Genomic DNA, 57,671 nt, shown 5'->3' on the forward strand with positions numbered 1-57,671 from the left:
GCTGAGCTCGGCCAGCCGGATGGCCAACTCACCGAAGGGCGTGGCGCGCAACGCCTCCAGCGTGATCCTGAGGACCCGGGCCACGCTGGCGGTGTGCGACCCGGGGATCTGCTCGCCGAGGTCCTCGTCGGACTGTCCCTCCAGCGCGGCCAGCAACTCCCGAACACCCTGACCCACGGCCTCCAGGCTGGGCACCCCGCCGTGCTCCAACCGTACGACGCGCTGCCGCATCCAGGCCGTGGCCAGGCGCAGCGCCAGCGGCAGGTGCTCCAGCGCCACCGCGATCGACCGGGCGTCCTCGGTGCCGATGCCGAGCACCCGACGCAGCATCGCGACGCTCTCGTCGCCGGTGAAGGCGGCAACCTCCAGCGGTGAGGGCAGCCCCGAGGAACCGTCGTCCCGGGAAGTGATCAGGACGTGCCCGGCGCCGTCGTGCGGCAGCAGGCCGGTCAGCACATCGGCGTCGTCGGCGTTGTCGTAGATCAGCAGCCAGCGCGGGAAGGCACCGTCAGGTGCGGAGAGCGCCTCCAGGGCGGCCTCCGCAGCCCCAGTGCTGTCCACCGCGTTGATCTCGTCGGCCAGCGCGCCGAGCCCGTTCTGGACGGTCTCCCGGTCCTGAGCGGGGATCCACCAGACCACGTCGTAGTCGTAGGCGAAGCGATGCGCAAACTCCCGGGCCAGCTCGCTCTTGCCGACCCCCGCGCCGCCGGTCAGGGTCAACGGGCGGTCCTCGCTGGCGAGGTGGTCGCGCACCCGTTCCAGGTAGTCGTCCCGGCCGACGAAGGACGGGTTGCGGGGCGGCACGTTGAACCGCAGTCGCCGGTCGGCGTCCGCCGGGAAGCGCGCGACGTTGCGCAGGTCGCCGGCGGGCTGGGCGGAGGCGATCAGGCCGAGCTGGCTCAGCAGCAGCGACTGCGCCCGGATGGCGTCAGCCGCGCGCAGATCGATGACCCGCTCGGGGTCGAACCGCTCCCGCCACGCGTCGCCGGCCACCAGCACGCCGAGCACCTCCGCCGACTGGTCGGCGGACTCCGGACGCAGCCCGGACAGCTCCGCACCGGCCCGGTCGGCGAGATCCGGCGAGAGGACCGCCAGCACGGTGGCGTTCGGCCCGAAGTCGGGCTCCACGCCGGGGCGTACCGCCCACAGGTGGGGCCGGACCCCGGTGCGACGCAGTTGCCCGCTGATCCAGTCCGCCCACGGCCGGTCGACCGGGTCGTACGCCACGGCGATGTCGCCGAGACTCTCCGCCGGCTCCAGGAGCACCGCATGCCGGTAGCGCTTGCGGATCCGCTCCGGCACCGGGGCCGCCCGGGTGACCTCACCCCCGGTGATCCACTCTGTGATCCGCTCGTACGCCGCCAGCGGGCTGCCCGCGTCGTCGGGCTCGTCGGCGAGCACCGACAACACGTCCTCGAAGGTGTCGTAGTTGCGCCCCGGCACCTCGACGATCCCCACCGCCGCGGGGTCGGGGGCGTCGGACGACTTTTCGAGCAGTCGGGCGAAGGCCTGGCGGACAAAGTCGCGGGACTCCCCGCGCCACGGCTCGGGGACCTCGTGCAGGGTTGGCGCGGCCAGCACCCGGATCCCGCCGGTGGCCCGCTGCCGCAGCTCCGCGGCGAGCCCGGCCGCCTGCTGCACCGCCGGCCGGCGAGGTGGCATGCACACCACCGCGACGTCGCTGAGCACCGCGCCGTGGGTGATCCCCGGCTCGGTCAGGTCGACCGGGGCGTCGATCAGGACGTAGTCGTACTCGGCCCGCTGGAGCAGCTGCCGGAGCCGGGCGGCATCGCCGGTGGGCGGGCCGGCGGCGGTGGCGCCGAGACCGACCATGGCGAACGTGGCGGTCGAGCCGGACACCGCGTACCGGTAGAGGGTGCCCTGCTCGGGCGCGGTCGGTGCGATCATCGTCGCGGGTGGCACCGGCGGCGCGTCCGGTGCGGGGGTGAGCACGGCGGCGAGGTCCTCGCCCAGCTCCCGGGCAGCCGGGACGGCGTCCACCTGGACTGGGCGCAGGAAGTCGTAGACCCGAGGGGTCTTCGGGCACCAGTCGACGGCGAGCACCTTCTTGCCGTTGCCGGCGAGGATCCAGGCGACGTTGGCCACCGCGCTGCTGCGGCCGGTGTCGTCGGCGGGCGACACGAACGAGACGATCGTGGCGATACCCGGTGTCGCATCCCTGCTGATGTTCATGGCTCTCCCCGGCCCGGGCGGTGGAGCGGGTCGCCAGCGTCGGCCGCGGCGCCCGTGGGGTCAGTCGTCGCCATCGAGGGCGCTCTCGAAGCCTGCGTACTGGTCACCGGGGGCGGCGGCGCGGCGGTCGAGCCGTCGCAGCGCGGCGACGAGGACGCCGACCGGCAGAGCGTCCAACTCGGTGAGGTCCAGGTCGGTGAGGTCGATCAGCTCCGAACGGAAGTCGTCCTCTCCGGTGTCCATCCCCGACCACCGCCTGTCTCCGTGTCGCGCCGCGCCCGGTCCGCTCCCCACCGCCGGGCCAGACATTGACCGGTGGCCAGATCCGCTGAGTGTGCTCATGATAACCGTGCGCCGCACTTCGGGCGGACACCCGGACGGCGGTCAGACCAGGTACGACGGGTCCGCACCGGCACCCGCCGGTCGGCGGCGGCACGCGGAACGTCGCATGTCGATGTATGCTCCACTCTGGTCAGGTGGCCGGATCGGCGACCGACAGGACGGCGGAGCGTCTGATGCCCGGACCCGTTGGCGGCCACCAGCCGTCGCTCGGCGCGACGGTCCGCTCCGCGCCGCCGAGGCGACCGGTCCCCTTTCGACAGTTCGTGGTGAAGCTGCACAGCCGCTGCGATCTGGCCTGCGACCACTGCTACGTCTACACGATGGCCGACCAACGCTGGCGGTCCCGACCCCGGGTGATGTCGGCGGCGACGCTGGCGCGCACCGGGGAGCGGATCGGCGAGCACGCCCACCGGCACGGGCTGAAGGGGGTGAGCATCGTCCTGCACGGCGGCGAGCCGCTGCTGTCCGGGGTGGGCGGCGTCGCACGGGCCGTCGAGCTGCTGCGGCGCGGGGCCGCGCCGGTGCCGGCTCGGGTGAGCGTGCAGACCAACGGCGTCCGGTTGGACGACTCCTTCCTGCGCCTGTTCGACCGGCTCGACGTCGGGGTCAGCGTCAGCCTCGACGGGGACCGCACCGCGCACGACCGGCACCGACGGGGGCCGGACGGGCAGGGCAGCCACGACCGGGTCGAGGCCGCGCTGCACCGGCTCACCGGGTCGTATCGGAGGCTTTTCAACGGGCTGCTCTGCACCGTCGACCTGCGCAACGATCCGCTCACCACCTATCGCAGCCTGCTGGCCCACCAGCCCCCGGTGGTGGACTTCCTGCTGCCCCACGGCACCTGGTCGGCGCCGCCCGCCGGCCGCCCACCCAACCCAATGCACGCCCCGTACGCGGACTGGCTCATCGCCGTCTTCGACGAGTGGCACGCCGACGGCGGGCAGCAGACCCGGGTCCGCCTCTTCGACGAGATCATCCAACTCCTGCTCGGCGGTTCCTCCCGCCTGGCCGGGGTAGGGATCAGCCCGGTCGCTGTCGCCGTGGTGGAGACCGACGGGGCGATCGAGATGGACGACACCCTCGGCGCCGCCCACGCCGGTGCCGGGCACACCGGCCTGCACGTGGACCGGGACACCTTCGACGCCGCCCTGGACCAGCCCGGCGTCCGGGCGCAGCAGGCCGGGGTGGCCGGGCTCTCCGCCGAGTGCCGCACCTGCGACCTGCACCGGGTCTGCGGCGGCGGCCTCTACACGCACCGCTGGCGCGCCGGTAGCGGCTTCGACAACCCGTCGGTGTACTGCGCCGACCTGTACCGGCTCATCGGCCACATCCGCCGCACCCTGCGCCGGGACGTGACGGCGCTGCGGAGGGCGGCGCGGTGACGCCGGCCGGGCACCGGCTGCCGCGATCCATCCTCGACGACCTCGCCAAGGGGCAGGGCGGCTCGGCCTCCATCGAGCTGCTGAGGGCCGCACAGCACAGCAAGAACCTGATGCTGGTCCGGGCTCTGGTCGTCCTCACCCACCGGGTGGACCATCCGGACCGGGCAGCGGTCGAGGCGGCGTATCGGATGGTGGGTGGGCTGACCCGGGACCAGCGCCGGGCCGCGTGGGGCCATCCGCCGGTGGCCGCCTGGGCCTTCGGCACCGCGTCGCTGCTGCGCCGGGGCGGACGCGCGGCGGCGTACCCCGGTCTGCTCGCGGCGGTGGCCGCGGCCGCGGCGGTGCGGGCCCGCGCGGACGCCGACCTGGACCTGCCGCTCAACCCGGCCACGCCGGGCCGGCTGGACCTGCCCGGCCTCGGCACCCTGCGGGTCGACCCCACGGCGACCCGCGCCCGGGTGCGGTGCGCCGGCGGGCGCGCGGAGGTGCGCTGCGCCGGCGAGCGGATCGAGATCGGGTACGACCACGTGCCCGACCACCGGTGGCGACCCTTCCCCGAGCTGCGCGCCACCCACGGCGGGCTTTCGCTGCGGCTGCTGCTGGACACCGGGACGTGGCGACACGTGCCGACGACGGTCGAGGTCGGCGCCCACCCGATCGCCGGTCCCGTCTCCGACCCGGGCCGGTGGCTGCACCGGTTGCGCGGGGCGTGGCGCCTGCTCACCGACGAGCATCGGGCGGTCGCCGAGGAGCTGGCGGCGGCGCTCTGCGCACTGGTGCCGCTCGCCGCGCCACGGGCCGGAGTCCGCAGCGGCACGTTCCACCACGGCTTCGGGTCGGTGGCGATGTCCCTGCCGCCGGATGCCCGTTCCACGGCGGTCACCCTGGCCCACGAGATCCAGCACCTGAAGCTCGCCGGGCTGACTGACCTGTTCCCGCTGGTGGAGCCGGGGCCGGAGGAGTCGTTCTACGCGCCGTGGCGACCCGACCCCCGACCGCTGGACGGCCTTCTGCACGGCGCGTACGCCCACCTGGGGGTGGCCGGCTTCTGGCGCCGGCAGCGGCTGGTGGAGCATGACCGGGCCGCCCGGCACCACGCCGAGGTCGAGTTCGCCCGGTGGACCCGGGCCGCCGGGGAGACCGTCCAGGTGCTGACCGCGCGGCCGCGACTGACCACGGTCGGCCGATGCCTGGTCGACGGCATGGCACCGGTCCTCGACCGCTGGGCCCGGGAACCGGTGACCCCGGACGCGGCGGCCGAGGCCGGGCAGCTGCTCGCCGCGCATCGGGCCCGCTGGGACCGGGAGCGGGCCGGGGCGCGACCAGCGTGACAGCGAGACTCGCCGAGCTCCTCTACGCTGTCGCGCATGGGGGACGGTAACGAGCAACCCACCCGCCGTGAGTGTTTCGTGATCGCTCCGATCGGCCCGGAGGGCTCCGATATCCGCCGGCGTAGCGACCAGATCCTCAAGCACGTCATCCGCCCGGTGGTCGAGGCGCGGGGGTTCCAGGCGATCCGGGGTGACGAGATCGAACGCGCCGGCCTGATCACCTCACAGGTGCTCGACCGGATCATCCAGAACGACCTGGTCATCGCCGACCTCACCGACCAGAACGCCAACGTCTTCTACGAGTTGGCCGTGCGGCACGCGCTGCGAAAGCCGTTCGTGCAGCTGATGGCGAAGGACCAGCAACTCCCCTTCGACGTGCAGGGCATGCGCACGATCCTGGTCGACCACACCGACCTGGACAGCGTCCACTCCGCCATGGAACAGCTCGGCCGCGCCATCGACTCGATAACCACGGACGCCGACATCGTCACCCCGATGTCGGTCGCCCTGACCCTGCAGGACCTGCGCGGCTCGTCGAGCCCGCACGAAACCGGCCTGTCGCAGATCATCGAGACGCTGCCGCAGATGATGGACATCCTTCAGGACCTGCAACGACACATGGGCACGGGCGGCCCGGTCGAGCCCTCGGAGGCGGACGACCACCGGCGGCTGCGCGGCCTCATCGTGTCGTTGACCGACCGTGGAATGGTCACCGAGCAGGATCTGACCGGCCTGCTCGGCGGGGCCAGCGGCAAGTTCGACAAGTGGGTCCAGCACCTCATCCAGCGCTCGAACGGTGCCGGCTGACCGTCCTGATGCGACGGTCGCTCCGACGTCAGGGCGTCAGCGGGCTGGCGAACCTTTGTGCGCCGGTCAGGCCAGGGTGAGGCGGCCCTCCTGGTCGAAGCGGAGGCGGCCACTGGTCAGGGCGACGTGGAGCCCGTACCGGAGCAGCTTGTCGATCTTGTCGGTACGGCGGCGGTAGCCGAGCCGCTCCAGGCCGGCGCGCAGCAGCCGCTCCTCGTCCATGCTCGGCGCGTCCTGCAGCACGTGCACGAAGGCGTTGGCCACCTCCTCGGGCGGCACCTCCTCGAACGCCCGGTCGTTGCTGGCCTGGGTGACCCGATACGCGCGGTACGTCTGCGGGTCAGCCCCATCGGGCCAGGCGTACCGGCTCACGGTCGGGTGCGCGTACAACCGGCGGGAGTCGACGAGGGCGAGCACGGCAGTGCGGCGGTCCTCACGGGTTCGGAGGAAGCCGAACCGGGCGAGGGCCAGGCGTGCGAGACGGTGCTGCTCGACAGGTCCCTCCGCCTCGATGATCTCGCGGAGCGCGGTCCGCATCAGGTTGCGTACCCGCTGGTCGGTGGCGAGCAGGTCGAGGTCCGCCTGGTCGCCGAGCGGCGTCGGGACGTACGGAATGAACGGGCTCGCCGTGATGGTGCCTGACGCTCTCGCGGGCGCGACCGTCACCGAAGGCGGTGCGGACACGGCGGCGAGTCCGGTGACGGGCGCCAACGACGCGCCCCGGAGGGGCTCCTCGTCCGCGGCGAGCCGCGACTGTGGCAACGCGGCGGCCGGCGCCGGGCGCGACGGCGACGGCTCGATGTCCGTTGCGGCGCGCGGCTGAGGCAGCTCGATCTCGCCGTGTTGCGGCTCGGCCGGCTCGGGCTCCGGTTCGGCTGTCGCGGGGGCCTCGGCTCGGGTGACCGCCTCGTCGACCTGGTCGAGCAGCGCCGACCGGTCGTGGATCCACGCCGGCAGCCAGAACCGCACCACCTCCGGCCAGCCCATGATCGTACGAAGTAGCGCGGGCGCCGAGTCCCGGTCCGCCACCGTCGGGCGGGCGCTCCAGTCGGGGCCGTCGAGCATGACGGCCACCTGCCACCGCGGCGCCCCTGGCCTGCGGACGGCGAGGTCGACGGTGAAGTCGGAGAGGCCGTGTGAGGTGCGGACCTCGTGGCCGCGGTCGCGCAGCGCCGCGGCCACCTCCTCGCGAATCCGACTGCGCCGCTCGGTGCGGTCGGTGGCGAGGTCACCCAAGCGGTCCGCGCCGGCGGCGGCCATCTCGCAGTACGCCCGCAGGTGCTGCGTGCCCAGCGCGGACGTACGGGACAGGTCGATGTCCGACGGGTCGAAGGACGAATAGAGGACGATTTGGCGGCGGGCGCGGGTGATGGCCACGTTGAGCCGCCGCTCGCCGCCTGCCTGGCTGAGCGGGCCGAAGTTCAGCGGGAGCTGGCCGGTCTCCGGGTTGGTGGAGAAGGCCAGGGAGAACAGGACGACGTCCCGCTCGTCGCCCTGCACGTTCTCCAGGTTCTTGACGAAGATCGGCTCCGCGACCGCACCGGAAAGGTGCTCGCGGATGATCGGGTCGACGCTTTCCTCCAGCAGGTTGAGGATGAGGTCCCGCTGCTGGATGTTGAAGGTGACCACGCCGACGGACTGGGTGGCGGTCGCCGGGTCGTGCAACCGCCGGGTGATGTCCACGAGGATCGCCCGCGCCTCGACCTCGTTGGTCCGTGATCCGCCCCGGTCGTACTGGCCGTCGACGCGCCGCCAGGTGACACCTGCGGTGCTCGTGGCACCGGGCGACGGGAGGCTGGAGAGTTTGTTGTCGTAGTAGTAGCGGTTCGAGAAGGCGATGAGTGACTCGTCGTGACTGCGGTAGTGCCAGGAGAGCCACCGTTGCGGCAGGCCGGACTCGACGGCCTCGCTGAGGATGCTCTCCAGGTCCTCCGGCACCGGGCCGTTGCCCTCGTCGATCTCGTCGACGGTGTGGCTGGCCTGCATGATGCTGCTCGGCGGCATCTGCCGGGAGTCGCCGACCACCACCACGGCGCTGCCCCGGCCCATCGCGCCGATCGCCTCGGCCACGCGGATCTGTGAGGCCTCGTCGAAGATGACAAGGTCGAAGCGTTGGCTCCCCGGTGCCAGGAAGTTCGCCGCGGACGCGGGGCTGACCAGCACGCACGGGGTCAGCGCCAGCACGGCGTCCGGGTACTGCTCGAACAGTTCACGGAAGGACCTGCCGCCCCGCTTGCGGCGAAGCTCCGCGGCGAAGTCAGCGAAGCGGCCACGCCGGTCGGTCGGGCTGAAGGGGCGGCGACGGACCAGCACCGACGGCAGCTGCGTCGGCAGCGCGGACCGCAGCTCACCGGCGGCCGCCTCGAACTGGCTGATCTCGTCGTCGTGCAGCTCCGGGTCGAAGTACTGCAGGCCCCCGGCGCGTACCCGCTCGGCGAGGGATGCCGCCGCGACTCCCCGCCGGTAGACCTCCTCGGCCAGCTGCGCGGGCACCTCGGCGCGCAGCAGCTGGTCCCGATACTCGGTGAGGCCGGCCGAGGCGAGCACGTCGGCGTGGCCCAGGACGGTCGCCCATCGGCGCAGCGGGAACAGCTCCTCGCTCTGCAACTCGTGCAGCCAGGCCACGCCGTCGCGCTGCCAGGCGTCGACCCAGTGCGAACCGGCGGCCCACAGGGTCAGCTCCGGCCCGGCGGAGCGCAACACCCCGCGCCAGGCCCGCCACCGCGAGGCGAACCGGTCGAGAAGGGTCGCGCCGACGTCGGTGAACCCGCTGTGGAACAGCTCCCAGGCCTGCGGGTGCCGGGCCAGGAGCGTCCGGCCGGCCCGGGTCGCCTCGATCGCCTCGGTCAGCCGCTCCTGCGCGTTGGGGTCTGTGGGCTGCCACTGCGGCAGCCGCAGCCCGCCCACTGCGACAACATGCTGGTGGAGCGCGACCGCCTGCGCCTGGGCGGCCACCAGCCGACCGGTGGCAACCTCCACCCGATCGGCGTCGAGCGTCGCACCGGCAACCAGGTGCACCGCCAGCCGATCCACGATGGCCTGCCGGCGCTTGCGCTTGCCGAGCAGCTTCTTCGCCGCCTCCTGAGCCTCACCGTGCCAGGCGGTCAGCTCCGGGCGGGCGAACACGTCCGGCCGGAAGGTGGCGAGTTCGCCGGCGAAGCCCTGCCGGAAGGCCGCCAGGTCCGCCTGGAGTCGGGCCACCGCCTCGTCCCACCGCCGGTCGCTGGCGCGCAGGGTGGTCTCCCGGTCCGGCAGCAGTCCGCGTACGGCGAGCCAGGCGCCCGCCTGCAGCTCGCTCACGGTCTCCGGGGCGGGCAGCGTCCGCAGCAGTTCGACCAGGTGCGGGTGGGCGGCGAGGTCGGCACGGAGACGTTCGAGCTCGGCGGCGATCTCGGTGACGGCGGCGCCGTGCAGCCCGTCGAGGGTGCGGCAGCCGCTGAGCGCCCACGGGTGCGCGGCCCGGATCCGCGCCGAGCGTGCGGCCGCTGGGAATTCCCGCAGGGTTGTCTCGACCCGAGCGCGTGCCTCGGCGGGCGCGTGCAGGTAGCTCACCGGAATGGGGGCGACCGGGCCGTCCCCGTACGCCAGGGTCTGCTCGTAGGCCGACCAGAGCGACATCCCGACGGGGTTGGTGGTGTGCACCTGGCCCGGGTACTCGGCCAGTGGGGCGAGTCGCGTCCGGTAGGCCGTCTCGACGGCCGTCCAGGTGCCGTCGCCGCCCTGGTCGTACTGGTCGAGGGCGTCGCGCAGCTGTTGGCGGATGGCGTTGAGGGACTGCTTGCGCCCGTGCAGGTCGAGGGCGAACGGCCCGAGGCCGATCTGCTTGAGGCGGCGCTTCACCACCTCCAGCGCGGCCTGCTTCTCGGCGACGAACAGCACCGACCGGCCGGCGCTGACCGCCCGGGCGATCATGTTGGTGATGGTCTGGGACTTGCCGGTGCCGGGTGGGCCCTCCAGGACGAAGGAGTGGCCGCGCTCGGCGCGCACGATGGCCTGCATCTGCGACCCGTCGGCGGGGATGGGCAGGTGCAGGTCCGCCTCGTCGACAGCGACATCGACGTCGTGCTCGGGGCGAGCGGGGTCGTCGAACGTGGCGCCGGACGACTCGACCAGGTGCCGGACGACCGGGTTCTCCATGAACCGGGGCCAGTGGTCGGTGAGGTCCCGCCACATCTGAAAGGTGGAGAACTGCAGCAGCCGGAGGCTGGCGGTCTCGTCGATGCGGTAGTTGAGCCGGTTGTCGAGCAGGCCGGTGTTGATCGCGGCCAGGGTCTTGGCGATGTCGATGCCGTGCTCGTCGAGGACCGGCTGTTCCAACGCCGGGATCCGGACGCTGTGCTTGACCCGCAGCCACTCGATCAGGCAGTAGTTCGGGCTGGCGACCTCGGTGCCGTCGATGACCATCGCGTAGGGGCGACGGCCGCTGCCGCCCTCGATGCGCACCGGTAGGAGGAACAGCGGCGCGTACGCCTCTCCCCCGGTCGTCTTGGTGTGCACCAGGGTGCCGATGGTCAGGTAGAGGTAGTTGCTGCCGGTCTCCTGCTCCATCGTGCGCGCCTCGCGCTGCAGCGCCCGCATCGCCGTCTTGTAGCGGGCGTCGGTGACCGCGCCGTAGACCCGGCGGTCGGTGCGCAGTTCCCGGGTGAGGATTTCGGCGTCGAGGTCCTGTGCCCGGCGTGCCCCGGCCAGCTCGTGGACGTGGCTGATGTCGTCCTGCGGGATGACCTGCACCTGGCGGCCGTCGTGGATGAGGTCGTCGAGCAGGGCCAGGGCACCCGCCGGCACGTGCAGGTCCAGGCCGCGGCCACGCTTGGGCAGGTTGAGCAGCGGGTTGCGCAGGCTCAGGTCGAGCAGCGACTTCTTCCACTGCTGGACGCGCGCCGGCGAACCGTCGGACTGCTGCGGCACCTCGTCACCGTCGTCGGCGAGCTGTCGCAGCTTCGCGGCGGCGACGCCGGGCGGAAGGTCGAGGGATGCCCCTGCGTCGGCGGTCGACTCCTTGACCAGCGCCGGGGTGACCAATTCGTCGGCTGACGGCAGCGGGCGGATCCCCGAGCGATGGGCCAGGTGTACGTCGACGACGCCCTGCATGCGATCACCGTCGCCGCGGAAGTGGCCGAGCCCGACCCGTACCGCCTCGGTGAAGGTCGCCGACTGCGCGCCCGGCCCGATGCGGGTCAGCTCGACCGGCACCGCCCGACCGGAGTCCACCATCGAGATCAGCAGGTTGCTCTCGGTCACCGCAGCCGAGCCCAGCCGCTCCTCCTCCAGCAGGAAGCCGCCGAAGGCGTGCCCCTCGCTGATGAAGATGAGCGGGTGCAGCCCTGCCGCCTCCAGGCACGCGGCGTAGGTAACCGACAAGTCGAGGCAGTTGCCGAGCCGGCCGTCGAGCACCGCGGCTGTCGTCCGTACCTTCTGGCCGGTGTTCTCGAAGGACGCCGGCAGGGTCTGGTAGGTGATCTCGAGTTGGCGCAGCGCCTCGTACACGGCACCGGCGATCAGCGCCGCCCGCTCCGAACCCTCCTGGTAGCCCTGCAGCGAGCCGGAGCGGGTCCGCGCGAGCAGGATCCGGGCGGCAGCCCGCAGGACCGCCTCCACCGCCCGGGTGTTCGGCTGCACGAAGGCCGCGAGGCTGTCGTACAGGGCGGGGCTGTTGAACCACTCGTTGTGGGCCAACACTCTTGACGGGGCAACCAGCGTCAACGCCTTGTCATCTGCCTCGACTGCCTCGACGATGAGGCGGTAGTCGACCGGGAACGCCTCGTCGGTGCGGTACAGCAGCACGCGGTCGGGCGTGAAGTCCCGGAAGTCGTCCCAGCTCGTGCTCGCCCCCGGACGCAACGGGGCGGTCAGCGTACGCGTCCACGGCTCGGTCAGCGCGCCGTCCGGGCCGAGCAACTCCAGCGTCAGCGTCACGTCGGTCAGCGGCACCGCGCCACGGTTGACGAGCGTGAGGTGACGGACCAACGGCACCCGGTTGTGCACCAGGGCGGCGTTGATCGCCGGCTGCACGAGCAGCCCGACGGCGAGCTGGTCGTCGTCGGCGCTGAACTGCGCGAAGACGCTGTCGGACATGGGCGTTTCTCCAGCTGACGAGACCAGGGAGGGCCAGCCTAACGGTCACCCGACCGGTGGAGAGGGCCCCGGCCGTGCGCGGCGTCGGACCGACCAGTCGGCGGGCCGCCGGCGGCAGCCAGCCGAGGTCCGCTTCAAACCGGTGACGCGCGGCGCAGCTGGCCCCATGCGCAGCTCGTACAGGTATGTCCACGGCCGGAATCGCCGGCTACGGCCCGATAGACGGTTGTAAAGGTCCGCGTCGCCCAGCATGATCGTTCTGTGGCGCGGTGGGCACCGGGCCGCCGGGAGACTCGGGCAGCCCCTTCGGGGTACCGCTGCGGTGACGCAGTGAAGAGGCGACGGGAGGATCTCATGCAAGGGGAGCTGCAACGCCTTGTCGACGCTCTCGCCGTGTACGCGGGCCGCCCGGCGCTGATCGAGGACCGCCGTCAGCGGGTGGTGGTCTACAGCGAGCACACCGGGTTGATGGACGACGTGCGCAAGGCGTCCATCCTGCGCCGGCAGACCACCCCGGAGGTGATGGCGTGGTTCCGGGACGTCGGCATCATGGACGCCCGTACCGCCGTGCGCACGCAGGCGTCGCGAGAGCTCGACCTGCTGCCGCGGGTCTGCGTGCCGATCCGTCACCAGGACCTGCTGCTGGGGTTTGTCTGGTTCATCGACCCGGACGGCACGATGGCCGACGCGGACATCACCGCAACCGGCCTGATGAGCGAGCTGTCGCTGGCGCTGTACCGGGAGAACCTCCTCGGTGAGCTGGCCTCCCAACGGGAGAGCGAGGCGGCGCGGACCCTGCTCTCCGACAGCGAGGCCAGCCGGGACCAGTCGGTGCGGACCCTGCGCGAGGCCGGCCTGATCGCCGGCGACGGGCCGGCCACCGCGCTTGTCGCGCAGCTGGTGCCGTTGCACGGCGAGCTGCCCGACGAGGTGGCCCGGCTGGCGCTGGAGCAGGCGCTGGTCACCACCCGGCGGTGGATCGGCACCCGGGAGGCGCTGCACCTGGTCCGCGACGACCACGGGGTGCTGCTGCTCTGCGGCGAGCGGGGTGCCGGGCGCCCCTCCCCCGAGGTCGTCGCGAAACTGCTCGACGACAACCTGCGGCAGGCGACCAGCGGGCTCGGTTCGGTGGAGCGCGTCGTGGTCGGGGTCGGGCAGCCGCGGCCCCGGCTGACCGAGGCGATCGCGTCGTACGTGGAGGCGCTGCAGTCGGCCCGGGTGGGCGTGCGGTTGCCGGCGCTCGGCCCGGTGGTGTCGTGGGCGGGGCTGGGCATCTACCGGGTGCTGTCGCGGATGGAGGGTCGGCACCTGGACATCGCCGACGTGCACCCCGGGCTTGAACGGTTGCTGCAGGAGCAGCCGAACCCGGTGTTGCTGCAGACCCTGGAGCGCTATCTGGATCTGGCCGGGAACGCGCACGCCACGGCCGAGCAGCTACGCCTACACCGCACCACGCTCTACTACCGGCTACAGCGGATCGAGGAGCTGGCCGACACCGATCTGAAGAACGGAAACGAGCGGCTCTGTCTGCACCTGGCGCTGAAGCTGGGCCGGTTGACCGGCGCCTACCGGCCGCAGGAGTGACACCGGTGGGCAGGGCCGCCGCCCCGCCCACCGGGTCCCCGATTACAGGCCTGCGGCCACGGCCGCCAACCGGCCACCGACGATCGGTAGCTCGATCCGGCTGCGGTCGAAGTGGACGGTGATGTCGGCCCGGTTCTGCTTCGCCCGGCTGCTGTAGCCGGAGTACGAGCCGAGTAGCACCACGCCGACCTGGTTGCCAGCCGCGAAGACGTAGTCCTCGGGAAGCAGCGGCACGTCGACGGAGTTCTTCTTGCCCGGCACCAGCGGCGTCGTCACGGACGGCGACTTCAGGTTGAGGCCGTCCAGGATGCCCTTGGTCACCAGCTCCTGCGGATCGGTGACGACGGTTTTCTCGGTCTGTCGGTAGCAGGCGTCCTCGGCGTGTCCGCCCCAGGTGGCCGAGTTGCCCCAGCAGTCCTCGGTGGTCAGCGTCCGGATGCCGTCGCCCGAGGTGCTGAACCGCGGCCGGGTGCCGTAGTCCACCAGCAGGCCGGCGAAGCTGGTGTCTTCGCCGTTCACCGATGCGTTGATCTTGACGATCGGGGTACCCGAGATGTGCAGGGGCTTGCGCAGCGGCTGGGAGAGGAAGACCAACCGGTTCTCCGTGTTCGCGGCCGGGTCCGACGGGTGCCGGATCGCGTTGGTCTGGCTCATCGACGGGGTGTCCTGGAACGTCCGGGACGCCTTACCCGGCTGTGGGCGGACCGACAGCCCGCCGGCCGTCCCCTCGTCGCCGGGGCGCAGGAACACCTGGGTGCTCCGGACGGTCGGGATCGGCCAGCTGCGGTAGGTCTCCCAGACGTCCGGCGTCCGCTCGATGTCGGCCATCGGCTCGGCCATGATGCCGTTCTTCACCCCGTGCAGCCAGAAGTCGAACCACCGGTGCAGGGTGTCCACCCACTCACCCCGACGGAAGTCGAACGGGTCGATGTGACCGGTGCCGGTCAGCCAGAGCTTGCGCGGCACGTTCTCCTCGGCCAGCGCGTCCCACCACTTGCTGAAGTGGTCCGCTCGGACGTTGTTGTCGTTGATGCCGTGGACCACGAACACACTCGCTCGCACCCGGTCCGTGTGCGGGACGTAGTCGCGCTCCGCCCAGAAGGCGTTGTAGTCGCCGGTGACGTCGTCGCTGTCGACGCCGAGCTGGGTCCGCACCGCCGCACAGTGCTCCCGCCGCTCCGGGTTGGTGACCGTGTTGGAGAGGCTGCCGGAGTAGTTGTTCGCTCGGGTGACCAGGCCGTTGCTGCGTGAGTAGTCGTACCAGCTGGAGATCGCCGAGATCGGCACGATGGTGGTGAGCCCCCGCACGCCGCTGGCGGCGGCCGCGTTGGCCAGCGTCCCGTCGTACGACTTGCCGATCATGCCGGTCTTACCGTTGTGCCAGTCGGCGACGACCCGCGTGCCGGCCGCGTCGGTGCCGGCTCGACGACCGTTGAGCCAGTCGATCGCGGTCGGCGCGCTGATGTTGTCGGCGCGACCACCGGTGACCGGACAGCCGGTCGAGTTGTTGGTGCCGATCATGTCGAGCAGGACCACCGCGTAGCCGCGCGGGACGAAGTAGTTGTCGTAGAAGAGCGGCCACTGGTCGTTGAGGCCGTCGCCGTCGATGTCGGCCTTGCATTCGCTCTCGTTGCCGCGACACACCGTGGAGTAGTAGGGGCTGGCATCCATGATCACTGGCACCCGCAGGCCCGCCTGGCTGGCCTTGGGCCGGATGATGTCCATCGCCACGACGTCGCGGGTGCCGTCGCCATCGGTGTCGACGTCGGAGGTGACGAATACCCGCTCGCGGATCGCGTCGGCATACCCGAACACCGGCTGGGTGACTCCGTGCTGAATGACCGGCCTGAGCCGGCCTGCCGTCGGGTTCGCCGTCGCGGTTGCCGCCGGCAGGCCGACGGCGATGGCCGCAACGACCACCACCGACCCTCGCCACCAGCTCCTTGTGGTTCGCATCGTGCTCCTCCCCATCTCCGCCACCGGCCGTGGAGGCGGTCGTCCCGGGCGAGGACGACGTACCGGCGGTGCGGCAGTTGACTCGCACCCTAGAAACCGATTCACGGATGGTCATCGGACAGATGCGGGAGGTGATCGTCGTCCGGTCCTACGTCTGTCGCATCTCGACAGGCGTAGGACCGGACAGCGGGTGATTCCAACAGGTGCCCGATGACGCGCCGGCCGCCCGGCCATAGGTTCGCCGCACCACCTCCGCCGGTCGACCCGACCGTCACCCAGGGTCACCGGCGGAGCCCATCGGCGGCATCGGAGACGAGCGCGCCACCGGTTGCCGGGCGACGGGAAGGGCGGGATGTGCAGTTCTCGGGCCCAGCCGTGATCCCGCGGTTCATTGGGCGGTTCCTGGTGCCGGCGGCGTTCGCGGCGCTCTTCGCCGCACCACTGTGGTTCATGGTGGTCGGCTCACTACGGCCCGCCGGCCTGCCCCCGCCCCGCACCTTCGAGGTACTCCCACCCGAACCGACCGTGGCCGCGTACGCCCGGCTGCCGGAGCTGATCCCGCTGTTCCGGTTCCTGGCCAACTCGGCGCTGGTCGTCGCGGTCGCCGTGCCGCTGACCGTCATCGTCGCCTCACTGACCGGCTTCGGGCTGCGGCTGTTGACGCCGGTGGCCCGCCGACGGGCGGTCCTGGGCCTGCTGGCGGTGCTCCTGGTGCCGGTCACCGCGGTGTGGGCCACCCGGTTCGAGCTGTTCCGGCTGGCCGGCGTGGTCGACACGTACGTCCCGTTGCTGGCCCCGGCGCTGCTCGCCGGCAGCCCCTTCCTGGTGCTGCTCTACGCGTGGAGCTTCGGCGGCGTGCCGGACACCCAGCTCGGGGCGGCCCGGCTGGAGGGCGCCGGTTGGTTGACGATCTGGCGCCGGGTGGCGCTGCCGCAGGTGCGCCCGGCGACGCTGGCCGTCGGCGTGCTCGCCTTCACGCTGCACTGGTCCAACCTGATCGACCCGCTGCTCTACCTGCAGAGCGGTGACCGCTACACATACCCGCTCGGCCTGCAGTTCCTGCGGCTGCTGAACCCGACGGACTGGCCGCTGCTGATGGCCGCGTGCGTTGTCGCGACAGCGCCGTGCGTGGTGGTGTTCCTGCTCGCTCAGCGAATCCTGCTCAACGACGATCCGCTGACGGCACTGAGATCTGGAGGTCGTAGATGAGCACGGTCCGCGCTCGACGATGGGTTGCCCTGATCACCGCCGCGCTGCTGCTCGGCTACGCGGCCGGCTGCGGTGCCGGCGACCGCGCGGCCGACCGGCCAGGGATCACGGTCGTGCTCTTCGGCGACGCTGAGGAGATCGCCGGCTACCGCAGCCTGGTCGCCGCCTTCGAGCAGGCCCACCCCGACGTGCCCGTCAACCTCTCCCCCGTCGCCACCCAGGACGATCTGATGGCCCGCCTGACCACCTCGTTCGCAGGCGGGCAGCCACCCGACGTGTTCCTGCTCAACTACCGCCGCTACGGCCAGTTCGCCGCCCAGCAGGCGATCGAACCAGCGCAGGCGTACCTCGACCGCAGCGCGGCGCTGAACGAGAGCGACTTCTCCCCGCGCGCACTGGACGCCTTCCGGTTCGACGGCAAGACGCTGACCTGCCTGCCGCAGAACATGTCCTCCCTGGTCGTCTACTACAACGCCGACCTGTTCGCGGCGGCCGGCGTGCCACTGCCGAAGGCCGGCTGGACCTGGGACGACTTCCTGGCCGCCGGACGGGCCCTGACCGGCGACGGAAAGTACGGCGTGGGCGTGGAGCCGTCCCTGCCGCGGCTCGCCCCGTTCGTCTGGTCCAACCGGGGTGAGCTGGTCGACCACCCGGACAAGCCGACCACCCTGACCCTCACCGGCGACCCGGCCAGCCGCGCCGCCGTCGACTGGTTCCTCGACCTGCAACTGAAGCACCACGTCGTGCCGCCGGACGCCGAGGAGCAGAGCGAGTCGAGTGAGGCCCGGTTCCTGCGCGGCACGCTCGGCATGTACCTCAACAGCCGGGTCGCCGTGCCGACGCTGCGCACCATCGACGGCTTCACCTGGGACGCGGCGCCGCTGCCGATCGCGCCAGGCGGCGTACCCGCGTCGATCCTGCACAGCGACGCCTACTGCATGAGCGCCGGCCTACCCGACCACGACCAGGCCTGGCGGTTCATCGAGTTCGCGATGGGCGGGCAGGGCCAGCGGATCCTCGCCGGGTCGGGCCGCACGGTGCCGTCCCGGCTCGACGTGGCCAACTCCCCCGACTTCCTCGACCCGCAGCAGCCCCCTCGGTCGTCGCGGGTCTACCTCGACGCCGAGCCGCACCTGCGCGCCACCCCGCGCACCGGCACCTGGTCGCGAGTGGAGCGCGAGGCCGGCGGCCTGCTCGCGGAGGTCTTCTACGGCCGGATCGGACGCGAGGAGGGGCTGCGACAACTGGAGGAGAAGCTCCGGCCGCTCTTCACGCTCCCGGTAGGCGCCGGTGGCTGAGCAGGGCGTGATCCGACTCGAATCGCTGACCAAGTCGTACGGGAAGGTCATCGCCCTCGACGGCGTCGACCTCGCGGTGCGCGCCGGCGAGATGGTGACCCTGGTCGGCCCGTCCGGCTCCGGCAAGTCGACGATCCTGCGGCTGATCGCCGGCCTGGACCGGCCGGACCGTGGTCGCGTCGTCGTCGACGGGCAGGACGTGGCCCAGGTGCCGCCGCACCGCCGCGCGGTGGCAATGGTCTTCCAGGACTACGCGCTCTACCCCCACCTCACCGTCCGCGGCAACCTGCTGTTCGGGCTGCGGGTCCGCCGCGTCCGGCGCGCGGAGGCCGAAGAGCGGGCCCGGGCGGCGGCCGACCGGCTCGGCATCGCGGATCTGCTCGACCGCTACCCCGACGAGACCTCCGGCGGGCAGCGCCAGCGCATCGCCCTCGCCCGCGCGCTGCTGCGCGAGCCGACCGTCTATCTACTCGACGAGCCGCTGGCCAGCCTGGACGCGCCGCTGCGCTTCGCCACCCGCGCCGACCTGCTCACCCTGCACCGCGAACTGGGCACCACCACCATCCACGTCACCCACGACCAGGCCGAGGCGATGACGCTCGGCGACCGGGTCGTCGTCCTCGACCACGGTCGGGTCCGCCAGATTGGTCCGCCGCAGCAGGTCTACGACGAACCCGCGGACACCTTCGTGGCCGGATTCCTGGGCAGCCCGCCGATGAACCTGGTACGCGGTGGCGGCGTGCTGGGCGGCGCCACCGACAGCACCGTCGGCGTACGCCCGGAGGATCTGAGCCTCGACCCCGACGGACCGGTGGCGGCGACCGTCGAGGCGGTGGAGGCGCTCGGCAGCGAGGCCATCCTGCTGACCCGCTGCGACGACGGCACGCGGCTGATCGTCCGCACCGGCCCCCGGCCCGGCGTATGGCCGGGCGACCAGGTACGACTGCGCGCCGACCCGGGCCGGATCCACCGCTTCGACGCCGACACCGGGCGACGCCGGTGAGCACCGGCCGGGTCAGCCGGCCGCTGACCGCGTGGGCGTTCCTCGCGCCGTACGCGGTGGCGGTCGCGCTGCTGATCGCGCTGCCCGCACTGCTCAACCTCGGCTACGCGTTCACCGACCACACCGGACTGACCCGGGACCCGCAGTTCGTCGGCCTGGACAACGCGCGCCGTCTGCTCGCCGACGGCTTCCTCGCCGACAGCATCCGGGCCTCCGCGATCCACCTGGCGCTGGCCGTACCGCTGCGGCTGCTGGCCGCCATCGGGCTCGGGCTGCTGTTGGCCGCGCCCCGCCCTGGCGGCCGTTGGTTCCGGGTCGCGGTCTACCTGCCGACCGTCGTACCCGACGTGGCCCTGGCGGTGCTCTTCCTGTGGGTGCTCAACCCGCTCTACGGCCCGCTCAACCAACTGCTCGGGCTCTTCGGCCACCCGGGCATGAACTGGCTCGCCGAGCCCGGCTCCGCGCGGGTGGCGGTGGCGCTGATGCTCGCGTTCCCGATCGGTGAGGGATTCATCGTCGTGCTCGCCGCCCGACGGATGCTCGACGGACGGCTGTACGAGGCGGCGGCGCTGGAGGGCTGCGGCCCGTTCGGCCAGCTACGCCGGCTCACGCTGCCGCTGCTCGCGCCGGTGCTGGTGCTGCTCGCCGTCCGCGACACGATCCTCACCCTGCAGGTCAACTTCGTGCCGGCGTACGTCCTCACCGACGGCCGGCCCGCCAACGCCACGCTCTACCTGCCGGTCTACATCTTCGACCAGGTCTTCGAGTTCTCCGGCTTCGCCTACGGGGCGATGATCACGAGCGTCCTCATGGTGGTCACCGGGGTCATCATCACCGCGCTGCTGCTGATGGTGCGACGCTGGCGGGTGCTGCGCTGAGCGTGACATCCTGCTGCGGTGAGACTCCGGATGTTCGCCGTCGTCGTCACGGTTCCGTTGCTCGTCGCCTGCGGCGGCACGGACGCCGGGCAGCCCGCCGACCGGGGGCCGGGAATGCTCGCGAACCTGCCCAGCTGCGACCGGGTGCCGCTGGACGCCGACGCCGAGGTTGACAGCCAGGTCACCGGCCTTCTCCTGCCGGAAGGCGCGCGGGTCACCTCGGTGGTCGAGCAGGGCGCCCTGACCACGGTCGCGGCCACCATCCGGATGACCCCGCTGGACGTCCGTGCCCACTACGAGAGCCGTGGCGACATCGACCTGCTGCGCGCCGAGGATGAGGTGTTCGAGGCCGAGGTGCTGATGCGGGCGCAGGAACGACGGACGTATCTGCGGGCCACCGCGCTCTGCGCGGACGGAACGACGCTGACCGCGGTGGTCGGGCCGGACTCGGACGAGGCCGGCCTACCCGAGTTCCAGAGCAACTGACCATCGAACCGAGCTGGTGCACGCCCACCTGGAACCGGGCGTCCCGTGCACGCCGGCGCGATCGGGCTCGCCCGGTCTCGACAGGTGTCCTAATCAGACCGGTCGAATCGCAACACGTGCTGGGTGACGTGGACCACTCCACTGTCTAGCGTGCGCACTGTAGACCACTTTCCGGTCGCCATGGCGCGTGGACAGGGAGACTGCATGAGACTCACGCTCGCCCGAAGGTACCGCGGCCTCGCGATGACAACGAGCCTGGGGCTGGTCATCGCGCTCGCGCTGACCGCCTCGTCCGCACCCCGGCCGGTCCAGGAGTCGCTGGCCACCAACTCGCCCACCGGTCCGATGGAAATCCCCGACGAGTGGATGACCGCCCAGCGGATGAGCGACGGCAGCCGGGACCTCTCGGTGGCCAAGTACGCGAAGGCTCGGGGCGAGGCCCACGATCTCAACCTGCGCACCCGCCTCCTCTACCGCCACCTGGCGCAACGGGAATGGAACTTCTTCGGGCCGAGCAACATCGGCGGCCGGGTCGTGGACATCGCCGTCGACCCGCAGGTCCCCGACCAGATCTTCATCGCCGCCGCCTCCGGCGGCGTCTGGAAGTCCGACGACGCCGGCGCCACGTTCGAGACGGCCTGGCCGGACGACGGGACGCAGAGCATGGGCGCGGTCGCGATGACCAGCGACGGCGTCCTCTTCGCCGGCACCGGCGAGGCCCAGCCGGGTGGCGGCTCGATCACCTTCGGCGGCGACGGCATCTACCGCTCGAAGGACCGAGGCAGGACCTGGCGGCACGTCGGCCTGAAGGACAGCCACGCCATCGGCCGCTTCGCCATCGACCCGAGCAACGAGGACCGGATCTTCGCCGCCGCCAGCGGCAACCTCTTCGTACCGGGTGGTCAGCGCGGCGTCTACCTCTCGGAGAACGGCGGGAACAGCTGGACGCAGGTGCTCGCGCCGCCGAACGCCACCACCGGCGCCACCGAGGTCGTCATCGACCCGAGCAACCCGCGCCGGATGTACGCGGCGATGTGGGACCACCTGCGCGAACCACATCAGCGCACCTATGGCGGGCTCGGCTCCAGCCTCTGGCGCTCCGACGACGCCGGTCGCACCTGGTCGCGGATGACCAACGGCCTGCCCACCGACGCCGACCAGGGCCGCTGGGGCATCGCGGTCGCCCCGGACAACCCCCAGCGGCTGTACGCGTACGTCGGCACCGCACTCGGCCCGTTCCGCGCCTTCTACCGCTCCGACGACGGCGGCGACAGCTGGACGCAGACCCCGGTCACCGCCGGTCAGGCATCCCAGTCCACGTTCAGTTGGTGGTTCGGCAAGCTCTTCGTCGACCCCGGCAACTCCGATCACGTCTTCCTCACCGGGGTCAACCTGATGCGCTCGACCAACGGCGCGCAGAGCTTCTCGTCGGTAAGCGGCGTGCACGCCGACCAGCACGCGATGCGCTGGGACCCGAAGGTGCCCGGGCGGGTCTACCTGGGCAACGACGGCGGCCTCTACCGATCCGAGGCGAACGGCGCGAGCGGCTGGGTCAAGGCGACGTACGAGCCCTACACCCAGTTCTACACGGTGGACGTGGCGCAGACCGATCCGGTGTTGAAGGTCGGTGGCGCGCAGGACAACGGCTGCAACCGCGGCTACAACGGCGTCGGTGGCCCGTGGAACGCCATCGGCTGCGGTGACGGCCTCCAGGTGGTCATCCACCCGGAATCCCCGAACATCGTCTTCGGGTGCAGCCAGTACGGCTCCTGCTACCGGTCGGAGAACTCCGGCGGCACCCCCCGCCAGAACATCGGCACCGGGCAGACGACCTCGCAGCGGCGCAACTGGCTGACGCCCCTGCAGTTCGACCCGAGCGACCCGAACGTCATGTACTACGCCGGGAACATCCTCAACCGCTCGACGGACAACGGCCGCACCTGGACGCCGATCAGCCCGGACCTCACCGGCGGCGGCCCCAACGACCCGAACGGCTACCCGTGGGGCACGATCACCACCGTCGCCGCCGCGCCCACCGACGGCAACAAGCTCTACGTCGGCACCGACGACGGGAGGCTGTGGTGGACCGACGACCTCGGGCAGAACTGGCAGCAGGTCGACCCGGGGCAACTGCCCGGAACCTGGGTCACCCGGTTGGCGGTGAACCCCGCCGACAAGAACATCGCCTACGCCACCTTCTCCGCCTTCCGGTCCGGTAGCGACCGGTCGCACGTGATGATGACCCGCGACGGCGGCCGTACCTGGAGCAACATCGGCCGAGGTCTGCCGGACGCGCCAGTGAACTCCGTCGTCCCGACCGCCGACGGCCTGCTGCTGGTCGGCACCGACGTCGGGGTGTTCATGTCGGCGTGGAACGGCGGCGAGTGGGCGGCGTTGGGCACCAACCTGCCGCAGGCGGCCGTCATGTACCTGCGTTACCACGAGTCGAGCCGGCAGCTCACCGCGGCGACCTTCGGTCGGGGCGTCTACGACCTCACCGTGCCCCGCTGCCCGGCAGCGTCGACCAAGCTGCCGCTCAAGCAGACCGGTGTCGGCGTGATCGGCGTGCTCGCCTCCTGCCGAGCGGGCTGATCAACCGGTGAATCGTCGCGTCTGACGCGGCTCGCAGGCCACCTCCCGGAAAGGGAGGTGGCCTGCCCGTTGAGGCGCAACGCATTCGACACCGTAGCCCTTCGGCTGGTCGGCCAGACCGGTTCGGTACGCCGTGTCACGGCCAGCGCCGCCCTGCCTGCCACCAGGCCGACAGAGCCGTCCGGGCGTCCGCTCGGCCGGACTGACTCGCACGCCTGTTGCGCCTTCTGCCAGGTAGCGTCGACGACCCCTTCGGGCGGTCCCACCCCACGGCCGGGATCGCCGGACATGTTCGGGCTCCAAACGGCCGCGCGGTCGGGCTGGCTCAGACATTCCAGGTACGCCGCGAAGCCATTCTGGCCCTGGCCGTCACCGCCTCCGGTAGCCGTGGCGTCCGACCCGCCGCAGGCGCCCATCATCAGCACGGTCGAGGCGGCGGTCAGTACGGCCGCCACCAGGCGACCCCTTCCGACCGAGGGTTGACGGTGGTCAGCCGCCCGTTGCGAGCCGGCTTCTCCGTGGCTAGTGCTCAGCGCCGGCGCTTGTTCAGACTCGGCAGGCCGCCGGACACGGTCCGCACGCTGCCGTCCGGGTTGCTCCGGCCGGGCTTTTGTTGGGCCTCTGTCACCCGCCGCCCGGCCAGGTCGGAGGCACTCAGGTTGACGGTGACCCGGTCTGACCGCCGCCAGCTCTGTAGGTGAGCCAGAGCTAGCTGGCTGTCGGCGATGCCGGTCAGCGCACGAATCGCCGGCATGGCCCTGGTCGCGTCCGCGAGCAGGAGATGAGCGACGTCGGCTGGGCTCAGATTGCGCGGTGAGGCGTTGCCCGCCGGAACGAGGGACCCGTGGATTTCCCCATTCTCAAGCCACAGCCACACCGGCCGCTTGCCATCGCCGGCCCGCATCACCGGAGTTGTTGACGGGGTGGCCGGTCTGGGCGACGGCGTGAACGAGGCCGGCTTGGCCGAGAGATGGGCTTGCAGTGCGGCCGGCGGCTGCACTCGTCGCCGCCACTGTGCAGGGACGTCGACAGTCGGGCGGGGCGAGGCCGCGCCCGACGACGTCCCCGCGCCGGGTTGCGGCGGCTCGGTCGGGACCGCTTGCCGTTCCCCCACGAACCAGCCGGCGAATTCCCACTGCTCCGGCGTGAACCTGACCGGGATGACCTCGGTCAGGTGTGGTGCCGACGGGTCCTGAACAGTGAGTTGCGCGCGTCGCTTCGCATGGTCGGCTGCGGTGAGTGACCCGATATCGAGGATCGCGGCCAGCGGTATCCGCCTGAAGTAGGCCTTCGGCCACGGCAGCAACCGCCAACGCCGGAGGGCAAGGTGTTCCTCCTCGAACCAGGCGTCCCAACGCTGAGCGACCATCCCCGTCACCTCCCGTGCTGCGCACGTTAGCGGCCTGATGATCACGACTGCACTCGGCTCAACGGGCAGTTGAGATGACGGATCATCTGGTTGTGTCAGCAGTGCAGGCGGCGCGAACACTCGCCGTCGTGATGGCGGCGGAGCACCCGGCGCCGACTTCGGGTGGCGGAGGAACTGCCGGCTCTCACGTAGACAGTCATCTGCGCAGCCGGCGGGCGCAGGGGCCGATCGACAGAAACCTAGTTGCTGCGTTTGCTGGCGTCGAGGGCAGCCTGCTCCACTCGCTGGCGGTAGTCCAGCCACCATGACTCGTCGGCGGGGGGCAGGTTGTCGTTCCTGGGCAGCAGCCCGGCCGCGCCGTCGATGAGTTCGCGCACGATGTCAGCGTGGCCGGCGTGCCGTTGTGTTTCCGCGATGACGTGGACCAGGACGTGGTGCAACGTGACCGCTGCATCGCCCCACCACGGCACGCGGCCGACCTCATCCAGTGCAAGGGCTTCAATGGTGGTGTCGGCGTGGGCGATCGCGCGACGGTACAGTGCGACGATCTCCTCGCGGGTCTCATCCGCGGTCGCCCACATGTCGGCATTGGTCTCCGCTCCGTCGCCGACGTACGGCAGTTCCCGCTCGAACGGTCGGCCGAACACGACGCCGAAGTAGAGGATCTCCATGGCCGCCGAGTGCTTCACCAGACCGAGCAAGTTGGTTGCGGTCCGGGTCAACGGACGCCGAATATCGTATTCGCTGAGCCCGTCGAGCTTCCACAGCAGCGCGTCCCGGCCGCCCTTCAAGTAACTGTGCAGGTCTGCCTTCATCGCGGCACTATGGCATCCGGTTGGGTGTCGGCGCTGCCCCGGACGTTCCACGGAGCTCATGATCGGCAGGACACGCCCTAGTGCCGTGACCACAAACGTTCGCGGTGTTGGGTGACACGCCGTCCGGCCTGATGGTCCGGCGGCGTTATGCCGTTCAGGCTGTGGCGGCCGCGGGAGGTGCTGGCGGTCGGCCTCCCTAGAGTTGTGGTCATGACGGATCACCGGGAGCGGCCGCCCCACCTTGAACATCGGGGGTTCGACTGGCCGCCGGGGGGCGTGAACCCGTTCGATCGCGGCTTTCCCCAGGCCGGTCGGCTCTACTGGGCGCACGAGCAGCCCTCCTTGCTGTTCCCGGCGGATCAGCAGCCGGAGCGCACGGAGCTGGCACGGGCGATTCCCATGGATTACACCACGTTGCTCCTGATGGAGAGGGTCGCGGTGGTTACGCTCGGGGAGCGCAGCCGGCGTAAGTGGAAGCATCAGGCTCTGCACCGCAGTGTCGGCCCGTACCAGGAGTATCAACTCATCGTGCCGCCGGACGGGCCCAAAGAGAAATACTTTATGGTCGGCGCGACTTGGCCCTTCGAATGGACGCACCGTGACGCGGTGCGGCTGGGTCAACTGACTGGCCGGGTGGTGCTGGTATGCCGCGTCCTCAGCTACGAGTCCTGGCACTGAGCACGCGTACGGGATCTGCCACCGCCACAGCCTGAACGGCATGACGCCGCCGGACCATCAGGCCGGACGGCGTGGCACCCAACACCGCGAACGTTTGTGGTCACGGCACTAGGGGCGGTAGCGCCGCGGGGTGGCTGGACCGATTGGGCAAGATCATTTGTCCGGTGCGCGGTCACCATCGTCCCTTCGTGATCACCAGTGACCTGTCCGGCCGATGAAGTGGCCATTCCCGGTTCAACTCGCCACATCAAGATCTGATCTTGGATGTCGTACTTCTACGGCACGATGTGCGCCATGACGACGCACCACCCCGCCACCCAGCGCCTGGTCTACGGCCACGCGCAACTGCACGACTGCCTCGCCTTCGCCGACGCGAACACCGCCGCCGCGGAGGCCGAGGAGATCAAGGCCCTCGCCGACGCCCGCACCTGGGGAGAAGCCCGACAGGTCCAGATGACGCACCTGTGGAACCCCGCCGGTCCGGACCACTACGAGCCGGCAGACGGCTACGCCGACGACCAGCCCTTCGACATCAACGAGGTGAGCTCCGTCGCGGAAGGCGATTGGCCCCCGATGGTCACGGAGCGGGCGTTCAAGCTGCTCCCCGACGACCTGCAGGACCGGTTCGGTAAGCGCGAGTCCACCGTGCACAACGGGGACATCCTCATGATTCCGCTCGCCGGAGAGGCCGAGCTCGTGGCGGAGCTACGCCAGCGCGGCTACGAGGTGAACCGCGACGACGCGCTCATCAACGTCCTCGACGGCCGCACCTTCAACCCACTCGCCGGCTGAACTTCCCATCACGTGGCGGACCGCTGGTTCGACGTCAGCAGCCAGACCAGCGGCGCCGCCGCCCCTACAGCGATTCCACGTCGCTCAGCTCCGCCACGGGCATCCCTGCCCGGGCGCGCACCATGAGCTCGACGCATACGACCTCGGCTCGAATGAGTGCCTCGTCGACCCGGCCGGGCATCGCCGCCCGTTCGTGGACCCACGCCGGCAGCCAGAATCGCACCACCTCCGGCCAGCCCATGATTGTACGGAGCAACGCGGGTGCCGAGTCCTGCTCGGCCACCCTCAGGCGGGTGCTCCAGTCGGGCCGCCCGGCATGACGGTGACCTACCACCGCGGGCCGTCGGCCTGCCTACGGCGATGTCCACGGTGAGGTCGGACGTGCGAAGGCTCTCGGCAGCCGCGAGGCGACGGGAGGGGTTGACTCGACGGCTACTCACGGGGCGTACTGGATACACGTCCCCGCACTGTCGGCTGGCGCGTTCGGCGATTGATGGCGGTCGGGCATCCTCAAGGCCGGATGCCTGCTCTTGTTCGCGTCGATGCCAACCAGGGACGTCGAGAGATGGGAGGCCCAGGCCCCATGATGGTTCGCCCGCCGGCGAGTTGAGCCACCTCACTACGGCGTCTGTTGTGTTACGCCGTGGTGGATCCTGACCTCGTGGCTCGGCTTAGCCGTCTGCCGTGTGTCCGCCCGATAACCCCAGCCTGTTGTGCAGGTTGTGGCAACGCCTGTCGTCCTGCTGCCTGCCGCTGCGCGGGGTCCGCTCGTTCGGTGAAGCTCCGGCTGCTGCACGCGATCGGTTCCGCACGGCCGGCCCGCCGCGTCACGGTGCCCGTAAGGATGGCCGTAGCGAGTGCGACGACCATCATCCACATACCTCGATTTCTTGCAACGGAAGTTGGAGCAACGACATGACTTCAGTCAACATCACCACGGCGGGGCTTGCGGTCGTGGCCGTCCGCGCCTGCCCAGCCACCCTCTTCACGGCCACACACGGAATCCCTCCCGGCAGGTGGGGGGACCTTGGCGAAAGCTGAGCATCGGTCGCAGGGTCCGTCCGGCCGGGCGCGGTCAGGACGGGAGCGACTGGAGAACCAGGTCCAGGTGCTGATCATGCTGGTGATCGGCGGGACGGCCGGCGCCGCGTCGTTTCGTCACGTCCACGACGTCGCGGCTGCGCACGGCCAGCCGGGCTGGCTGGCGTGGGCCGACGCGGTCGTGCTGGAGTTGACATCGATCGCGGGCGGCCTGGAGCTGCGCCGCAACCGGCGCTTGGGCAAGAGCGTCGCCTTCCCCTCCACGGTGTTGACGGTGGCGGTTGTCCTGTCTCTGGCGGCGCAGGTGGTGAAGGCGGAGGCGTCGGTGATCGGTTGGATCGCCGCCGCGCTGCCGGCGCTGGGCTTCCTGGCGATGGTGAAGATCGCTCTCGGCCGCGCCGACCCTGCCCCGCCCGACCGGACCACGCGGCCCGTCCGGACCACATCCGGACCGGCGCCCGTCAGCACAGCCGCATTCCCGGACGATCGCGAGTCGGTCCGGGTCCGCCGGAGGCCGGTCCACCCCAGAACGGCCGCCGGCCGGGACTCCACCGCCGCGGTCCCCGCTGCAGCGGACCAGGGTCCGGCGGTCCCGGACCGACGGGGCGGTAGCGCGCTGGACAGGGACGGCCGTCCGGAGCTCGTCGCGCTGGTCCCGGACGCCCGGACCGCCGCTCGCACCCTCGCCGTGCAGGGGACGCCGCTGTCCCGTGCGGCGCTCGCCCGACAGTTGCGTGCGGAGGGACACCAGCTGTCCAATGCCACCGCCTCGGCGCTCGTGCGCGTCCTGCGCGCCGAAACGACTCCGCCCATCCCCGCCGCGCCGGATCTGTCGGGGAAGGCGGCCGTGTGATGGAACCACGACCTGCGACTCCTGTCAGCCCGAGCCATCGCTGTCAGACACCGTGCGTTTGTCAGGGCCTGCGCCAACTGACAGAACCTGACCCGACCTGGCAGCGCATCCGCCCGCCTACCTCGCCGCAACGGCCGGTGCGTTTCGCCCGCCATCCCGCATCCCGATCAAGGAAAGAATGATCATGCTGATTCGGCTCAACGACCCTTCTCCGCGTCGGCAGCACCGTCACCGTGCCGCGTCGCGCCTTTTCTCACGTCACCACGGCAAGGCATTGGAGGTGACCGGCGGTGCCGATGTCGGTGTCGGTCTCCGTTTGACCGTCCGCCTTGATACCGACCCCCGAACCGACCCTCTGTCCCGACCAACAGCGCAGGTCAGATCGGCTTTCACGGCTTCACACCAGCTCCAGACAGACCCTCGACTCTGGGGTCTCCCCCCAGGGGACGCGTATGCGTAACCGGCTACCTGCTGCGGATCCGCTGCTGCGCCTGCAGGCAAGCATCACCGCCCGCGACGACCGCCTGCTCGGCTGGCTGTACGACCACGGAGTGCTCACCACCGACCAGATCGCCGAGGCCCTGTTCCCATCCCTGGACTTCGCCCAACGCCGACTGCGCCGCCTCACCCTCCTTCAGGCGGCGGACCGTTTCCGACCCAACCGGGCCTACGGCGGCTCCTACCCCTACCACTACGTCCTGAACCAGCTCGGCTACGACCACGTCCATGCCCAACGCGGACTTGGAGCACCCCGCCGGGACCAAGCACGCCGCCGTAAACAGTCCCTCACGTCGCGGCGGGACCTGCCACACCTGCTCGGCGGCAACCAGGTCTTCATCGACCTCGCCGCCCACGCCCGCACCCACCTCAACACCAGTCTGGACCGGTGGCAGCCGGCCTCCGCTTTCCACAGCCCCGGAGTGTTCTACCGCGTCGGGGACGACCCGCAGATGATGGCTCGCGGACCAACAGGGCTGCCCCGCCCGGACGGGGCCGGCGTCTGGACCGAACACCGGCGTTCCGTGCCGTTCTTCCTCGAGTACGACACCGGCGGGGAACGCCTCGACATCCTCGTCGAGAAAGTCGCCAAGTACGAACGGCTGGTCTGGATGACCACCTGGACATGGCCGGTCCTGTTCCACCTACCGTCGGCCCGGCGGGAGGCGAACCTGCACCACCGCCTCGCCGTCCTCGCACCCCAGGCGACCATCGCCACCACCAGCGCCGAACTGCGCACCGCACTCGGCGCCAGCCCTGCCGAGCCGGTATGGCAGCTCTGGAGTACCGCCAGTCGGATCCGGCTGGTCGATCTGCCCTACACCGCCACCGACCACGACATCGCGTTGTGAACCCGCGCCGCATGGCCGCGACGGCGGGCAGCCGCATGAGGTGTGGGCAGGCCTGTTGCCGCGATCGCTCGGTAATCCCGCAGCTGCGCGGATGGGGCACACCTGCCCTCCGTGTTATCCGAGGAACCTCAGGGATCGACGTCGCCGGTCAATCGCAGCTTGGCCAACCGGGCTGCGGTCAGGACGATTCCGCCGGCTCGCAGGAGCGTGGAGACCTCCTCGATCGGCAGTGGACCTCGTTGCAGCAGCACGTCACCCGCCGCCGTGTGATTCGGCGGCATCACCGGCGACACCATTTACTCCCCAGACCCCCGTACTGGTCGACGGTCGGCAGCTGTGAAGTCGGAACATCGGCCGGCACGCCAGAGCTGGCCGCACCGATCATGCTTCGGCCCCCAACCGAACCATCGATTGCTCCAGATCCCTGACCTGCTCGGCATCCAGGACCAAGAGCAGGCACAGAGCTAGCCAGACGATCGGTCGGCGGGAACCCCGGACGGCCGTGATCATGTCCCCCATCCCTCCAAGATCACGAGCCTACGCCGGCCTGCACCTTGCGGTCATGAGCATGGCCTTGAAGCTGCGGAGCGTTTGCTCATGGACACGCGGTCCAGGACGTCCGCGCATGGCGGCTAATGCCGGCGGCTGTCTGGCTGACGAATCACGCCGAGGCGCGGCGCGGAGCTGGCGGATCCAGCACGGAAACCGGCTTGGCGAACCGAGCTCGAGCAGCCGCAGATCTTGTGGGGTGAGGGGCTGGTGCAGCGCAGCTACGCAACCCGCCCCTCTGCCGGCTACTCGCCGAGCTCCGTCTGGCAGGACCGCGCCTGCTCACGGCAGTGCTGCACCAGGCTCTGATCGCCACCCTGCCGCTCCAGCAACCGGGCCAGCTCGGTGAAGTCTTCCCGGGCGGTCCGATAATCTCCCGCGAGCATTCGTAGGTTCGCCAGGTCGAGCCGGATCGCCACAACCTGCGTGTCGTGTTCCATGCGGCTTTCGTGCGCCGACGGTAGAAGCCGCTCGAGCATCTCGACGGCTTGTGTGAAGCGCTCCTCCTCGGCGAGCGCCTGCGCGTACTGGTGCAGCTCCGCGAGCTCACGATCCGAGCGGTGAACGGGTAGCCGGCTCGGCCAGGTTTCCGGCCGTCCCTCGGTTCCGCCGCTGCCCCGGGCGGATGCCGCCCGCTCACCGTCCCGGAACGGCGCGAGCAGCTGCGCGACACCCTCAGCAGTTTCCGGCCGGTCCGTCGGTTGCTTGCCGAGCAGGCAAAAGATCAGGTGTCCGAGGTCGTCCGGGAGGTCAGAGCGGTACTCGGTGACGATGGGAATCGGGGAGTGCATGTGCTGGCGCAGCATGTCGGGCGCGTTCTTCGCCTCATACGGCGGCTTGCCGGTGAGCATCTCGAAGAGGATGCAGCCGAGGGCATAGAGGTCAGCCGCGGGGCCGGTGGCGGCGCCGGAAGCTTGCTCCGGCGCGATGTAGGCGGGCGTGCCCAACGTGTGCCCCGTCGCCGTGAGACGGGACTGCTCGGCCGGACCGAGCAACGCGGCGACACCGAAATCGAGAACTTTAACTGACCCCGATGGCGTGATCATGAGGTTCTGCGGCTTGAGGTCACGGTGCACCAGCGAGGCGGCGTGCGCCGCGGCAAGCACGGAACAGACCTGCGTGGCGATCGAGACGGCTTCCCCGACGGCCAACTGCTCCTGCTCCGCGATGAGGTCGGCCAGCGGATATCCCCTGACGAGCTGCATGACGATGTAGAGGTCGTCGCCGTGCTCGCCGAGGTCATGCACGGCCGGCACGCCCGGGTGGTCGAGCCCCGCGGTTAGCCGTGCTTCCCGCCGGAAGCGTTTGACTGCGACCTCTCGCTCGTCCTCCGCCACCTCCCGATGTCGGAGAAACTTGACCGCGACGGGCCGGTCGAGCCGCTCGTCGTAGCCCGCCCAGACCTGCCCCATTCCGCCGCGGCCGATCGGGTACGTCAGCTCGTATCTGTCGCCGATACGGTCCCGCGCCTGCACCTACAGTCTCCCCCGTGTCGCACGCCGTCCCCTGCTGAGCAGAGCTCGGCAATCAGGCTAGCTGTCGCTGTACGAGGCGCCCGGTCAGGAAGGGGCTGGGCGTGCCGTGCCAGAACACCGCGAGCTCGTCGCGAGCACGGGTGGCAGCGACGAAGAGCAGGGAGCGGTCCCGCTGGCGCTCGCGCTGGTACCGCTTGGGGTCGGTGTCCCGGTACCGACTGATCATCTGTCGGGGCACCAGCCCGTCGCTGACCCCAGCGATGATCATGCGCTGGTACTCAAGCCCCTTGAACCGGTGCATCGTGCCAATGTGCACGCCGTCAGGTCGCTTCGGGCCGTCCGGGCCGATCTCCACCACCGACAACCCGTCGGCCTCCAGCCGGCTGATGACGTCGGCAGCCAGGTCCTTCGTCGGTACACAGATGGCCACCGACCCGTCGGTCGGGTTGCCCCACCTGCGCAACTGATCGACGATCAGGTCCCGCTCCTGTGCCCATGTCGCTGCGCCGTGGAAGACCGGGTGACCGCCACGCAGCAGCGATCGGTAGCCGGCCAGGTTTTCCTCGCCGCCGTCGAGGTCGTCGTAAACCTCACCGGTCATGATCTGCAAGGCATCGGCGAGGATCTGCCGCGTGGTGCGGTAGCTCAGCGTGAGCCGCGAAGACCGGCCGCGGATGTTAACGCCGAGGCTGCTTAACGTGACGTGGTTGTCGTAGATGCGCTGGTGGGTGTCGCCGGTGAGGAACATGTCGTCCGGGCCTGGCGCGACCATGGCACGCAGCATCTTCCAGTGGGCGGCGCTGAGGTCCTGCGCCTCGTCGACCACCACGTGGCGGTAGCGCGGTCGGTAGAACCCGCCGGACGACTCGCCGGCGACGCCGGTGTTCTGGGCCGTGCGGTCCATCTCGAGGCGGGCAGCCCGTTGTGCCACCTGGCGCCAGGTCCAGACGCCGCGGTTCTCCAGCCAGGTGGTGAAGCGCTCGGTCAGCTGCCAGATCTGGTCTCGCTCGATCCGGGAGAGACTGCGGCCGCGGTTGGGGCGGCGGGCCTTGAAGTAGTCCGTCCGCGAGTTGAGCACCTGACCGAGGATCACCTGGGTCCACTCAGCGGTGAGGAACTCCGCCTCCCAGGCGGTCTCTCCGGTCTCGATGAGGAACTCGTCCCACAGCTCAAGGACGCGATTGTCGTCCACCACGCGTCGGCTGCCACCTGCCTTGGCTTCTGCCACCACCCGGCTGGCCAGCCGGTCGATGTTGACGATGTCGACGCGCGACACCAGCTCCTGCCCGCCCAACGCCATGAGCCGGGTCCGCAGGTCGGCAGCCAGGTTCCGGTTGAAGGTGGTGAGCAGGATCGGTTTGTCCGCGCCGTGTGGCAACTGCCGGGCGAGGTGCGCCACCCGGTGCAGGGCGACGATCGTCTTGCCGGTGCCCGGGCCACCGCCAACCCGCGCCGGGCCGTTGTAGCGGCGCTCGACCAGCTTCCGCTGAGTGGGGTGCAGGAAGATCTGCCACCGCTCGAAGGCTTCGCCGAGCATCGCCTGCAACGCCTCGTCGTCGGAGGTCACCTGCGTGGCGGGGCGTTCCACTGCCGCCTCGAAGTCCTCGGGGTCGACCGGCTCGTCGGCGCGGACCGGGTCTGTGACCTGTTGGAGCACGTCGTCGTAAGGAGTGCCGTCGAAGAGCGCGAAGAGCACGTCGGTGGTGAGCTGCGGCGCCCTGTCGAGCAGTTCCAGCAGCTCGGCCTCGGTGGTCAGTTCCCGGATCTGTGGTAGCAACGGCTCGGATACGCCGAGATCCAGCAGCTGGGCGTCGGTGTAGGTGTCGAAGAGCGGTTTCTGCGCGGGCTCCGGTTCGACATGCGGCGGCACGACCCGGCCGATGATGCTGTCACCAACGGGCGCCATGTCGATGACCTCGATGCCGCCGGTGATCCGGTTGATGCGGTACGCGTACCGGGTGAGGTCGTCGTACACCTCACCGCGGTGCTTGACCGCGACGAGCAGGTAGTCGCGCTCGGCGATGTGCAGCAGCAGCGCGCGGTAGTCCTTGTTTACCCGGGCGGACATCAGCCGGGAGTCGCTGTTGAGCGCCTTCAGGTTGAGCCCGGGGTTCTCCGGGTTGTGCCGGAACTTGTGCATGAACTCGTAGACCGCTCCGATGTCGGCGCGGGTGAGCTTCATGACCTCCTTGTCGGCGCGGTCCAGCATCCGCAGGGTGGTTGCTCCTGTGTTCATCGACGTTCTCCCCCGCTTGTCGCCTTGATCGCTGCCGCCAACTCGTCGATCGACCATTCCCGAGCGGTACGGGCGTGCCAGCCCGCGTCCGCGTACGCCCGGTCGCGATCTTCCGTCTCCGGGTCGTCGGACGGACCGGTGAGCACGATCGCGATCCGCCGGTCGGGCCAGGCCAGCTCAGCCTGCCAGCCCTGGTCGCCCAGCTCGTAGCCGACGACCGGTGCGGGCAGATCCTGTCGCGCGAGCTGCTGGACGAGCTGATCCAGGGTGTTCTCGGCCGGGTCCAGGTAGCGCAGGACGTCCCGCCACGGCGATTCCGTGTCGAGCGTCTCGGGCTCGGCGGCTGCCGGCTGCGCCGCGACGCCAAGCCACGTTGCCGTCTCCTCATCGAGCGGCAGCGCGCGTTGAGCCAGCACGAAGCCGGTGCCCTCGGTCACCGCCATCGAGGCCGGCTCGAAGGTGTCGAGGGCGGAGCTCGTGAGCTGGCCGGCGTCGCCGCCACCGTTGGCGAGGAACTGGATGACATTGCCCCACGCCAGCCAGGCAGCCCAGCGTTCCTTGTGCCCCTCCCCGGCGATCGCTGCCGGCAGATCGTCGACGACGGCGAGGGCCGACATGGTCGGCAACGGACTGCTGCGCGCGTCGAGGACGACGGTCACCGGGCAGCCCGCGTTGTCCTGAGCACGGGCGACCATGATGTGCCGCGCAGTCGAGGCGGGAAGGGGCTCTCCACGCAGAGCGGCGACCAACCTTTCCGCTACGCCGGCGGAGTCGGTGGTGCTGTTGTCCCGGGCCTGCTTGAGCATGCCCCACAAGCCCGCTTCCGCCCGCCGCTGCCAACGGGTGAGATCCGGATCGGCGAGGAACCGCATGAGTTGTTCGATGGGATTAACCCAGATCGTCTCCTCAAGCTCTACCGGATCGACGCCGGGAAGCATGCCGCGGAACTTGTCCCTGGCGGTCTGCTTACTCATCCCGCCGTACGGGGTCCACCGTCCCTGCCCGTCCGCGCTCCCCCAGGTCTTGACGTCGTCCCAAGTGGCGGCGAAGACCAGGTAGCCGTGCGCGCGCAGCCGGGCCCGCTTCTCCGCGTCGTCGGCGAGCCGGTTGTACTGGGACGAGGCGTGGTATTTGAAGCCATCGAGGTAGACGGCCACCTCGGGTGACGGCGCGTCGAGGCGTTTGAAGTGGACGTCGGGACGGGTGCCTCGAACGGTGTTCTGCAGTTTCATCTGCCAGTGGGTGACGCTCTGGCCGTTGTCCCGGACGAACCGGAGGTCGGCGATGCGGGCACCGTCATGATCGGTGCGCCGGTCGATCCGCAGGCCCGAGTTGGGTGTCTCGCCAAGCGCCAGCAGCTTGGTGAGGAAACGCATCTCCAGCTCGCTTTCCACCTGGTGGATAAGCGAGATCTCGTCTGTGCGGGTGCCCTCCTGAACGTCCCAACTGTCGAGGAGCTTGTCCAGCATGCCCAGCGCCTCGTCCCGGCTCATGAGGGCGAAGTGCTCGTTGCGCGCGTGACGCAGGAGGCAGCGGTGACACACCGCCCTGCCTTCGTGTCGGCAGACGCAGTCGGCGATTCGCTGCCGCGCGAGCTCCAGGATTGCGCGGAACTCCCCCGGCTTGGCAAGGCGGTGCAGATAGCCGGTGCCTTGCGGCTGGGTGTCGTAGACGACCACGAAGTTGCGCGTCCCGTCGCTCTGCCCGTCCGGCATGGTGGCCGACACGGCCTGAAGGTGCGCGGGGTCGCCGCCGTACTGCGCGGCGATGCCGAGGCGGATCGCGGCGGCGAACGAAGCGATGCGCTCCTGCACCACGGCGGTCGCGGCGGGGATCAGGATGCGCAACGCCTCGGTTTCCAGCTCGTGGGCGAGGATCAGGTCGACATGGGCGTCCGGGGCAGCCGGCGAGCGCCGGTAGGGACACCAGGGCCGGTGGTGTTCGGCGCCCTGCACGACGGTCGAACCGGAGGCCTGCGCGGCGAGTTGTTGGCTTACCGCCGGGGCACCATCAACCGTGGTCCCGCCGCAGGAGGTGCAGGCGTGGAACCGGTTGATCCGCACCTCCTCGCCAGCGAAGAGTTCAGCTGCCCGGTCGTAGCGCTGCGCGCCCAGGTTGAAGTGACGGATCATCGCGTGCCGGCTGTAGTCGACACCGAAGGTGTCATGGGCGTGCCGCCAGGACGAATCAACCTTGGCCGGGTCGACGTCGACGGCGACGGTGGTGGCGTAGAACCGCCGGTCCCGGTCGTCGCTGTCGTCACGGATGCGGGCGTCGTCGCGCTTGTCGCGGCTGAGTACCCGGGTCGGTTGGAGGACCTGGAACAGCCGTCCGTGATCGGCGATGCCCGGGTCCGCGCAACGCGGGCAGGCGCTGGTGTCCTCCTTGGCGAGGTGGGTGCGGACGTAGCCACACTGCGCGCAGATCCGCCACTGCTCGTACGCCGGCCGGTCCGCCGGGCCGACGTCGAGCCCCGAGATCTCGTGTTTGTAACCCCGCACGTAGTAGCTGTTGCCAGGGGCGATCTCGACCAGCGCCTGGCGGGCGGGGCGCGCGTACTCGCGGAGTTCGCTGTGGAACCGGCGGTCGCCGTCGGTCTTGTCCTCCCAGGTCAGGGTGGCTTCCAGGTCGGTCCGGGTGTCGATGAGCGCGTAGTTCGGCAGAAGACCGAACTCGACCAGGGTGCCGTGGGCGGCAGCCGCGCTGACCTCCCGCAGCCGGCGGCGGACCGCACCCTCCTCGGCCTTCAACATCTTGATTTCGCGGGCGTGGTCCGGGTCGCTGGGCACGAGCGTGCCCCGGGCGGTGGCGAGTTCCTGGAGCCGTCGACGCAGGTCGGCCAACCGGAACTCCCAGACCTCGTCGGCTTCCTTGGCACGGTGGACGATGCCGTCCACCGCGAACTCACGCAGCTGGTCGGCGGCGGCCCGCAGGACCTTGTCGCCGAAGAGGGTCAGGAACTCCTCCACCAGCCGGCCACCGTCGCGGCGGCCAGCCTCGGCGAGGCCGGTCAGCCAACCGGTCGGACCGAACAGCACGTGCGCCCGCCGTGGCATCGGCAGCACTCCGGCCAGGCGTCCGCGGGCGGCCAGGTCGATCAGGTGGGCGAGGTACTGGCGGCGCAGGATCTCCACGGCGGAGAGGAAACAGCCAGGCGGGACGATCTGGCCGGCAATCATGTCGCGCGGATCGGTGAGGTAGTAGCGATCCCGCTCGGATCGCCCCACCAGGGTCAGCACCAGCGCGTTGCCGCTTTTGCGGCCGGCGCGGCCCGCCCGCTGGACGTAGTTGGCCGGGCCGTGTGGGAGCGACGCCAGCACCACCGCGGAGAGGGCGCCGATGTCGATACCCATCTCCAGGGTGGGCGTGCAGGAGAGCACGTTCGGGTCGGTGTAGCGCTCGCCGTCACGGAACTGCTTCTCCACCGTCTCCCGCTGGGCACGGGTGAGCATGCCGGTGTGTTCGCCGGTGACCACCCGGAACACCGGGCGGTCCAGGTAGAGCCGCCGGTAGTAGTCGTCGGGAGCAGTGTCGTCGTGGACGACCTGGAGCTGACCGCGGCAGCGGTACTGCCGGCACGGCTGGCCGATCCAGTCGGTCACCCGGGCGGGGTGCTCCGTCTGCTGCCAGTGGCAGGTGTCGCAGCCGACCCCGGCCGTCACAGCGGACGCGTCGTCGAGTCGGGTCACCCGCAGGTGGCCGGGCATCAGCCCGTACACCGTGTTGCCGTCCTCGGTGTCGCCGGCGGCGACCACGTCGGCGGCGGCGAGGGCCGGCAGCAGGCGGGTGAGGAAGCCGGCAGCGTCGCCGGAGTCGAGGCCGAGGCAGCGGGACGTCCAGTCCTGGTACCAGTTGCCGCGCGCGGTGATGACGTCGAACTCCGAGCGGGTCTTCGGCGTCGCGAGCAGGAACGCGGGCGCAGACAGGCCCTTCGGGAACGCGGGCATCCCGGCGGGCCGGCCGCCCCACACCTGCCAACGGGTGCCGCCGCGCTTCAGGTACGGCATCAGCCACTCGTGGTACACGGCACCGCGGGTACGCAGCCGTTCCAGCAGACCACGGAGGAAGGCGAGGTAGCGGGCATCGTCCGGCGGCGTCCCGGCGATGGTGCCGGGGCCGGTCAGGTGGACGTCCCGGCAGATCGCGGCGGCTCCCGCCGGGTCGTCGAGGGCAACCTCAACGGCCACGCTGCGGGTCAACTCCAGGGTGCGACCCTGGCGGGAGCGCAGCCCGGTCTCCATCACGGTGGCGAAGACGAGTCGCTCGCTGATCAGCTCCCAGGTCTCTCGACTACCGGTGTGCTCGCCGGCGAGCAGGCTGTCGACGCCAGGCTGGTCGTGCAGGTCCGGCGGAACGACAGTGGAGAGGATCTCCGGCTGCGCCGCCGCCTCGATCATCTTGGCGAAAAGGTCGTCGAGCCCGACCGACTCCCCGGACTCCAGTTGGCTGGCGAGGAGGGAGCGCAGCGAGAACGAGTAGGACCGGTTGGCGACGAAACCGGCGCGGTGCGCCGCGTCCTGAACCGAATCGTTGAAGAGCAGCGTCTTCTTCTCGGCCTCGTCAAGCTCCCCACCGGTGAAAAGCTGCGTGATCGCCACCGAGGCGAGGGTCGCCAGCCCGGCGCCAAGGAAGCGGATACCGTGGTCCAACTCGCAGGACGGGCAGCGGTCCTTCTCGGCGTCGTCGATGTCGAGAACGTCACCGAGCACGACGATCGCGTCGTCGGTGGGCTCCCGGTCGCGCTGTTCGTCGAAGGGGCGCACCCGACGGCCGTACTCCAGGACCAGCAGCCCACGAGAGCGCTGGCGTACCTCGTCCTCGGTCGCGGCGATCAGCGCACGGACCCGGCGCTTGTCCCGGCCAACGCTGGCGCGGTAGATCTTGTCCGGGTCGGTCTCCAGTTCCTGCGGGTCCTTCTCCGGCGACAGGGCCATCCAGCCCGAGCGCCCGCAGTGCCGACAGTAGATGGCCGGTAACCGGGGGTAGCGGTTGTCGGCCACGACCGCGTCGGCGTCGGTGGCGTACGGGTCCAGCTCGCGCGGCGCTTCGCCGTACCAGCCGAAGGCGGGCTGGTGGGACGTGCCACGCAGCAGGCGGGAGACAGCGCGTACCCACATGTGGGTTTCGATGTTCAGCAGCGGGCGGCCGGGAGCCTCCGGGTTCTGCGCGACGGAGAGCAGGCCGACGAATCGAGCGAGAGCCATCGCCGTAATTTCGGGCGGGGTCTTCATCACGCTGCCCCAGCCAGTGGCGTTCTTGCGGGGCAGTACATCGATGATCTCGTCGAGGGTGCACGGCCGCGCCTGGAGCGAGTCGAGCACCGCCTTCGTCAACGGATGCTGACGCAGCAGGTCACCGAGGCGCGTCGGGTCATCGAGGCAGCGCTCCCCGAGGACCAGCTCCGCGACTTCGGCCATCATCAGCTCGGGGTCACGGTCGTCGACGGCCGCGAGCTGCTCCGGGCTGGGTAGCGGCAGGTTGAAGTCCTGGCGGGCGACGAACTCGCCGGCCTCGTACCGGTCCTCCCCCACCAGCGACCCCGCGTCGAAGGCGACACCGAACACCTGCTCGGCGACCTCACGAATCGCGGTACGACCGTCCCGGCCGCCGCCCTCACCAAGCGTCGCGGAGGTCGCCACCGGGCAGATCGGCCCGAGCGGCCGCTCCGGCTCGTCGAGGTCGAGCGCGGCGGCGAGCCGCCGCAGCAGCATCGCCACGTCGGTGCCCTGCGCGCCGTCGTAGGTGTGGAACTCGTCCAGCACCACGTACGCCGGCTCGGCGCCCTCCCAGAGCGGCAGGTCATCGGCGCGCTGGAGCAACAGGTCCAACATCTTGTAGTTGGTGATCAGGATGTCCGGCGGGGTGCGGCGCATCTCCGACCGCTTGGTGAACACATGCGGATACTCGATAGCCGCGACATCGCCGATGTAGAGACCGGCCGTGACCTGGCTCAGCGCCGGATCGGAGAGCAGCTCGTTGATGCGCTGCGTCTGGTCCGTCGCGAGGGCGTTCATCGGATAGAGCAGGATCGCCTTGACCCCGGCCCTGCCCTCCTGCTTCTGCCGCCGGCAGTGGTCGAGCACCGGGATCAGGAACGACTCCGTCTTACCCGAGCCGGTGCCCGTGGTGATCAGGGTCGGCTCGGCCGCCCTGCCCTTCGTCGACAACCGGGCGAATGCATTCGCCTGGTGCAGGTAAGGGGTGAAGCCGGCCGGCGCCCAATCCAGGTTCGCCCGCCAGTCCCCCTCCGCTGGGCGGAAGGGAGTGCGGATCCGCAGGTAAGGGCCGCGGAAGATGCCCTGCTCCGGGTGGGAGAGGAAGCCTTCCAGACCCTGACGTACGCCGTCCTCGGTCAGGCCGAAGGTGGTGGTCAGGTACTGGGTGAGGGTCCGACGCAGGGTGTCGGCGGCGATGGTCGGCCTCATGAACGGATCACCGCCGCATGCTACTTCACTCCTTACCGGGGTTGACCTGCCCCGACGGCCTCATCACCGGGCGAGTCAGATTCGCGACACCCCGACTTGTCGATCACCGCCTACGCTGCGCATCCATGCCCCCCAACCCTCCTCGGACGGCGGTACGACGGCGAGCTGCGGCTCTCCGCTGATCGGTTCGAGAGCATGCACGACCCGCAGGTGCCCGTCGGCCGCGGCGTCCTCGTCGGTGAGGACCCGGCCACTGCTGCCGTCGGTGCTGACCAGCACCCACCGGTCGGGGTAGGTGCCACCGTCGTCGACCAGCGCCCGCACCCCGAAGGTTCGGGCCAGGGTAGCCGCCAACTCTCGCTCCCCCTGACCGGCGGCGTCGGCGAGCTTGCTGTCACCGGTCAGGATCCAGCCGAATTCCTCGTCCTCGTCTGGAGGGTTGAGCATGGCGACCGGCCGAGGGGCATCGACCGCCCAGTCCTCGATCCGCCCAACGTAGACGGCCCCCGGTTAGATGCCGTAGTCCTCGCTCAGGAATCGGCGTAGCGCATCAGCGGCAGTTCCTTCGCAAAGTGGACCTGATAGCGCAACGCCTACTCCCGTCTCCGTCGAACTTCCATCAGAGTCAATCATCTGTCATCCAACTAGGACGGTCAGCCGCTTCCGCGGACAACTCGCCGCCATTAGCATCGAGTTCCTTGCAGGGCCTAGACGAACATGTGTTCGGCTTTTTTCATGGCCACATCCCGGTCCGAACGGCATCGGAGGGCAGCGTGGTAATCAGGCGAACCATCAGCGACTGGTACACCAACGCGGAGGGTCGGAATTCATCCAACTTCCGGCATGACTGGGAGAATGACGACCAACCGGACCGTACCCCTGATGCCTGGCTCGACCGACTCCAACCAGCGGATCGCGCGGGCCACGCCCGCCCCTCCCGTGAGGCTGCGTCTACCGGCACCTCGGGAAACGCCAGTCGCCGGACCATGCCCACGCAGCGGGACCTGGCAGACGCCGCCCGGATCCTTCGGGCACGAATGCCGAACATCAAGGACTCGACGATCGCTCGGCATCTGAGGCAGAACGGCTGGTCACAAGTTTCCGGGGACCAGGTCCGCAAAGCTCTACGTGCCCACCCTGCCCGCGCCCGGAGGCAGCCGTCTCCCAGTCGACCTTCGGGAGCACGCAAAGTTGCACAGACGCAGAAACAGCAATCGCACGGCACCATCACCATAATCAGTCCACCTACCGCGACCAAGCCCTCAGCGGGGACCTCGGCGGCCGCCCGCGAAACGCACTCCCTCGCCGAGGTAGCCCGCGCCGTGCGGGCGAAGTTTCCGCAGCTCGGTATCAAGAAATTGACCAAGCAGGTACAAGAACACGGCTGGCCGACGGCGACCGTGAAACAGGTTGAGGCGGCTCTCCAGCAACCGCGACCCGCACCACGGGTTCACAGCCGGCCAGCGCCGGTATCTTTCCCGGCTGCACGGGCTCCTCAGCCAGGCACATGTTTCGCGTGCGGGGTGGTGCCGTCGCTCCTGGGCATGTGCCGTTGCTCCTGAGGTCAGTGTCGGGCGGGGCCGTCGCCGAGATGAATGCCGCCGTGGATGTCCCGCGCCTGCACCACCGGTCCGTACACGTCACCGGAGACCGAGTTCGCCACGCCGCCGGTGCCCTCGGCGATGGTGGCCTCGACCTGCGACCACCGCGCACGCAGCTCGGCCTCGAATGCCCCGTCGCGGCGCGACTCGCGGTCCAGCAGCTCGGCGAGCCGGCCCACGGCCTCCGGTGACGCCTGATGCAGGGCGCCCTCGATGACAGCACGCGACCAATGGTCCGACGGCCATCGCCCTCGGCTGGGACCGCTCTGCTGCGGTGGAAACTCGCTACGCCGCTGATCGGGCTGGGCCTGCTGGTGGCCGCCCCGGCGGTGTTCGGCACCGTGACCTGGTGGTCCTCCTACGGAGTCGAATACCGGGTGCTGAGTGTCGTCATCTGCCTCGCCCTCACCGCCCAACTGGCGGTGGCGGTCTCCATCGGCGTCCGAGCGAGCAGGGACGTGCCCTGGATGAGGGTCGGGCTGGTCATTCTCGGCATCCTGCTCACCTGCGGCCTGGCCCGGATTCGCCACGAACTCTAAACCTCGTTCCACACCATTCCACCCCCGACAGTACGCCGATTAGGCGCGCGTCGGAATTGCGCGTGCATGGCTACTGTCGGGAGTGTCTTGTATGGTCAGACGCGTAATCGCTTTGCGTGGCAGCACCCAGCGGAATTGATTATCGGGGGCAACGGCCGCGTGTTTCACCGATGGCGTCAGGATGTAACAAAATGCAACGTGGAGAGGGCGGGAGCCGATGGCCGACGACATGGGATCGACAGTGCCGCGACGGCAGCTCGGGCGGGCGCTGCGCGAGCTGCGCACCGAGGCCCGGATGACGCTGGACGGCGCGGCAGAGGCCCTGCACTGCAGCCGACAGAAGATGTGGCGCATCGAGACCGGCCTCGGCCCGGTCCGAGCACTCGACGTCAAGGCCATGTGCGAGCTGTACGGGGCGACGCCCGACCTGGCCGGCGCCCTCACCGCCCTGGCCAGCGAAACCAAGGCCAAGGGCTGGTGGCACTCGTACGGCCTGGCGATCCCGACCTGGTTCGAGATGTACGTCGGCCTGGAGTCGGTTGCCTCGAAGCTGCGCGGCTACGACGAGTCCCTGGTGCCCGGCCTGCTCCAAGTGCCCGCCTACACCCAGGGCGTCTATCAGAACCGCCGCGACATGAGTGAGGACGAGTTCGAGCAAGTCCTCGCGGTTCGACGACAGCGGAAGGCGCTCCTGACCCGCAGGTTGCCGAAGGCCCCGGCCCTTTACTCGGTACTCTCCGAAGCGGTGCTACTCCGCAACATCGGCGGACGAGTGGCGATGGCCGAGCAGCTCAGGCATCTCTTGGAGCTGGCCGAGTTGCCCAACGTCTCAATCCGAGTGCTGCCCCTGGCCGCAGGCGCACAGTACGGCGCCCTCGCCGGGACCTTCATGATGCTGGATTTCCCTCTCCGCAACCGGGTGGTCCCTGAGCCGTCTGTCGTGTACTGCGAGTCGTTGACCGGCGCGCTCTACCTCGACCGACCTGCCGAGATCGCATCCTACGAAAGAGTCTGGTCCAGCCTCGATTCCCTGGTCCTCGATGGAGGACAATCCAGGCAACTGATCAACAAGATCGTTGGGGAGATCCAAAATGGCTGAGCTGAACGGCGCCCTGTGGCGCAAGAGCACCCGCAGCGGCGACAACAACGGCGCGTGCGTCGAGGTCGCCGACAACCTGCCCGGTCTCGTCGCCGTACGCGACAGCAAGGACGCGGCCGGACCGACCCTTACCTTCTCCCCCGCCGCCTGGACCAGCTTCGTCCGGGTCACCAAGTCTGGACACTGAGCCGAACATCAGACGGGAGCGCAGCCGACGGACGCGCCGGACGCGCTCCCGTCGCGCAATCGGGTCAGGAGGCCGCGTCCCCAATCGCGGGCGGGCCCCGTCCTGGAACAACGACCACCGGTTCCGCCATGCCTCCACGTTCGCCGGGTAGATCGCGGTATGCCGGCTGTTCGGTTGCGCGGGCGAACGCCGCCGACGCTCGCCATGAGCTCGTAGTGCCGATCGCGCATCCCGCCACGCAGGTCGTCCCCGGGCACGACATAAAAGTCCCGGCGTCCCTCGGTCACGTCCACGAGGACGTAGAGGTCGGTCGACATCGCCGTCATCCTGTCGATGTCCGCGATCATCCAGCCGCCCTGCACGGCGACCTGCACAGCCGTCGTCCTACCGTTGGTCGTCACGAAGGTCCGCGCACCGTGCAGGCTTGCCGAATAGCCGCGCAACAAGGCCTCAGCCACAGCAAGGTGCCGCCCAGTCTGTGCTTCTGGTGGTTACTCGGAGCCATCTGCTCTCCTTCAGGGTGGAAGGTCGGGCTACGACGGTTGCCAGCCCGCATCGATCGCATCCTGAAGCCGCTTGCTGAACACGGCATGCGCCTGCCGATATTCATTCTCCCGATCCGCCTTGTAGAACGGCGCCACATACCCCTCCGGCGCCGGATTCCGCTCCGGATTGTCGAGGTGCGCCATGAGTTGCTCGTAGTGTTCCTTGGTCTGCCCGAATCCAAAGGCGTATGGGTCAGCAGCGATCTTGCGACCGGTTGAGTCAAACCACATGTCGTCTTCGCGTTCGGTCAAGATTGGAAATCTAGCGCGAAGGACCGCCATCAGTTCGTCGGCCCCGATACCGAGCCACACGGCAACGATCGCGTCGATCTCTACGAGCGCCGCCCTACGCTCCCGCTCGGTTCTTAGCGCAGAAGCAGGCGACCAGACCGGACGGACAGTACCCAGACGATCGAGGTCGCGCCAAGCAACCGCCCAGTCTTCTTCGATCCAGTCCGACGCAAACAACTCGGACCAAAGTTCGCTGTAGGCACGAGTAAGACAATTAAGTCTCAGCGCTCTGAGCACCAAACCAACCGCGAGAGGATGGTCGCTACAGGCCGCTGGCATCGCATTCACGTCAGAGATTCGGAAATTGGTACGGGCCGTGATGCGAAGAAGGTAATCCAAAGGCAATGACGACCAGAATCCAGCGTTAAGTACAGTTGAACGGTTATCTGCGAGAGCGAGGCTATGCACGCCATCAACATGAGCGGGACCGGGCGGAATAAGGGCAGAGAAGAGCGAGCGTTCCGTGTTGAACGCGATCATTCGACGCCAAGCTAAGCGGTAGTATTTCGTGTAGCGAACCCCACCCCATAGATCTTGGCCTGATTTAGTGGCGGCCTCGCCCGGCTCGATGACATAGTTTGCACCCTGAATTCCAGCCGCTGGCAGTGTCGTCAGATCTACTGAGTCCCAGTCACTGTTGCTCCGACAAGGCACCCTCGGCTGCTTAGCAACTGGCGTCGCGACTCCGAAGTGTGGGCCTTGCAGAATTAGACCCTCGAGCGATTCTGGCACGGTCTGACGCCAGCGGATGAGCCCGACCTGTTTTGCGGTCGTCTCATTGTAGCCCGAGCTCATCCAAAACGACCGATCTGCCAATCTTGCCTTGAACCTAGCAAGAGCAGAGATGGCAGCCTGCTCATCGACGGTGACCGGGTACAACAACGGAGTCTTCCCGACATTCGCCTCATCCTCACCGCGAAGCGCCTGCCACTCGGACAACAGACTTCCGTCGACCTCGACAACCCGTTTACGGTGCGGTCGGACATCCCACCGACCCTGGTACCTCTGGCCGGGAGTCTCCCCACGTCCATCATGATCGAGCGAGGCAGGGACTATCGCAGCAGCACAAAGTCTACTCATGTGCGAGAAGCTAACGCTCCCTTGCGCACCGTAAATGTGCATACCAAATTCAATGTTCCGACTTGCGTCCTCAAATGCCCAGTTCGCGACATTAATGAAGCCGGCATGGACTCTAAGGTGCCGATAAGCAGCCGCGCGAAGCCGCCCCTCCTTAACGCCACCGAAGTGCGTGTCCGGATGAACCAGTCCGGCCGAACCCGAATAGGATAGGTGCCGCCATACGAGACACATGACCGCCCGATAGAGATCTGGACGAGTGCCTTCGAGCAGAGGGAATGTCGCCGCACCGCCAAGGAAAGAAACGATCCCCTCATTGGCAGTCATCTCCGCCAGAAAATATCTGCGCAAGGGTTCAGCCCGCAGCAGTTGCGCCTTTCGCTCCACCCACAAATTTGCAGAAGGTTTTTCTGCCAGCCGAAACCAAGGCTCCCGTTCCGCAAGCACCAAGTCCTCTTTCCAATCAGGACGAACCCAGGGCGGGTTGCCGACTTGGAGGTCGAAGCCGCCCTTGGCGAAGGCTTGAGCGAAGGTGAGGTCCCAGTGAAAGAAACCCTGCTGATCGGCGATCTGGCCGGTGGCGAGAAGCCAAGGGAAGCGGTCCGAGAGGGTCCAGGGTGAGTCAACGCCGATGACGCCGTCAAGCTTCCGCTCGAACTCGCTCATCTCGCTCAGGCTCGTGAGCTTCCGGCCGAAAAACCTCTCGGTGTTCTCGTCCACGTCACTCCGGCCGATGAGCGCTTCGGCAAAGGCAAGCCAGTCATCGAGGCTGGACAGCGGCACCTGCTGGCGGAGCTGTTCCGCCACTGTCATCCGCCGGGTGCCCCCGGTCGGCCTGGTCGGTAGCGTCGTCTGCTGCGGCTGCACGTTCCCGAAGAAGTCTGCGGTCTCGTAGACGGCCGGTTCCTCGTACGCCGGCTCGTCCTTGACGTGTGACACCTGGATGGGCGCGGCCGGATAGGCCGGGTCGGAGCCGTCGAGAAGCCCGACCTTGTCCAGCGGCCAGAACCACAGCGCGCACCAAACGTCCATCAGCGTCTTGAGCCGCCAGTACGGCGTGCCCGGCCCGGTCAGGTCGGCGAGGATCTCCTCCCGCGGCACTGCCTCCGTGACCGGCGGCAGATCGTCGACGCCCCAGACGGCAATGTCGCGACGGATCTCCCGCTCCGAGATGTCAAGCCGCTGCTGCACCAGGCCCCACAGGAACTCGACCCGCCGCGCGAGCGCTTGCAGCCGCTGTACCTGCGAGTTCTTCCCCTTGGCCGACGGCGTGCGCTTCATCGCCGTACGCCAGGCTTTCAATCGTGCGGTCTCGGCAGGCGCCAGCTCGCGGGCCTCCTTCTCGCCCGCGACCGCGCCCCAGCCGTCGGCCGGGAGCAGGAAGTGGTGGATGGTGCCCTCGTCGATTGGCCCGTCCCGGAAGGGCTGCTCCTTCGGTGCGGTGGTGAGCCACGACTTGTCGGCGAGCTGCTTCGGGCCGTAGGTCTTGCGGCCGGCGCCGATGAGTGAGTTGCCGCGTTGCAGGTGCAGGCCGAACCAGGGGGCCTGGAGGCCGGCGTGCATGACGTTGAGCCAGAGCGACACCTCGGCCAGCTCGACGGCAGTGCGGTTGAGGTCGACGCCGTAGCTGTTGTGCAGGGCGATGTACGCCTTCACCCGCTGGAGTTCGAGGTGGTAATCCTCCGGGTCGAGGGTGACCTCAAGTTCCTTCTGGCGGCGGCGCAGGTATTCGGCGGCGACCTGGTTGATCGCCTCGTTGAGGAACGCGCCGGAGCCGAGCGCTGGCTCGCAGATCGTCCAGTTCAGCAGCTCGCGGGCCGGGGTGACCGTGTCGTCCTGGTCGAGGCGGTACTTGAGGGCGAGCTGGACGGTGACCTCGGTCAGCGACTGCGGGGTGTAATAGGAGGCGCTGGTCTGCCGGTCGCGGCCGGCGAGCCGGTAGACGAACTGACCCGGCTCGTAGCAGACCCGGCTGCGGACGCCGGTGGACGCGTTCTCCTTGTAGACGAAGACGTTGTCGTCGTACTCGTCGGTCTTGGAGGCCGGGATCATCCACGAGCCGTCCTTCGGGTCGCCGTTCTTGGCGACCTCGTAGAGCTGCTCGGTGGCAACGAAACCGGTGTAGGACATCAGGCCCTCGTAGACCGCGCCGAGTTGGTTGATGCCGAGCTGGGCGTACGAGATGAAGCCGCCGCGGCGCTTCTTGCCGCCCTTGGTGAGCATCAGCCGGCGCAGCACTTCGTAGAGGACCTTGTTGCGCAGCCGGGTGTCGATCTTGGGCCCGTCTGGGTCGTCCGGGTCGCTGCCCGGTTCGGCGATCAGCCGGCCGATGAGCTTGGTCTTCTCCGGCAGGAACAGGTCGGAGCGCATCGGCTCGAAGCGCAGCCCCTCCCCCTCGCTGGCCTTGTCGTCGACCTCCGCGCCGCCGCGCGGCCGGTGCCCCTCGTTGACCATGCGGAACAGCAGGTCGAGGGACTCGTACAGGTGGGTGCCATCCTCGGCGGAGGAGGCGAGGCGTCGGGAGACGAGGTCACCGAGACGGGCGAGGCTGTAGCCCTCGATGTACTGGGGGTCGTTGACCGGCAGCACGCCGAGTTCGGGGCGCGCCTCGGCGTAGAGCAGGAACAGGATCCGGTACAGATAGCGCAGCGACTCCCGGCCCACCTCCTTGGCCAGCTCGCCGAGGTCCATCACGTCCTGCGGCTGGTAACCGGCCTGCCGGATCTGATCGAGGACCTCATTGGCGATGAGTTCGACGGAGACCTTCAGGCCCTCGCGCAGTTCGCTGGAGACACCGACGGCGTGCTGGCGAGAGCCGGCGACCAGCTCGGCGAGGGGTTCGGTGCCGCCCTCGGCGGGCGGGCGCAACGAGTCGGCGCCGAATAGCGCAGCGACGACGTCGAGTTCCTTGTCGTCGTTGCGGGCGTACGCGGTGTCGAGGCTGACGGCCAGATAGCGGCCCTCACCCCAGACGGTGCGGTCGGCGAGGGTGATCACGCCACCGCTGAGGATCAGCACGTAGCGGGGCTTGGGGCTGTCGGCGGCGAAGAGCAGGGAGGCGAGCTTGGCGCCCGTCTCGATGGTCTCGGTGCTCGACAGGGTGAGGGGGTCGAGCAGGCGGCCGGCGTCGTCCGGGTCCTGTGCTGCCTCGGTGTCGACCGCCCAGCCGCAGTCCAGCGCGACGATGCCGTGCGCGGTGGTCAGCTCGGCGTGGGCGACGTGGACGTCGTACTCCTGGCCGTTGCGCTCGACGGTGATGGTCTGCGGCTGCGGGTCGAAGCCGAGCGCCCGCAGCACATCCTGGTGCTGCTTCCGCAGCCGCTCGGGGTCGAAGAAGTCGACGTCGGTCAGCTCGGTCTTGGCGTCGAAGTACGGCCGGCGCAGGCCGCGAAGCCCGGCGCGCGGCGTGACCCGGTTGGCCTTCTCCTGCTCAGCCCATTGCTTGAGCAGACCGCTCTTGAGGGTGGTGGGCAGGATCTCGGCGAGGTAGTGCGCGGAGAGGTACTCGCCGCGGTTGGTCAGCGACTCGAAACTCATGCGGCACTCTCCGAGGACGGTACGAGGACAGCGAGCACCCGCAACAGCGGGTCGCCGGCGGTTTCCAAGCGGTCGAGCAGGTCGTGCTGCTCCTGGACGGTGGTGTCGACGCGCCGGCGTCGCTTCTCCCGGTGCGCGCCGGGCAGCTCATCGATGAGGCTGGCCTGCTGGAAGGTCCTCAGCTGCTGGCGGTGCTTCTGCAACGGCTCGGCGTTGGCCTCGGCCCACTCGGCGCGCTTGCCCTCCAGATACTGCCGGGCAACCTGGACGGCCTTCGGCAGCAGATCCTTCAGCGGGTCGATCGCGATGGCCTCAGCGCGGTTGACCATCGTGGGGCCGACGTTGGCCTCGTGTAGCACCTCGTCCATTGGTCGGATCGTCGGCGACGCGGGCAGGTCGGAGATGGCCATCCACTGGACAACGGTGGGTTGGCCGAGGCGGTTGGCGTAGACGCCCTGGATCAGGAACGTCGGCGCGGTCACGTCGGCGGTGAGCATCGGGGCCTGCTGGCGGCCGAGCCGGATCAGGACCTTGTCGACCAGCCAGTCGACCATCGGGTGCACGTCGCTGAGGAAGGCGATGTCCGGCCACATCGGGGTCTTGCTCTGCCGGGCCTGGTCGAGCTTGCGCTGGGCGAGGGCGCGGTCGAAGGTGACCTTAAGCCGTAGGTCCTCGCCCTCCCGGTGCGCCCGCAGGTAGGTGCGGGGCAGGTCGGTGAGCCGGTGCACCAGGTCGTCAGGGGCGAGGAAGGTCAGCAGCTTGTCCTCGCGGCGCAGGTCGATGTGATCCTCGGGCCGGTCCTCGTAGATCTCGTACAGGGCAGCGTCGACGAAGTCCTGGGTGGAGTCGAAGAGCTTCGGTACCTGAGCGCGCGGGACATCCGCCGTGACCGGTGCGGTGCCGACGTCCGCGAAGAGGTCGGCCATCACGTCGACCTCGGCGTGGGCAGCCTCGTAGGACTCGTCCACCGACTTGCCGGCGAGCAGGTCACGGACCAGCCGGTCCTCCTCGGCCTTGGCGTCGTACTGGCCCGTCACGGCCTCGACGCTGCCGAGGCTGCGATGGGCGGTCTCCTCCCGGTTGAGCAGCTTCTCGGAGACCGTCCGGTCGTCCTTGGCGTCCTCGCGGTCGGAGGTGAGGATGAGCGCACGGAACTGCGGTTGGTGCTTCTGCCCGTAGCGGTCGATGCGGCCGTTGCGCTGCTCGATCCGGATCAGGCTCCACGGGATGTCGTAGTGGATCAGGTGGTGGCACTGCTGATGCAGGTTGACGCCTTCGGAGGCGACGTCGCCGGTGAAGAGCAACCGGACGTCAGTGCCGGCCAGCTCGAACTCCTGGAGGATCGTCTGCTCGTCCTTGTCGGCCACACCGCCGTGCAGCACCCGGATCGCGGTCGGCTTGAGGCCGAGCATGCCGGGGACGACCTCGGCGAGCCACTTGATCGTCGGCACCCGCTCGGAGAAGACCACCGCCCGGGTGCTGCTGTTCTTGCCGACGCCGATCTTCCTCAGCTCGTCGACCAGCCCTTTGAGCTTGCTGGAGTCGCGGTCGGTCATCGCGGAGGTCAGCTCCGCGAGCCGGTCCAGGGCCGCCCGCTCGACGCCGGTGACGTTCTTACCGTTCTTGCGCCGGTTGGCCACCGTCTCGTGCAGCGCACGGTGCGAGGACAGAAACGACTTCAACAAGGTGTACGGGAAGAGCCGGTGCTGCCCCGTGATTGCCTCGTCGGTCCACTTGCCGGCCAGCCACACGTCGGTCAGCTCGTCGAAGATCTGCTCCTCGATGAGCGTAGCCGTGCAGTGCAAGGCTTCAGACGGGCCGCGGTCGGCCCAGCGGTCGCCGATCTGGTCGCGTACCTCCGGGCTGATCTTCGTGCGGCGCAGGTAGAGGTGCGCGATGTCGCTGGCCTGGTAGTCCTTCTCGTTGGCGATCGCCGCCGGGTCGAGCAGCGAGATCAGCTGCGCGAACGACTCCTTGTCGCCGTTGTGCGGGGTGGCGCTGGCCAGCAGCAGCGCGTCGGTCTTCGCAGCCAGGCGGCGGGCCAGCTCGTTGCGCTGGGTGCCCTTGTTGATGAGGTTGTGCGACTCGTCGATGACGACGGCATCCCAGGTCGTGGCGTCGAGGTGGTGGCCGAACTGACCGGCGTCCTTGAGGGTGTCGACCGAGATGATGGCCCGTTTGAAGTAGGTGAACGGGTTCCGCCCAGCGGGGATCTCCTGCTGGATGCGCTGAATGCCCGTCGAATCGAGCCGGACCAAGGGGATCGCGAACCGGGTCCAGAGCTCCCGCTGGAACTGCTCCAGCACCTGCTGGGGAGAGACCACCAGGATCCGCTCACCTCGGCCCCGGCGGATCAGCTCGGCGAGGATCAAGCCGATCTCCAGGGTCTTGCCCAGGCCGACGACGTCGGCGAGCAGGATCCGCGGCCGCAACCCGGACAGGGCCAGCTCGACGGGCCGCTGCTGGTAGGTCAGCGGGTCGAGCAGGAACCGGTCGGCGAGGGCCAACCCGCGCTCGGTGCGGGGCAGCGGAGTACGCCGCAGCACCGCTTCCAGGAAGAGGCGGCTCTGCCGGAACCGCGACGAGGTGTCCTGGATGAGGTCCGTCTCCTCGGGCACCAGCGGCGTGATGTCTTCGAGCTTGGTGAAGAAGGTCGCCTCGACGTCCTGCACGAACTCGGATACGCCGACCGCCTTCACCATCGTGCCGTCCGCGGTGCCGGTCTTGACGCTGCGGATCAGCCATTCCTCGTCGCGGACGACGATGCGGGAGCCCGGGGCGAAGGTCGCGGCCTGGGTGGTGGTCATCGGTGGTGCCTTCCTACAGGGTGGAGCGGCGGGCGTACTGGCGGCGCATCTTGTCGACGAGCCACGTCACATCGGCTGGCACGCTGGGCCGTTTGGCGTCGACCTTCGTGGGTTTCGCCTCCGGCACCGGGACGGTTTCCGCCTCGATGACCGGCGTGCCCTCCGGGTCCTGTCGCGGATCATCCAGGTCCGCAGGGACCAGCAGTTCCGTGCCACCGTCGTAGGTGAGTTCGGCGACTTCCTGGCGCAGGGCGTGGACGCTCTTGCCGCTGGCGGCGGTGGCGACCGCGAGCAACCGGGCGCGAACGTCGGTCAGACCGGGTCGGGCCGTGGGGTCGAAGGCGAGCATCGTGCCGAGCAACTGCACCAGCTCGGCCGGCACCTCGGAGAGGTCGGGAAGGTCGCTCGGCTCGCTGATGCGCAGTAGCAGGTTCCAGGAGTTCGTCGGCGGGTAAAGCCCACGCCCGGTCAGTGCGAAGACCAGCGTCGCGGCGAGGGCATAGACGTCGACCGCTGGAGTGAGGTCTCGCTCACCCTTGACCTGCTCGGGCGACATGTAGGCGGGGGTGCCGACCAGGGCGCCGGGCTCGGTCAGGTAGTCGTCCCGCTCGATCAGCACTGCCAGGCCGAAGTCAATGAGCTTGGGACCGTCGGGGCCGAGGATGATGTTCTGCGGCTTGAGGTCGCGGTGCAGCAGCTTGACCTGGTGCACCTTGGCGAGGCCTTCGGCGAGCATCGCGCCGGCCATGGCGGCCAACGGCAGCGGCAGCGGCCCTCGCGCGTCGACGTGCTGACGCAGCGTAGCGCCGGGGACGTACTCCACGGCGAGCCAGGCCGGGTTCGCGTACGGGTCGGCACCCTCCAGGCGGGCTACCCGTGAGCCGAAGACCAGCTTGAGGCTGTCGACCTCGGCGGCGAACCGCTCGCGCACCGTCGGCGCCTCGATGAGGTGCTGCTTGATCACCTTGACGGCGACCCGCTCGGCGGTCGGCGACACCGCGAAGAACACGTCGCCCATTCCACCGGAGCCGAGCGGCCGGACCAGTTCATAGCCGCCGATTCTGCCTAGCGTCATTCGTCCCCCTCACGATGACACCCACCAAACTGCTCGTCTGCCCTGTCGGCTCGACGCCTGGCGGACGCATGACCGTACAACGTTGAACTTTCACCGAGGAAGCGTCCGAATGGCGGTTAGCGCTGGCCCGCCGTCTGATATCCGACGACACGGGCCGCTCTGTAGGCGATCGGGCACGGCGGTCATCGCGTCTCGTCCGGCCGGATTGTTCCCCGAGCCAGGCCGTCGGCGGTGAGTTGGGCCAGCTCCGCTCCCAGCGAGGCGGCCTGCCGGATCGCTGACTCGAACGCGTCGAGGCGTCGGAATGCGTCCCCGTGCGCCCGCTGCTCGTCGAGCGACAGCCGCCGCACCTGCGCCCGTCGAATGTCGAACCGCATCGTCCCCGACAGACTCGACGACTGCTTCTCGTTCGTCGACGTCCGCAGCTGACCGGCCAGGAACCACGGATCCAGCGCCGCCGGGTTGGGTCGCAGCAGGTAGAGGTTGCGCCCCAACAGCGCCCCCTCGGCGGTGACCACCCGCGCGGTGAGCTGCCGCGCGATCATCGGCACCACCACGTCCCCCACAGCGAGGGGGATCTCCTGCCCGAACCGGTCGTCGACCCTCCCGGACGCCTCCACCCCGGCGAGCACGTCCGGCACGGTGAGCACCGGCGGCCCGTCGGGTGCGGGTGTGGACGTGCCGGCACGGACCGGGCCGATCAGTTGGAGCGCCCCGGTCTTCGCCAGCTCCCCCACCGTGAGGAAGAGGCCGTCCGGCCCGTCGGGCGCGGGTGTGACCTGCGGGATCAGCGCCGGCAGATCGCCGACGATGGCGGCCAGGCGTTCTCTGGTGCGTACCAGATGCTCTCCCGAAGCCTCGCCCGCGACGGCCGGTTGCCGGCGCGCGGGGGTGAGGTCGACATCCTCGTCGAGCAGCTCGATGACCGGGACCGCGCGGGCGAAGCCGGCTTCCTCGACGTCGCCGTCCGGGGCGCCGGCGAAGGCCCGCCACGCGGCCAGCACACGCGGGGCGGTATCGGCCAGGTCGCCGCCGGCGGCGTCGATCAGCAGCGTCCGCGCCGGTGGCGGTGCGTCGGCCGCGGCCCGCCGCAGCACCCACAGGTGCAGCGGTACGCCGTGCGGCGCCGCCACCCCCGGCGGGAGCGCGATGACGGCCCGCAGGTGGCCTCGGCGCAGCAGCTCACTGCGGATCCGCTTGCCGGCGCGCCGGCTGGCCACCGTGGGTGGCATCAGCAGTACGGCGTGCCCACCGACCCGCAAATGGGCCAGGGCGTGCTGCGCCCAGGCCAGCTCCGGTTCGGTACGGGGTGTGGTGCCGACGATCCAGCGGGGATCGTGCCCGAGTTCCTCGTCGCCCCAGTTGGTGGCGCCGAACGGTGGGTGGCAGACGACGGCGTCGACGGCGCGGCCTGCGAAGGCGTCGGCGCGCAGGGAGTCACCGGCGCACACCTCCCCGGGTACGTCGTGCAGTGCCAGCCACAGGCCGGCGAGCCGCGCGAGGTCCTCGTCGAGTTCCTGCCCGTACACCGAGGTGCTGCCGGCGCGGACGGCGGCCCGGAGGATGGCGCCGGAGCCGGCGGCCGGGTCGAGGACCGAGCCACCGCCGACGCTGGCGAGCCCGATCATCAGGTCGGCGAGGTCGTCGGGGGTGGCGAAGGGGCGGCCAGGCCCCGGTGCCGAGAACCGCTGCCACAACTCGTCGAACGCACCCTGCGGGCCCAGCTCGTCGGCGAGGGCGTCGATGTCGGGCAGCAGCGGCGCGAGCTGTGCGTCGGGGTGGCCGCTCCGGGAGCCGCGCTGACGGGCCAGCAGGAGGGCGCCGACGGCGGCGAGACCGGCGGCCGGGGAGTCGCTGGCTGCGGCGAGGTGCCGCCAGAGCCGGTCGGCGGTGGCGAGCTCGGGGAGCTTGCCCTGAGTGCGTAGCCACTGCTCGACCTGGATCAGGTCGAACTCGGGGCTCGCCGTCGTCCCGCCCACCGGGGCGGGGAAGTCGGCGTGCCGTTTGCGCCAGTTGCTGACCGCAGCGCGGCCGACCCCGGCGAGCCGGGCGATCTCCGCTGCCGTGATGGTCGGGTTCTCCTGCACGCCGAAAGTCTCGCACATCTGTCAAGCACGAGAATGTCTGTTGACACCGTTCTCAGACGATGCTCTTATTGACGCCGCAACGTTCACATCAGGAGGACAACGATGCGCAAGACCACCACTCTCGCTCTGATCGCCACCGGTCTCATCGCCCTGGGCTGCGGCTCCGGTGCCGCCGACAAGTCCGCGAGCTCCAGCGACGGCGGCAAGGGCGAGGACGCCCCGGCGAAGACCGCGAAGGTGGGCGAGGCGGCCCGCGACGGCAAGTTCGAGTTCACGGTGAAGTCCGCCAAGTGCGGCGTCGCCAAGATCGGCACCGACCTGATCGGCGCGAAGGCGCAGGGCCAGTTCTGCCTGGTCACGGTCAACGTGAAGAACATCGGCAAGGAAGCGCAGATGTTCGACGGCAGCAGCCAGAAGGCGTACGCGGCCGACGGCACCGAGTACTCCGCCGACGGCGCCGCCGCCATCTACGCCAACAAGAACGCCGAGACGTTCCTCAACGACGTCAACCCCGGCAACCAGGTCAGCGGCGTCGTCGTCTTCGACATCCCGAAGAACGTCAAGCTCACCAAGCTCGAGCTGCACGACTCGCCGTTCTCCGGCGGCGTCGACGTCTCCCTCGGCTGACCTCTTCCCGCAACCCCGGGGCGGGTCTGAACGATCCGCCCCGGCTGTTCACAGCCCACCCGTTCACAGAAGGAGCCTCGTGATGACCGACCCGACCCCGCCGCCGCCCGACGAACCCGCTGAGCCGTCGGCCCCGCCCCTCTCGGCGTCGCCCTCTTCCAGCCCTGTCGGGGACGTCCTGCCCGGCGAGCCGCTCCCGCCCGCGAAGGGCCAGCGGTCCCACCTGCGCGCATGGGCGGTCGGCGGTGTCGCGTTGGTCGTCGCCCTATGCTGCGGTGGTGCGATCGTCGGCGCGGTGAGCGGCGACAACGAGGAACCTGCGGCCAGCGGAGACAGGCCGGTCTCGGCCAGCCCGAGCACGCTCGTTTCCACGGCCGCTGCGCCCAGCACCGCTGCCCCGACGTCGTCCCCCACCATCACGGAACCGACGTCGGCCGCGCCGACCACCACTCCGCCGACCCCGAAGCCAAAGGTGATCAAAGGGCGGGGCGACGACGTCGTGCGGATCCCCGAGCTGACCGACTTGGCCGTGGTGAAGTTCGTCTGCCGCTGCAGCAGCAACACGGTCTTGCGCAGCGACGGCCCCGAAGGGCTGCTGGTCAACGATATCGGCGCGTACACCGGCAAACGGTGGATCAACCTCGAAGATGGCGCGCTCACGACCCAGTTCGAGGTGGAAGCAGCGGGCAGCTGGACGTTGACGATCGGGTCGATCGACCAGATGGCCACCAAGGCAACCACGGGCAAGGCATCAGGCAAGGGCGACGACGTCGTGGTTTTGGGCGGAGACGCTACCGCCGTGAAGATCACCCACTCCCGAGGCAGCTCCAACTTCGCGGTGCACGCCTACTCCCTCGAATCCGGTGAGGGCGGCCTGCTCGTCAATGAGATCGGCGGCTACTCCGGCGTACGGCCTCTGACGGCGCCCGCGCTCATGCAGGTCACGGCCGACGGCAACTGGACGATCGCGCCCGCCTGAATCGTCTGCGACATCAGGTCGAAAGCGCGACAGCACCTACCTCCTCCCGCACGCCTCGCCCCCGACGAGCCGCCGGTGCGCGGACACCACACGCCTGGAGACGACCATGACCCAGCCTCCGCAGCCCACCGCGCCGCTGATCGAGCTGATCTTCGACCGACTCGCCGCCGCTGACGACGTACCGACCGAGACCGCCGAGCTGATCCTCGCCGCCCTGACCAGCGAGGACGACCTGACCGCTGCCCTCGCCGGCACCCCCACCCGACTCGACCCGCGCTCCCCCACCGGGGACGGGTCGGCGGAACAGATCTGGCTGAAGTCGGTGACCGTCGCTGGGTTCCGTGGCGTCGGCCGGGAGCGAACTCTCCAGGTCGACCCCGGTCCGGGCCTCACCCTGGTCGTGGGGCGCAACGGCTCCGGCAAGTCCAGCTTCGCCGAAGCCGTCGAGCTCGCCCTCACCGGTGACAGCGCCCGGTGGGCCGACAAGACCAGCGTCTGGCGT

At 69.7% G+C, this 57,671-nt stretch carries 38 protein-coding genes (2 of these 38 running past the window's edge); 20 read left to right on the forward strand and 18 right to left on the reverse strand.

The genetic code is table 11. The features are described from left to right. Together fxsT and fxsA are read right to left on the reverse strand one after the other, a co-directional pair. Window positions 1-2,193, reverse strand: the 5' portion of a protein-coding gene (gene fxsT, locus ACFY29_RS02360) for an FxSxx-COOH system tetratricopeptide repeat protein (protein WP_386982699.1). It extends 1,641 nt beyond the left edge of the window; the window shows 2,193 of its 3,834 coding nt (coding positions 1-2,193); the start codon lies at window positions 2,191-2,193; its stop codon lies off the left edge, out of view. A gap of 60 nt (window positions 2,194-2,253) precedes the next feature. Next, window positions 2,254-2,436 carry an FxSxx-COOH cyclophane-containing RiPP peptide gene (gene fxsA / locus ACFY29_RS02365; RefSeq protein WP_328415758.1) on the reverse strand — a complete coding sequence of 61 codons (183 nt, stop codon included), beginning with the start codon at window positions 2,434-2,436 and terminating at the stop codon, window positions 2,254-2,256. 272 nt (window positions 2,437-2,708) lie between these two features. On the opposite strand from fxsA, the gene ACFY29_RS02370 reads away from it, so the two are divergent. From ACFY29_RS02370 to ACFY29_RS02380, 3 genes are read left to right on the forward strand one after another with little or no spacing between them, the layout of a single operon-like run. Further along, window positions 2,709-3,917 (forward strand): FxsB family cyclophane-forming radical SAM/SPASM peptide maturase, encoded by a 1,209-nt coding sequence (locus ACFY29_RS02370; protein ID WP_386982702.1) that lies wholly within the window; start codon window positions 2,709-2,711, stop codon window positions 3,915-3,917. Next, the gene (locus ACFY29_RS02375; protein ID WP_386982703.1) at window positions 3,914-5,248 is read left to right on the forward strand and encodes an HEXXH motif domain-containing protein; all 1,335 of its coding nucleotides are present in this window, start codon (window positions 3,914-3,916) and stop codon (window positions 5,246-5,248) included. The genes ACFY29_RS02370 and ACFY29_RS02375 overlap by 4 nt, the downstream gene beginning before the upstream one ends. Window positions 5,249-5,284: 36 nt before the next feature. Continuing rightward, entirely contained in the window at window positions 5,285-6,055 is a 771-nt protein-coding gene (locus tag ACFY29_RS02380; RefSeq protein WP_386982705.1) for a hypothetical protein, read from the forward strand. A 66-nt stretch (window positions 6,056-6,121) separates the two neighbouring features. On the opposite strand, the gene ACFY29_RS02385 is transcribed toward ACFY29_RS02380, so the two are convergent. Continuing rightward, window positions 6,122-12,130 carry a DUF4011 domain-containing protein gene (locus ACFY29_RS02385; RefSeq protein WP_386982707.1) on the reverse strand — a complete coding sequence of 2,003 codons (6,009 nt, stop codon included), beginning with the start codon at window positions 12,128-12,130 and terminating at the stop codon, window positions 6,122-6,124. Between the two features lie 354 nt (window positions 12,131-12,484). On the opposite strand from ACFY29_RS02385, the gene ACFY29_RS02390 reads away from it, so the two are divergent. Further along, the gene (locus ACFY29_RS02390) at window positions 12,485-13,714 is read left to right on the forward strand and encodes a PucR family transcriptional regulator (RefSeq protein ID WP_386982709.1); all 1,230 of its coding nucleotides are present in this window, start codon (window positions 12,485-12,487) and stop codon (window positions 13,712-13,714) included. A gap of 42 nt (window positions 13,715-13,756) precedes the next feature. Here the strand turns inward: ACFY29_RS02390 and ACFY29_RS02395 are convergent, their stop codons facing one another. Next, a complete protein-coding gene (locus tag ACFY29_RS02395) occupies window positions 13,757-15,670 on the reverse strand; it encodes a Xaa-Pro dipeptidyl-peptidase (protein ID WP_386982711.1) in 1,914 nt (637 codons plus the stop codon). 354 nt (window positions 15,671-16,024) lie between these two features. Between ACFY29_RS02395 and ACFY29_RS02400 the strand changes: the two genes are divergently transcribed. From ACFY29_RS02400 to ACFY29_RS02425, 6 genes are all read left to right on the forward strand, one after another. Beyond that, the gene (locus ACFY29_RS02400) at window positions 16,025-16,879 is read left to right on the forward strand and encodes a carbohydrate ABC transporter permease (RefSeq protein WP_386982713.1); all 855 of its coding nucleotides are present in this window, start codon (window positions 16,025-16,027) and stop codon (window positions 16,877-16,879) included. Then, complete coding sequence (locus ACFY29_RS02405; protein ID WP_386982715.1) at window positions 16,876-18,177, forward strand: ABC transporter substrate-binding protein; 1,302 nt, start codon at window positions 16,876-16,878, stop codon at window positions 18,175-18,177. The genes ACFY29_RS02400 and ACFY29_RS02405 overlap by 4 nt, the downstream gene beginning before the upstream one ends. Further along, window positions 18,170-19,180 carry an ABC transporter ATP-binding protein gene (locus ACFY29_RS02410; protein WP_386982717.1) on the forward strand — a complete coding sequence of 337 codons (1,011 nt, stop codon included), beginning with the start codon at window positions 18,170-18,172 and terminating at the stop codon, window positions 19,178-19,180. Before ACFY29_RS02405 ends, ACFY29_RS02410 begins: the two co-directional genes overlap by 8 nt. Beyond that, complete coding sequence (locus tag ACFY29_RS02415; protein WP_386982719.1) at window positions 19,177-20,058, forward strand: carbohydrate ABC transporter permease; 882 nt, start codon at window positions 19,177-19,179, stop codon at window positions 20,056-20,058. Before ACFY29_RS02410 ends, ACFY29_RS02415 begins: the two co-directional genes overlap by 4 nt. 18 nt (window positions 20,059-20,076) lie before the next feature. After that, on the forward strand, window positions 20,077-20,544 hold the full coding sequence (locus ACFY29_RS02420) for a hypothetical protein (RefSeq protein WP_386982721.1): 468 nt from the start codon (window positions 20,077-20,079) through the stop codon (window positions 20,542-20,544). Between the two features lie 204 nt (window positions 20,545-20,748). Continuing rightward, complete coding sequence (locus ACFY29_RS02425; RefSeq protein ID WP_386982723.1) at window positions 20,749-23,136, forward strand: WD40/YVTN/BNR-like repeat-containing protein; 2,388 nt, start codon at window positions 20,749-20,751, stop codon at window positions 23,134-23,136. 529 nt (window positions 23,137-23,665) lie between these two features. Here the strand turns inward: ACFY29_RS02425 and ACFY29_RS02430 are convergent. After that, entirely contained in the window at window positions 23,666-24,505 is an 840-nt protein-coding gene (locus tag ACFY29_RS02430) for a hypothetical protein (protein WP_386982725.1), read from the reverse strand. A gap of 239 nt (window positions 24,506-24,744) precedes the next feature. Further along, window positions 24,745-25,320: a DinB family protein gene (locus ACFY29_RS02435; RefSeq protein WP_386982726.1), complete on the reverse strand. Its 576-nt coding sequence runs from the start codon at window positions 25,318-25,320 to the stop codon at window positions 24,745-24,747. Between the two features lie 210 nt (window positions 25,321-25,530). Here ACFY29_RS02435 and ACFY29_RS02440 point away from each other — a divergent pair, with 210 nt between their 5' ends. Then, complete coding sequence (locus tag ACFY29_RS02440) at window positions 25,531-25,998, forward strand: hypothetical protein (RefSeq protein ID WP_386982728.1); 468 nt, start codon at window positions 25,531-25,533, stop codon at window positions 25,996-25,998. Between the two features lie 294 nt (window positions 25,999-26,292). Continuing rightward, window positions 26,293-26,790 (forward strand): hypothetical protein, encoded by a 498-nt coding sequence (locus ACFY29_RS02445; RefSeq protein ID WP_386982730.1) that lies wholly within the window; start codon window positions 26,293-26,295, stop codon window positions 26,788-26,790. Between the two features lie 64 nt (window positions 26,791-26,854). Here the strand turns inward: ACFY29_RS02445 and ACFY29_RS02450 are convergent, their stop codons facing one another. Then, the gene (locus tag ACFY29_RS02450; RefSeq protein ID WP_386982731.1) at window positions 26,855-27,073 is read right to left on the reverse strand and encodes a hypothetical protein; all 219 of its coding nucleotides are present in this window, start codon (window positions 27,071-27,073) and stop codon (window positions 26,855-26,857) included. 834 nt (window positions 27,074-27,907) lie between these two features. Between ACFY29_RS02450 and ACFY29_RS02455 the strand changes: the two genes are divergently transcribed. Then, a complete protein-coding gene (locus ACFY29_RS02455) occupies window positions 27,908-28,684 on the forward strand; it encodes a DUF2637 domain-containing protein (protein WP_386984605.1) in 777 nt (258 codons plus the stop codon). Between the two features lie 452 nt (window positions 28,685-29,136). Continuing rightward, on the forward strand, window positions 29,137-30,033 hold the full coding sequence (locus tag ACFY29_RS02460; RefSeq protein WP_386982733.1) for a replication-relaxation family protein: 897 nt from the start codon (window positions 29,137-29,139) through the stop codon (window positions 30,031-30,033). A gap of 128 nt (window positions 30,034-30,161) precedes the next feature. Here ACFY29_RS02460 and ACFY29_RS02465 read toward each other — a convergent pair whose 3' ends face one another. From ACFY29_RS02465 to ACFY29_RS02490, 6 genes are all read right to left on the reverse strand, one after another. Beyond that, window positions 30,162-30,317, reverse strand: a complete 156-nt coding sequence (locus tag ACFY29_RS02465; RefSeq protein ID WP_386982735.1) for a hypothetical protein — start codon at window positions 30,315-30,317, stop codon at window positions 30,162-30,164. 510 nt (window positions 30,318-30,827) lie between these two features. Beyond that, window positions 30,828-32,057: a serine/threonine-protein kinase gene (locus ACFY29_RS02470; protein ID WP_386982737.1), complete on the reverse strand. Its 1,230-nt coding sequence runs from the start codon at window positions 32,055-32,057 to the stop codon at window positions 30,828-30,830. A 52-nt stretch (window positions 32,058-32,109) separates the two neighbouring features. Beyond that, window positions 32,110-34,293, reverse strand: coding sequence for a UvrD-helicase domain-containing protein (locus ACFY29_RS02475; RefSeq protein WP_386982739.1), 2,184 nt, complete (start codon window positions 34,291-34,293; stop codon window positions 32,110-32,112). After that, on the reverse strand, window positions 34,290-40,718 hold the full coding sequence (locus ACFY29_RS02480; RefSeq protein WP_386982741.1) for a DEAD/DEAH box helicase: 6,429 nt from the start codon (window positions 40,716-40,718) through the stop codon (window positions 34,290-34,292). The genes ACFY29_RS02475 and ACFY29_RS02480 overlap by 4 nt, the downstream gene beginning before the upstream one ends. 75 nt (window positions 40,719-40,793) lie before the next feature. After that, on the reverse strand, window positions 40,794-41,165 hold the full coding sequence (locus tag ACFY29_RS02485) for a hypothetical protein (protein ID WP_386982743.1): 372 nt from the start codon (window positions 41,163-41,165) through the stop codon (window positions 40,794-40,796). A gap of 1,117 nt (window positions 41,166-42,282) precedes the next feature. Continuing rightward, on the reverse strand, window positions 42,283-42,498 hold the full coding sequence (locus ACFY29_RS02490) for a hypothetical protein (protein WP_386982744.1): 216 nt from the start codon (window positions 42,496-42,498) through the stop codon (window positions 42,283-42,285). A gap of 51 nt (window positions 42,499-42,549) precedes the next feature. Here ACFY29_RS02490 and ACFY29_RS02495 point away from each other — a divergent pair, with 51 nt between their 5' ends. The 3 genes from ACFY29_RS02495 (at window position 42,550) to ACFY29_RS02505 (ending at window position 44,144) form a co-directional block, all read left to right on the forward strand. Then, on the forward strand, window positions 42,550-42,858 hold the full coding sequence (locus ACFY29_RS02495) for a hypothetical protein (RefSeq protein ID WP_386982746.1): 309 nt from the start codon (window positions 42,550-42,552) through the stop codon (window positions 42,856-42,858). 217 nt (window positions 42,859-43,075) lie between these two features. Next, window positions 43,076-43,957 carry a helix-turn-helix domain-containing protein gene (locus tag ACFY29_RS02500; RefSeq protein WP_386982748.1) on the forward strand — a complete coding sequence of 294 codons (882 nt, stop codon included), beginning with the start codon at window positions 43,076-43,078 and terminating at the stop codon, window positions 43,955-43,957. Further along, window positions 43,950-44,144 carry a DUF397 domain-containing protein gene (locus ACFY29_RS02505; RefSeq protein ID WP_386982749.1) on the forward strand — a complete coding sequence of 65 codons (195 nt, stop codon included), beginning with the start codon at window positions 43,950-43,952 and terminating at the stop codon, window positions 44,142-44,144. The genes ACFY29_RS02500 and ACFY29_RS02505 overlap by 8 nt, the downstream gene beginning before the upstream one ends. Window positions 44,145-44,152: 8 nt before the next feature. On the opposite strand, the gene ACFY29_RS02510 is transcribed toward ACFY29_RS02505, so the two are convergent. The 5 genes from ACFY29_RS02510 to ACFY29_RS02530 form a co-directional block, all read right to left on the reverse strand. Next, entirely contained in the window at window positions 44,153-44,602 is a 450-nt protein-coding gene (locus ACFY29_RS02510) for a hypothetical protein (protein ID WP_386982750.1), read from the reverse strand. A 75-nt stretch (window positions 44,603-44,677) separates the two neighbouring features. Continuing rightward, the gene (locus tag ACFY29_RS02515; protein ID WP_386982752.1) at window positions 44,678-49,594 is read right to left on the reverse strand and encodes a class I SAM-dependent DNA methyltransferase; all 4,917 of its coding nucleotides are present in this window, start codon (window positions 49,592-49,594) and stop codon (window positions 44,678-44,680) included. After that, window positions 49,591-52,401, reverse strand: coding sequence for a helicase-related protein (locus ACFY29_RS02520; RefSeq protein ID WP_386982753.1), 2,811 nt, complete (start codon window positions 52,399-52,401; stop codon window positions 49,591-49,593). The genes ACFY29_RS02515 and ACFY29_RS02520 overlap by 4 nt, the downstream gene beginning before the upstream one ends. A 13-nt stretch (window positions 52,402-52,414) precedes the next feature. Next, window positions 52,415-53,476 carry a serine/threonine-protein kinase gene (locus tag ACFY29_RS02525; protein ID WP_386982755.1) on the reverse strand — a complete coding sequence of 354 codons (1,062 nt, stop codon included), beginning with the start codon at window positions 53,474-53,476 and terminating at the stop codon, window positions 52,415-52,417. Window positions 53,477-53,658: 182 nt separating this feature from the next. Then, window positions 53,659-55,563, reverse strand: coding sequence for an N-6 DNA methylase (locus ACFY29_RS02530; RefSeq protein WP_386982757.1), 1,905 nt, complete (start codon window positions 55,561-55,563; stop codon window positions 53,659-53,661). Between the two features lie 102 nt (window positions 55,564-55,665). On the opposite strand from ACFY29_RS02530, the gene ACFY29_RS02535 reads away from it, so the two are divergent. From ACFY29_RS02535 to ACFY29_RS02545, 3 genes are all read left to right on the forward strand, one after another. Then, window positions 55,666-56,190, forward strand: a complete 525-nt coding sequence (locus tag ACFY29_RS02535) for a DUF4352 domain-containing protein (RefSeq protein WP_386982758.1) — start codon at window positions 55,666-55,668, stop codon at window positions 56,188-56,190. Window positions 56,191-56,272: 82 nt separating this feature from the next. Beyond that, window positions 56,273-57,169, forward strand: a complete 897-nt coding sequence (locus ACFY29_RS02540) for a hypothetical protein (protein ID WP_386982759.1) — start codon at window positions 56,273-56,275, stop codon at window positions 57,167-57,169. 106 nt (window positions 57,170-57,275) lie between these two features. Continuing rightward, window positions 57,276-57,671, forward strand: the beginning of a protein-coding gene (locus tag ACFY29_RS02545; protein ID WP_386982761.1) for an AAA family ATPase. It continues 2,058 nt past the right edge of the window; the window shows 396 of its 2,454 coding nt (coding positions 1-396); it begins with the start codon at window positions 57,276-57,278; its stop codon lies off the right edge, out of view.

Origin of the sequence: Micromonospora sp. NPDC000668, from assembly GCF_042897975.1 — a bacterium.
Classification (GTDB): Bacteria; Actinomycetota; Actinomycetes; order Mycobacteriales; family Micromonosporaceae; genus Micromonospora.

Coding starts and splice junctions, on each gene's coding strand:
- fxsA (WP_328415758.1), bottom strand. CDS start 2,436: ATGGACACCGGAGAGGACGACTTCCGTTCGGAGCTGATCGACCTCACC.
- ACFY29_RS02370 (WP_386982702.1), top strand. CDS start 2,709: ATGCCCGGACCCGTTGGCGGCCACCAGCCGTCGCTCGGCGCGACGGTC.
- ACFY29_RS02380 (WP_386982705.1), top strand. CDS start 5,285: ATGGGGGACGGTAACGAGCAACCCACCCGCCGTGAGTGTTTCGTGATC.
- ACFY29_RS02385 (WP_386982707.1), bottom strand. CDS start 12,130: ATGTCCGACAGCGTCTTCGCGCAGTTCAGCGCCGACGACGACCAGCTC.
- ACFY29_RS02390 (WP_386982709.1), top strand. CDS start 12,485: ATGCAAGGGGAGCTGCAACGCCTTGTCGACGCTCTCGCCGTGTACGCG.
- ACFY29_RS02395 (WP_386982711.1), bottom strand. CDS start 15,670: ATGCGAACCACAAGGAGCTGGTGGCGAGGGTCGGTGGTGGTCGTTGCG.
- ACFY29_RS02405 (WP_386982715.1), top strand. CDS start 16,876: ATGAGCACGGTCCGCGCTCGACGATGGGTTGCCCTGATCACCGCCGCG.
- ACFY29_RS02425 (WP_386982723.1), top strand. CDS start 20,749: ATGAGACTCACGCTCGCCCGAAGGTACCGCGGCCTCGCGATGACAACG.
- ACFY29_RS02430 (WP_386982725.1), bottom strand. CDS start 24,505: ATGGTCGCTCAGCGTTGGGACGCCTGGTTCGAGGAGGAACACCTTGCC.
- ACFY29_RS02435 (WP_386982726.1), bottom strand. CDS start 25,320: ATGAAGGCAGACCTGCACAGTTACTTGAAGGGCGGCCGGGACGCGCTG.
- ACFY29_RS02440 (WP_386982728.1), top strand. CDS start 25,531: ATGACGGATCACCGGGAGCGGCCGCCCCACCTTGAACATCGGGGGTTC.
- ACFY29_RS02445 (WP_386982730.1), top strand. CDS start 26,293: ATGACGACGCACCACCCCGCCACCCAGCGCCTGGTCTACGGCCACGCG.
- ACFY29_RS02455 (WP_386984605.1), top strand. CDS start 27,908: ATGCTGGTGATCGGCGGGACGGCCGGCGCCGCGTCGTTTCGTCACGTC.
- ACFY29_RS02460 (WP_386982733.1), top strand. CDS start 29,137: ATGCGTAACCGGCTACCTGCTGCGGATCCGCTGCTGCGCCTGCAGGCA.
- ACFY29_RS02475 (WP_386982739.1), bottom strand. CDS start 34,293: ATGAACACAGGAGCAACCACCCTGCGGATGCTGGACCGCGCCGACAAG.
- ACFY29_RS02480 (WP_386982741.1), bottom strand. CDS start 40,718: ATGAGGCCGACCATCGCCGCCGACACCCTGCGTCGGACCCTCACCCAG.
- ACFY29_RS02485 (WP_386982743.1), bottom strand. CDS start 41,165: ATGCTCAACCCTCCAGACGAGGACGAGGAATTCGGCTGGATCCTGACC.
- ACFY29_RS02495 (WP_386982746.1), top strand. CDS start 42,550: ATGGTCCGACGGCCATCGCCCTCGGCTGGGACCGCTCTGCTGCGGTGG.
- ACFY29_RS02500 (WP_386982748.1), top strand. CDS start 43,076: ATGGCCGACGACATGGGATCGACAGTGCCGCGACGGCAGCTCGGGCGG.
- ACFY29_RS02505 (WP_386982749.1), top strand. CDS start 43,950: ATGGCTGAGCTGAACGGCGCCCTGTGGCGCAAGAGCACCCGCAGCGGC.
- ACFY29_RS02515 (WP_386982752.1), bottom strand. CDS start 49,594: ATGAGTTTCGAGTCGCTGACCAACCGCGGCGAGTACCTCTCCGCGCAC.
- ACFY29_RS02520 (WP_386982753.1), bottom strand. CDS start 52,401: ATGACCACCACCCAGGCCGCGACCTTCGCCCCGGGCTCCCGCATCGTC.
- ACFY29_RS02525 (WP_386982755.1), bottom strand. CDS start 53,476: ATGACGCTAGGCAGAATCGGCGGCTATGAACTGGTCCGGCCGCTCGGC.
- ACFY29_RS02535 (WP_386982758.1), top strand. CDS start 55,666: ATGCGCAAGACCACCACTCTCGCTCTGATCGCCACCGGTCTCATCGCC.
- ACFY29_RS02540 (WP_386982759.1), top strand. CDS start 56,273: ATGACCGACCCGACCCCGCCGCCGCCCGACGAACCCGCTGAGCCGTCG.